This window comes from Sphingobium jiangsuense, assembly GCF_014196495.1.
Taxonomy (GTDB): domain Bacteria; phylum Pseudomonadota; class Alphaproteobacteria; order Sphingomonadales; family Sphingomonadaceae; genus Sphingobium; species Sphingobium jiangsuense.
Genome location: NZ_JACIDT010000007.1, coordinates 1 through 55,212, shown reverse-complemented (window position 1 = coordinate 55,212; position 55,212 = coordinate 1). Strand labels below are relative to the sequence as shown.

Below are 55,212 nucleotides of genomic sequence, written 5' to 3'. Positions count from 1 at the left end.
CGCGGTTGGAGATGGCGAAGCCGAATTCCGCGTCGCCGTCGCTTTCCGACTGGGAGCCGAAGCTGTTGACGCCGAGCACCCGCCCGCAATCGTCCACCAGCGGCCCGCCGCTGTTGCCCTGCGCCATCGGGGCGGTGTGCAAAAGCGTGTCGAAGCCGTGCGAGGCGCGGCCCATGGAGACGGTGCCGCTGGTCTTGACCGGGGACAGCGGCTGGATCATCTCGTCGAGGTCCAGCCCCTGCGCGCGATCGACGGCGCCGGGATAGCCGATGGCGGTCACATGCTGCCCGTCGCTGACGGCTCCGGCGAAGAAGGTGGAGACCGGCAGGCGCCCTTCGGTCAGCCGGATGAGCGCGAGGTCGTTGCCGGGCGAATAGGCGATGACCTTGCCGCCATAGCTGCGCTTGCCCTGCGACGGGATGATGCCGACGACCAGATTGGGCTCGGTGCGCAGCAGCTCGACCACATGGGCGTTGGTCAGCACCTTGTCCGGCGCGACGGCGAAGCCGCTGCCATGGCCGACGAAATAGGCGTCCTGCCCGTTGGTGGCGATGATGACGACGCGCACCACCCCGCGCACCGTCGCCGCGACGTCGAGCTGTTCCGCGCGCGCGGGCAGCGCGCCGCCCGCCAGCGTGGCGAGCAGCAGGATCAGCGAAGCCGAAAGGAGGCGAAGGGCGCGGCCGGGATGCATGGTCATGATGGGGATATCTATTGTCTGCGCGCGCGGAGGAAAAGCCGAAACTGCGGGCAGGCCGCCCGCCGGGTCCGGCTCAACGGATTTCCTCGCGCGCGGCCGGGACCGAAAGCGCCTGGAGCGCCGCGCGCCACCGGTCCGGCAGGGCGGCCGGGCGGCGGGTCAGCCGGTCGACATAGACGTGCACGAAATATCCTTCCGCCGCCGCCTCTTCCTCGCCCGCGACGAAGAGGCCGACCTCGTAGCGCACGCTCGACGTGCCGAGACGGACGACGCGGATGCCCGCTTGGACCAGTTGCGGGAAGCTGACCGAGCGGGCGTAGCGGCAGCTGGTTTCGACGACGAGGCCGATAATGTCGCCGGCCTCGTAATCCAGCAGGCCGAGCTCGACCAGATGGCCGCAGACCGCCGTGTCGAACCAGCTGTAATAGACGACGTTGTTGACATGGCCGAACACGTCATTGTCCATCCAGCGCGTCGGAATGTCGCGGAAAACCGGGTAGGCGGCGCGGGGCCGCAATGCTGTTCGTGCCATCGGTGCCGGGCCCCTTCGTGAAAACACCGATATTCCCATATCGCGCGGCCCCGGATCGTCAAGCAGGCGATCATGGGGCAGGCCGCGCCGGGGGCTATCCGCCCAGCGGGCTGGACTTGTCGCGATCCTCCTTCGGATAGTCGGTCGGCTTCACCATGCCCACATTCGGGCGCTTCTCCACCGGCTCCGGCTTTTGCGCGGAGCCGGCGCGCGGGTCATGCTCCTGCGAATCCGGCCGCGCGTCGCCCAGCGGGCCGCGTTCCTGCTTCGGTGGGTCTCTCTTCTCGTCTGTCGTCATGCTTTTTCTCCTCACCACAGGAAACGTGGCGCGGGCCGGGGCGTTCCCGATCAGGGGGCAATGATGTCGAGGAGCCTGCAATGGAAGAAATGCGGTCGATCCATTCGGTCATGCCCTATTCGGGCGCATCGTCCGCGATGGGCAACAGCCATGATCATGCGACCAGATCGGAACTGGGGCGGCGGATCGCCCGGCTTTGCAATGCGGAATTCCTCGAAGCGGGGCGCAACGGGTTCGGCGGGGCGGCGGCAACGGGCGCGGGACTTTTCTGGATACCCAATGACGTCCTGACGCGCGAGGAAGCGGCGGAGCTGGGCATTTCCCGCGCGGATCAGCTGTTCGGCGGCGTCGTCCCCCGGCCGTTCGTCGGCACGAAGATCGTCAGCCACGGCTTGCTGGCGGACAATGCGGCGGCTCCGCCCGGCTGGGCGCACGGGCTGGCGGCCCGGCTGGCCGACGCGGTGCTGCGCGGCTTCTCCGTCTTTTCGGCGGCGGATGCGCGTGCGGCGGGGCGGCTTCTCCTCGCCCATGGCCCCATCCGGCTGAAGGACGTCAAGGGCACGGCGGGCAAGGGCCAGACGGTGGTGGCCACCGGCGCGGAGCTGGACCGGGCGATCGCGGACATTCCGCCGCCCGACCTTGCCGGGCATGGACTGGTGATCGAGCAGAATCTGGAGGATGTCGTCACCTACAGCGTCGGCACCGTCAGCCTGTTCGGGCAAACCATCGCCTATTGGGGCACGCAGCGCCTGACGCTCGATAATCATGGCGAGGTGGCCTATGGCGGCTCGCAGCTCCATTGCGTGCGGGGCGGCTTCGCGGCGCTGAAGCGGCAGCTACTCGCGCCGGAACTGGCCGAGGCGGTGGACAAGGCCGCGCGCTACGACCGGGCGTTGTTCGACGCCTATCCGGGCCTGTTCGCCTCGCGCCGCAATTACGACGTGGCGCTGGGGCGCGACGGGCAGGGGCGGCAACGGATCGGCGTGCTGGAGCAGAGCTGGCGCGCCGGGGGCGCCAGCGGCGCGGAGATGCTGGCGTTCGAAGCCTTCGCCGCACAGCCGGACCGCGCCGCCATCACCTGCGCCACCGTGGAGGTCTATGGCGATGTCGATGCCGCGCCGCCCGAAGCGGCGCTCTATTATAGCGGGGTCGATCCGGTCGTCGGCCCGCTCAGCAAATATGCGGTCGAGCTATGAGGGTGGAGCCGATGGAATATGGGCAGGGGCGGGGGCAGGCCCAGGGGCAGGGACGCGGGCAGGTGACGATCCGGGTCGACGGGGAGCAGCTGGATGGCACATTGCTGTCGCCCGCGAAGCTCATTCCCGGCGTGCTGTTCATCCACGGCTGGGGCGGGACGCAGCAGCAGGATCTCGTCCGGGCGGAGGAGATCGCGCAGCTGGGCTGCATCTGCTTCACCTTCGATCTGCGCGGCCATGCCCGCCACAAGGACGAGCGCAACAGCGTCACCCGCTCCGACGGGCTGGCCGACGTGATCGCCGCCTATGATTTCCTCGCCGCGCAGGATCAGGTCGATCCGTCCGCGATCGCCGTGGTGGGGACGAGCTATGGCGGCTATCTCGCTGCGCTGCTGACCGCGCACCGGCCGGTCGCGTGGCTGGCGCTGCGGGTGCCCGCGCTCTATCCCGACAGCCACTGGGACGTGCCCAAGGCGCTGCTATCGCGCGAGGACATATCCTCCTACCGCCGCCATTTCCGCACCGGCTATCAGGACAAGGCGCTGGCCGCCTGCGAGGCGTTCACCGGCGACGTGCTGATCGTCGAATCGGAGCATGACGATTATGTCCCGCACACGACGATCAGTTCCTTCATGGCCGCCTTCCAGCGCAGCAATTCGCTGAGCTATCGCATGTTGAAGGGCGCTGACCATGCATTGCGTGACGAAGGGCACCGCCGCGCCTACAACTATCTGCTGCTCGGCTGGATCGAGGAGATGGTGAGGCGGGGGCGGCGGCCCGTCTGATCGCGATGGTCAGGGCGCGGGGACCGGCGGCCGCGCCTCGGCGAGCAGTAGGGCGAAGCGCCCCGCCGGGTCGGTCCATTCGCGCAGCATGCTCCACCCCCCGGTGGCGAGCAGCAGCCGGGCCGAGCGGGCGCTGTATTTATGGCTGTTCTCGGTGTGGATGGTCTCGCCCGCCCTCATCGCGAACGACCGGCCGCCGATCGTGAAGCGCATGTCCCGCCGCGCTTCCAGATGCATTTCGATGCGCGCCTCCGGATCGTTCCAGACGACCCGGTGGCGGAAGGCGGCGACATCGATGTCCGCCCCCAGCTCGCGGTTGATGCGGGTCAGCAGGTTGAGGTTGAAGGCGGCGGTGACCCCCTGCGCGTCGTCATAGGCGCGCAGCAGTTCCTCCCGGTCCTTCACCCGGTCCATGCCGATCAGCAGCAGCGCGCCATGGCCGAGTGTCGCGGCGATGGTCCGCAACAGGTCCACTGCGGAGCGGGCGGAAAGGTTGCCGATGGTCGATCCGGGAAAGAAGCCGAGGCGCGGCGCCTCGCCGATCCGGGCGGGCAGGGCGACCGGCCTGGTGAAATCCGCCTCGACAGGCCAGACCGGCAACGCCGGGAAGCGGGAGGCCAGCGCCCTTGCCGAATGCAGCAGATATTCGCCGGATATGTCGATCGGCACATAGCAGGCCGGGTCCATCGCCGCGAGCAGCAGCGGCGTCTTGGCCGAGGAGCCGGAGCCGAACTCCACCACCGCGCGACCTTGCCCCGCGATCCCCGCCACCGCGCCCGCATGTTCCCCCAGCAGCGCGGTTTCCGTGCGCGTCGGATAATATTCGGGCAGCCGGGTGATCTCCTCGAACAGCTCCGACCCGCGCCGGTCGTATAGCCAGCGCGCCGGGACGGCCTTCTGCGCGGCCGACAGCCCGGCCAGCACATCGGCGCGGAAGGCCGGGTCGAAGCCGGAGGGCGGCAGCGAGCGGTCCGTCTCCAGCAACATGGTCAGGCGTCCCTCGCAAGGCGGACGCCGGTGAACTGCCAACGCTGATGGGGGTAGAAGAAATTGCGGTAGCTGGCGCGCGCATGGCCGCGCGGGGTTGCGCAGCTGCCGCCCTTCAGCACGAACTGGCCGGACATGAACTTGCCGTTATATTCGCCCACCGCTCCGCTGGCGGGGGTGAAGCCGGGATAGGGCAGATAGGCCGAGCGGGTCCATTCCCACACGTCGCCGAACATCTGCCGTGGTCCTTCGCCGGGCCGGGAAGAGGGGGCTAGGCAGGGGCGCGGGTGAACCGGACCGGCCTCGTCGAGGAAATGGCCCTGCGCGGGGTCGAGGCGCGCGGCGGCAGCCTCCCATTCTTCCTCGGTCGGCAGGCGCGCGCCCGCCCATTGGGCGAAGGCGTCGGCCTCATAATAGCTGACATGGCAGACCGGCGCGGCGGGATCGATCTGCCGCGGCCCGTCGAGGCCGAAGCATTGGCGGAAAAGCCCGTCTTCGCCGCGCCGCCAATAGGCAGGCGCCTCGATGGCGTTGGCCTGCACCCACGCCCATCCGTCCGACAGCCAGAGCGAGGCCGTGCGGTAGCCGCCGTCGGCGATGAAATCCTGCCACTCGCCATTGGTGACGGGCCGGTCGGCGAGCGCATGGGGATGCAGCAGCACCTCATGGCGCGGCCCCTCGCAATCGAAGGCGAAGCCCGCGCCGTCATGGCCGACGGCGTGCCTGCCCGACCGGCCCGCGATCCAGCGAAGCGGTTCCGCCCGGCCCGGCAGCGTGCGCGCCTTGCGCGGCCAGATCGCGGGCAGCAGCGGGTTTTGCGCGAAGAGGTGGAGGATGTCGGTCAGCAGCAACTCCTGATGCTGCTCTTCATGATGGCAACCCAGTTCGAGCAGATCCCGCGCCCGCGTGGGCAGATGCGGCCACGCCCTCTCCACCGCCGCATCCACATAGGCGCGCCAGGCGATCACCTCGTCCAGCGAGGGTCGGGTGAGCATCCCCCGTGACGGCCGGGCGAGGCGGGCGCCCTCGGCCTCATAATAGCTGTTGAACAGGAACGGCCAGCGCTCGTCGTACAGGTCATGGCCCGGCACATGATCGCGCAGCACGAAGCTCTCGAAAAACCATGTGGTGTGCGCCAGATGCCATTTGGCGGGGGAGGCGTCCGGCATCGACTGGACGGTTGCATCGGCATCGGAAAGCGGCGCGACCAGATCGACCGTCCGCGCGCGCACCGCCCGGAAGCGGGCGAGGAGGGCAGGCGCGGGTTGGCCCGGCGGAGCGGATGGGGAGGCAAGCGCTTCGGGGCGAACGGTCATGTCTCGATCCTCAACATCATGGCGGCAGGCTTCGGGCGGCTTCGGTTCAATGAACGCGCGGAAGCGGCAAAGGCTGCACGATGGAGGAGAGGGAGGAAAGACGGGGCGGCGGCGGCCTGGACGGGAAGTCCCGTTCCCGGAAGCGGCGATGGTAGAATATGGGCGATGATGGAAAATGGTGCCGGCTAGAGGCTTCGAACCCCTGACCCCCTGATTACAAATCAGGTGCTCTACCAGCTGAGCTAAGCCGGCGCCGGTGCTTCCATGCAGAAAGGCCGGGCGAAGGTCCAGCAAAATCGGCAATGCGGCCGCCAAAGCGGCGTGCCCGTTAAAAAGGGCGGCGAATTCCTCCGCCGCCCCGTCATCCGCAAAAAGAAGAAGCCGGCGAGCGGCGGTCAGCGGCAGGTGCGCTTGGAATCCACGCTCTTGCCGATCAGGCCGCCGGCTGCGGCGCCCAGGATCGTGCCCATCGCGCGGTCGCCTTCCGTATCCACCGCGCGGCCGAGCAGCGCGCCGCCCGCCAGGCCGACGACTAGGCCGGTGGTGCCGTCCGACTTGCGGCAGTACATGCGCCCGTCGCGGCCGCGCCATTCCTTATAGGCATGTTTCTTGTGCGCGCGGGGGCGGGCGTCGGCCGCCTCCGGCACCAGCAGGGCCGGCGCCATCAGCGATGCCGCGACGGCAACGGCGAGGGAACGGCTCATCGGGAACTTGCGCATTGTGCGTCCTTTCATTTTCTTGTCATTAAGCGGCTTGAAAACGTAGGCCAGTGTAGCAAGGTTGCATGAACGCCATACAACGAGCGCGAATTGACGAAACGGCTGGCAGACAAGAAGGCACGGCCTGTCGCATGATCGCTTTTTTCAATCTGTGTGGCGCAAAAAAGTAATTTCACGATTTAATCCCTTGCTGCTAACAGCAGGGCATCAGTTTCAACCACGCCAGCAATGGAGTCCCAAATGGCTGTCATCAATACCGAGATCAAACCCTTTACCGCTCAGGCCTATAAGGACGGCAAGTTCATCACCGTCACCGATGCCGACGTGAAGGCGGCTGGCTGGTCGATCTTCGTTTTCTACCCCGCCGACTTCACCTTCGTCTGCCCGACCGAGCTTGAGGACCTCGCCGGTCTTTACGGCGAATTCCAGAAGCTGGGCGTCGAGATCTACTCGGTGTCGACCGACACGCATTTCAGCCACAAGGCCTGGCACGACACCTCGCCGGCGATCGGCAAGATCAAGTACACGATGATCGGCGACCCCTCGGGCACGCTCACCAACAATTTCGACGTGATGCGTCCGGGCGTCGGCCTCGCCGATCGCGGCACCTTCGTCGTCGATCCGCAGGGCGTGATCCAGGTGATGGAAATCACCAGCGAAGGCGTCGGCCGCAACGCGTCGGAACTGCTGCGCAAGGTGAAGGCCGCGCAATATGTCGCCGCTCACCCCGGCGAAGTCTGCCCGGCCAAGTGGGAAGAGGGTGAAAAGACCCTTGCCCCGTCGCTGGACCTGGTCGGCAAGATCTGATTTTCGTCAACCCTGCGCGGCGATGCCTTCCCGGCGTCGCCGCGCCCCGGCCGCCCGGTTTTGCCCACGCAAACAGCCTCCCGCAGCGGGAGGCAGGGGCGGCTTTTTTGCGCCCGTAATCGGCGCTCAGGAGGAATATGATGCTCGACACCGCAATGAAGGATCAGCTGAAAGGCTATCTGACCAACATCACCCAGCCGATCGAACTGGTCGCCTCGCTGGACGAGGGCGCGAAGTCGACGGAACTGGCAGGCCTGCTGGAGGATATCGCTTCCCTTTCCGACAAGGTGAGCTTCGTCCGCACCGGCACCGACGCCCGCAAGCCTTCCTTCCTGATCCGCCGGGCGGGCACGGATATCGGCGTGACCTTCGCCGGCATTCCGATGGGCCATGAATTCACCTCGCTGGTGCTGGCGCTGTTGCAGGTGGGCGGCCATCCGTCCAAGGCCGCGCCGGAACTGCTCCAGCAGGTGCGGGACCTGGACGGCGACTACAGCTTCGAAACCTATTTCTCGCTGTCGTGCCAGAACTGCCCGGACGTGGTGCAGGCCCTCAACCTGATGAGCGTGCTCAACCCGCGCATCAAGCATGTCGCGATCGACGGCGCGCTGTTCAAGGAAGAGGTGGACGCGCGCAAGGTGATGGCGGTGCCGACCGTCTATCTGAACGGCGAGCTGTTCGATTCGGGGCGCATGGAGCTGGCGCAGATCGTCGCGAAGCTGGATACCGGCGCCGCGGCCAAGGCGGCGGAAAAGATCGCCGCGAAGGAGGCGTTCGATGTCCTCGTCGTCGGCGGCGGCCCGGCGGGCGCGGCGGCGGCGATCTATGCTGCGCGCAAGGGCATCCGCACCGGCATTGCGGCGGAGCGTTTCGGCGGGCAGGTGCTCGATACCATGGCGATCGAGAACCTGATCTCCGTTCCGCACACCGAAGGACCGAAGCTGGCGTCCGCGCTCGAAACCCATGTGAGGGAATATGATGTCGACATCATGAACCTTCAGAAGGCGAAGAAGCTGATTCCGGCGGCCAGGCCCGGCGGCCTGATCGGCGTCGAGCTGGAGAATGGCGCGAAGCTGAAGGCCAAGACGGTCATCCTCACCACCGGCGCGCGCTGGCGGCAGATGGGCGTGCCGGGCGAGGACGACTATCGCAATCGCGGCGTCGCCTATTGCCCGCACTGCGACGGCCCGCTGTTCAAGGGCAAGCGCGTCGCGGTGATCGGCGGCGGCAACAGCGGCGTCGAGGCGGCGATCGACCTCGCCGGCATCGTCGCCCATGTGACGCTGATCGAGTTCGACGGCCAGCTCCGCGCCGACGAGGTGTTGCAGCGCAAGCTGCGCAGCCTGTCGAACGTCAAGGTCATCACCTCGGCGATGACGACCGAGGTGCTGGGCGACGGCGACAAGGTGACGGGCCTCAGCTACAAGGACCGCAACAGCGGCGACGTGCACCATGTCGAGCTGGAGGGCATCTTCGTCCAGATCGGCCTCGTGCCGAACACCGAATGGCTGAAGGACGACATCGCCCTGTCGCAGCGCGGCGAGATCGAGGTGGACGTGCGCGGCGCGACCTCCATGCCCGGTGTGTTCGCCGCAGGCGACGCGACGACGACGCCCTACAAGCAGATCGTCATCGCGATGGGCGAAGGCTCGAAAGCGGCGCTGTCGGCCTTCGATTATCTGATCCGTCAGGTGCCGGTGGACGAAAGCGGCGAGGCCGAGACGGCGACCGCCTCCGCCGCCGCCTGACCCTGGCTCTGGCCGGGACCCATGAGAATCCGGCCCGTATCGACCCTTTGGGGCAGGCGGGCCGGATTTTCGGAATTTTCGAACAGGCGGGTCAGGGTGGATTCGATCAGGGTGGCGATGGCCGACTGGCTCGCAAGGCCGCCCGAAATGAGGCAGCGGGCATGCAGCACCCGGCGGAACGCCTCATATCTGGCTTTTTCCGGCGGCGTGGGCGCGGTCCAGAACTGATCGAGCCGCCCCTGATGGGTGATGCCGGGAATGTCGTAGATCGCGCTGCCCAGCACGAACACCGGCGTGCCCGCCGCCAGCCCCAGCGTGCCCGACGTGCTGTTCACGGTCACCATGCCGAGGCTCTTGCGCGCCATGTGCTTGAGGTCGCCGCCGTCGACGTGGATCACCCTGTCCTCTATGCCCAGCCGACGCGCCTGCTTGCGGACATAGCCGAACCAGCTGCGATAGCTGCAGTCGAGCGGATGTTCCTTGATGACCAGCGTGGTGTTGGACGGGGCGTTGAGGGCGAAGCTTTCCATCACGTAGAGCGTCGCGTCCCGCATGCTGCTGAACGGCGAATGGGTGCGGATCTGGTAATCCGAGTTGAGCTGGAGCGGGAACAGGAAATAGGGCGTCCTGCCGACCGCCTGAAGCGATTTTTCCCTGCGCCCGCCGTTCATCCGCTCCCGCGCGAACTTGAGCAGCCAGCCGCCGCCTTCGGCCAGCAGCGACCCCGGCCGGTGCGAGCGGTAGAGCGGGAATTGCCAGCGGGTGAGGCAATCGGCCGCATAATAGCGGATGGAATCGCGCGCGCGCCGGTTGAAGCTGGCGGTAATGGGAATGGACGGCGGCACCGGCGGCAGCGTCTCGGCCTGCTGCATCAGCCAGTCGGGATCGCGCGACAGGGTGGAATTGCCGTTGACGCCATCGGGCTCCATCGTGATCCAGTGCGGGCGGATATAGCCTTCCTCGAACACGTGGATGCGCACGCCGCGCAGCTTGGCCATGCCGTGGGCGGCGTTGTGCAGCGGGCGGCAGTCGCCGAACAGCAGCATGTCGGTGATCGCATTGTCGCGGATATAATGATCGAAGAAGCGGTTCCAGCCCGCCTGGCTGCCCCGGTAGTTGACGGCCTTGCCCGGCCAGTCGACCCGGTCGCCGCCGTTGAAGTTGATCCGGTGGATGCCGTGGCCCTTCTTCACCAGTTCCTGGCCGAGCAGCCAGAAAAACGGTCCCGGAGGGCCCTGGAGGAACAGAAATTGCCGCGCCGCTGGAAGAGGCATGGTCATATCGCAAACCCCGATGGCGCCCGGTGTAAATGATACCGGGTTTCAGGCGGATAAACCGCGAATTGCCCGAACCTTTCCCCGCGATCGACCCAAAGAGGCTTCATGAAAAAGGGCAGATGGAAATTCATCGCAATGGCGCGCCGGTGGCCAAAGATATGAAATGGATGACGTGCTCGTCTTTCCATTGTTCCCCTTCTTCTGTGTCTATAATGACAGGCCGTTATCCATCTTTTCCTGATGGCTCGCAACCTGGGGGTACGGATCACCCCGGACAAACGCAACGCTCCATCGCAATTTTTGTTGCCGGAAATTTCCGTCCGGTGTCATTTTTGTGACTATCTGCCTTATGAAGGGCCGCCGGAATCGGGGCGTATCCTGCCGACGTCCCGCCAGGGCTGGCCGATCCACCGGCGCAGCCGGTCGCGGATCGCCCAGAGCATCGGGATGCGCCGCTCGGCGATGCCCGGCAGGCTGAGGATGTCCCCGCCCAGCCACGGGATGAACGGGTTGCGGCGGCTATAGGCCCAGATCTCGATCCGCATCGACGGGCGCAGCGCCTGCCCGCGGGCGTGGAAGCCGCAGGTGTCGACGACCACCAGCGTATTGGCGGGCACGGTGAAGGCGACCGGGTCGGGCAGGCCGAGCCGGGGCAGCTCCTCCGCCCCTATGCGCATGGAACCGCGCGCGGACAGCCGGTCCACCCCTTCGGGCGCGGCCAGCGCCTTTTCATGTTCCCAGGCGAGCCGTTCGGGCGTCAGCCGGTGCGAGCCCGGCACATAGGTCAGCGGGCCGTCCTCCGCCGCCACGTCGGTCAGGAAATACCAGGCCTTCATCGTCGGATGGAAGGTGTCGGCGTGGAGGTGGGTCTGCGGGTCGGCCGGGGCGTCGAGCCGGTGGGTCAGGATGGTCTGGATATAATAGAGCGGCTCCACCCGGAAACCGGCGACATAGTGCATCAGCCGGGTCCAGCGCGGCGCGCGGAGGAGGGCGCGCAGCGCCGGTATGTCGCGCAGCATCTCCGCGTCGATCGCGATGCGGCGGGTGATGGCGTCGCCCTGCACCATCTCCCGCGCGGGCGAGACGCGCGCCAGCACCGCCTCGCGCAGCGCGGCGAACTGGTCGGCGGGCAGGAAGCCGGGCACCAGCACATAGCCCTGTTCCCCGAACTGCGCCCGTTCCGACGCCTCCAGCCGCTTGCCCAGCCGCGCCCGGCGCAGCGCGGCGAGCGCATGGACGATGCGGACGCGGGCGCGGTGCAGCCCCTTGCGGTTGAGCCGCTTCGAACCGATCAGCGGATTGTCGCAAAAGGATTTCGCGCCCGTCAGCAACTGGGCGGTCCACCAGGGCAGGGCAAGCCAGCGCAAGGGCGAATGTTTCGACGCGCCTGTCATTCCTCCCCTTTGAGACGGAGACTTCCTTGTGTAAAGGGGGCGCGTCGGGAATGTCCGATTTGCTGCTGCGCCGGGTCCATGAACAGTTTTTCCATCCGCCCCTCCGCCGATTGTCCGCCTCCGCCCGAAGGGAAGCCCGTGGCCTGGAACCGCCATGATCGCTGAGTTCCGCCCGCCGGCCAGCAAGGAAAGCGCGCGCCTGCGCCTCTATCTGGTCGGGCTGGTGCTCGATATGTGGGCGATGCTGGCCGCCTTCATCCTCGCCAACTGGCTGGTGCTGGGGTCGCCCTGGGGCGAGCCGGGCAAGCCGCACGGCATCGCGATCTTCACCCTGCTCGCGCCGATCTATGCGCTGCTGGCGATCAACAGCGGCGCCTATGGCATCCGCATGCTCGGCCATGTGCGCACCAGCGCCGCCCATGCGATCATGGCGCTGGCGCAGGCGGTGCTGGTGGCGCTGCTGCTGGTGTTCTTCGCCAAGGTGGGCGCGCAATTGTCGCGCCTGACGCTGGTGGTGGGCAGCCTGCTTTCCGCCTTCGGCCTTGTCGGCAGCCGCTTCGTGGTGACGGCGCTGGCGCGGCGCGTGCTGGGCGCGGTGCCGGTGATGGAATTGTTCATCGTCGACGGCGTGCCGCTGCCCAGGCTGCGTCCCTCCATGGCGGTGCTCGATGCGGCGCGCGCAGGGATAGATCCCAGCGAGCATGACGCGGCGATGGCGGAAAAGCTGGCCCTGGCGGTCGGCGGGGCCGAGCATGTGGTCGTCGCCTGCCCCAGCGAGAAGATCGAGGACTGGAGCATCGCGCTCAAGTCCCTGTCGGCGCGGGGCGAGATATTGGTGCCCGAACTGGCGCGGTTCGCGCCCGCGCGGGGCGGGACCTTCCAGCATCAGCCCACCGTCGTCGTCGCCGGGGGCCCGCTGTCCTTCCGCGACCGCATCATCAAGCGCATCTTCGACGTGGCGGTGTCGCTGGCGGCGATCCTGATCCTGTCCCCGGTGCTGCTCGCCACCGCGATCGCGGTGAAGCTTTCCAGCCCCGGCCCGGTATTCTTCCGCCAGATCCGGCTGGGGCGGGACGCGCGGCCGTTCCGCATCTACAAATTCCGGTCGATGCGCACCGACATGTCGGATTTCCGCGCCGACCAGCTGACGCAGCGGGACGACCCCCGCGTCACCCGCGTCGGCGCGTTCATCCGTCGCACCAGTATCGATGAACTGCCGCAGCTTTTCAACGTGTTGCAGGGCGATATGAGCATGGTCGGCCCGCGTCCCCATGCGCCGGGGGCGAAGGCGGCGGATTCCCTCTATTGGGAGGTCGACCAGCGCTATTGGGCGCGCCACTGCATCAAGCCGGGCATCACCGGCCTCGCCCAGATACGCGGCCATCGCGGCAATACCGAAGCGCATGAGGACCTGATCCTGCGTCTCCAGTCCGATCTCGAATATGTGACCGACTGGTCGATCTGGCGCGACATACGGATCATGGTGGCGACGGCGGGCGTGCTGGTCCACCATAATGCGTATTGATCTGCCGCCCGCAGTTGATATGGGCGGGATATCGGCACGGGAGTGAGGGACGGATGATTACCGCGCAGCGGGCGATGAAGGCCGCGGGCAAATATATGTCGCGGGGCGCGCTGGCGGCCCGTGCGCGTCTGGGCGCGCGGGCGCGGCGGCTCTGCCCGGCCTGCGCGGGATCGGTGGTCGGCTTTTTCCGCTATGGCGACAATCGCGAATGGGGGTGCCCGGCCTGCGGCGCCTCGCCGCGCGAGCGGCTGGTCAACTATCTGATTGCGCGCGGCCAGCTGACCTTGCCCAGGGGCGGGTCGGTCCTGCACATGGCGCCCAACGAAGCCAGCCTCGTCCGCCGGTTCCAGGCGGCGGCGGGGGAGTATGTACCCGCCGATATCGACCCGTCCCGCTATGCCGTGCCCGGCGTGCGGCAGGTGGACCTGATGGAGATCGGCGCGGCGAACCGCTTCGACCTGTTCTACGCCAGCCATGTGATGGAGCATGTGCCCGACGACGCGCATGTGCTGCGCCAGATTTTCGCCGCGCTGAAGCCGGGCGGGGAGGCGTGGCTGATCGTGCCGCTGTGGGATGCGCCGACCGAGGACGGCGCGCCCGCCATGACCGCGCGGGAGCGGGAGCGGCGCTTCGGCCAGTGGGATCATGTCCGCCAATATGGGCTGGACTTCGCCGACCGCATCCGCGCGGCGGGGTTCGAGGTGGACCTGCTGCGCGCCGGGGATTGCGCCGCCGACGATGTGGCGCTGATGGCGCTCGACGACATCATCTTCCGCGCGCGCAAGCCGACGGCGCAGGGATAAGCGGCTCCGGTGCGCGCCCTCTTCGCGGCCGGCGAGCGCTCCCTGCCGGTGCTGACGCTGGCGAAGCTCGCCAATGTCGCGCTGTCGATGCTGTGGGGCTTTGCCGTCACCTTCGTGTTCGTGCGGGCGCTGCCGGGCGCGGAGTTTCAGGCGTTCCTGCTGCTGATCGCGTTCAATAACTTCACCCAGTCGGCGGAATTCGGCCTCACCAACGTGATCTATGCCCGGCTGCGGCGCTGGTGGCTGGCGCGCGGCGGAGCGGGGGACGAGGGGAGTGGGCAGGGCGGCGATTTCCGGCGGGAGGAGATCGGCGTGCTGTTCCTGTTCCTGGGCACGCTGGTCGTCGGCGGCGGGCTGGCGGTCGCGGCGGCGATCCGGGCCGGGTGGATCGGCACGGAGCTTCCGGCGATATTCCTGATCTTCTTCTTCGCCTCCGCGCTCAATGTGCTGCTGCTGCTCGCCAAGCGGGCGCTGGCCGCCGTCGACCGCAACCTGCTGTGGGAGGCGCTGGACTGCGTGCGGCGGGTGCTGGGCCTCGCGATCCTGCTCGCGGTGCTGGCCGGGTTCGACCTGATGGCGTCGGTGTCGCTGCAACTGCTGCTGAATTGCGGCGCGGCGCTTGTCGGCATGGTGCTGATCGCGCGGCGGACGGCCATGCGCACTCGCCAATGGTTCGCCTGGCGCGTGGGCGGGGGGCATGTGCGCCGCACCTATTTGCGCGATATCGGCGCGTCGGCGGCGCTGACGCTGAGCGAGGTCGCCGCCTATAACGCGCCCTATTTCCTGATCGCGGCGCTGGCCCATGACGCGCGGCTGATGCTGCTGTTCGACTTCGTCTTCAAGATGATCCGTTCCGTCACCACCGCCACCCGCGCGACGATAGAGGGGGCGTTGCCGCGCCTCACGCGCAGCTGGTTCGCGGGCGACCGCGCCGCCTTCCGCCGCGGGCTGGCGCGCGCGCTGGCCGTGGCGCTGGGGGTGGCGCTGTGCGCGGACGTGCTGCTGCTGGCGGTCGGGCAACGGCTGTTCGCGCTGCTGTTCGACGGGCGTGCCGCGCTCGGCATGGGTGAATTGCTGCTGCTGTGCGCGCTGCTGCTGGTGCTGGCGACGATCTGCACCTCGGTCTATGTGCAGGGCGCGCTGGGGCGGTTCGGGCCGCTGCTGCGCCAGTCCTTGCCCTTCCTGGCCGGGTCGCTCGCCAGCGTGCCGCTCGCGCTCGGCCTGCACGGAGATACGGGACTTTCCTACATGGCGATCTACATGCTGGTTTTCGCGGGAACCGCGTTGCTGCATGCCGCAGCGCTGCGACGGCTGGCGAGGAGCCTCTAGAATGCATATCGCGATGCTGGATCCGTCCCTGTTCACCGGCCGCTATGACGACAGCCTGTGCGCGGCGCTGGCGGCGCGCGGGCATGAGGTGGTGCTGCACGGCCGCCCGATGCGCGACACCGATGCGATCGAACCGCACGGCTATCGCTATGCCGCGCGCTTCTTTCCGCTGGCCGAGCGGGCGCGGGGCCTGCTGGGCGAAGGCGCGCTGTTTCGCGGGGCCAAGGCGCTGGAATATTGCGCGCAGGCGCGGCTCGGCGGGTTGGGGGACATGGCGGCGGCCGATGTCGTCCATGCGCAATGGCTGCCTTTTCCGCCCGCCGACCGGCTGCTGATCGGGCGGCTGGCGGGCCGGGCGAAGTGGCGTCCGGCGCTGGTCCACACCGTGCACAATGCGTCGGCCTATCATGGCGACAGCGGCGCGCAGGCGGCGGGCTATCGCGCGCTGCTCGACCGGTTCGACGCGCTGATCGTCCATGGCGAGGAGACGCGCGCGGCGATGATCGCGCAGGGCGTGGCGGCCGAGCGGCTGCACATCGTGCCCCATCCGCCGATGGAGCTGGCGCGGGCCGGCGATGCCGATCTTGCGCAGGTGCCGGACCCGCGTGGCCCACGCATCCTCTTCTTCGGGACGATCCGGCCCTATAAGGGCTTCGACCTGCTGATCGACGCCTGCCTTGCGCTCTGGCGCGCGGGGCTGCGGTTCGAGCTGGCGGTCGCGGGCAAGCCGTTTCTGGATGTCGCGCCGCTGCTCGACCGGGTGCGGGCGGAGGGCTTCGGGGACAGGCTGGTGCCCGACCTCGGCTTCCTGACCGAGCAGCGGCTGGACGCGCATTTGCGCAAGGCCGATATCATCGCCTTTCCCTATCGCCATATCGACAGCAGCGGGGCGTTCCTCTCCGCGCTGCATTATGGCAAGGCGATGGTGGCGACGCGGGTGGGCATGTTCGCGGCGCTGGCGGAGGGGGACGCCGCCCTCTGCGCGCCGGAGGATGCGGAGGCGTTGGCGCAGGCGTTGCGCGGGCCGGTCGAGGATGCGGCCTTGCGCGCGCGGCTGGGCGCCGGGGCGCTGGCAATGCGCGCGCAACTGGGGCAATGGAGCGACGCCGCGGAGGGAACGCTGCGCGCCTATCAACAAGCGGTCGAAAAGGTGAAACAGGCATGAGTTCGGGACGGATCGCGCGGGAAATGTCGCGGCGCTGGCTGGGCGCGCGGCTGGCGCTGGCGGGACGCATCCACCAATATCCCGAAATATGGGCGCTGCGCCGCTTTCTGGAGGCGTTCGCCATCGACGCGCTGATCGACGTCGGCGCCAATGAAGGCCAATATGCGCAGACCGCCCGCAAGGATGCGCGCTTTGCCGGCCATATCTTCTCGTTCGAGCCGAACCCGGACGTGTTCGCGATCCTTTCGGCCAAGGCGGCGCGCGACCCGCGCTGGCATGTGTTCAACATGGCGCTGTCCGATTTCGACGGCACGGCGGAATTCAACATCATGGCCGCGCATCAGTTCAGCTCTCTGGTGAAGCCGTCCGACACGCTCGATCCCGTGTTCGTCGAGCGCAACCGGGTGGAGCGCACCGTCGCCATGCAATGCCGCAGGCTGGACGGCATGCTGGACGAGTTGCTGCGTCCGCACGGCCTGTCGCGGCCTTTCCTGAAGATGGATACGCAGGGCCATGACCGCTCCGTCTGCGAAGGGGCGGGCGCGCGGCTGGCGGATATGCTGGGCCTCCAGACCGAGCTGGCGGTGCGGCCCCAATATGCGGGTGCGGCCGACTATCGCGCGATGATCGGCTATCTGGAGGGGAAGGGCTTCGTCCCCAATGCGATGTTCGCCAACAACAAGGGGCATTTCCCGACCCTGGTGGAGATGGACGGCATCTTCCTGCGCGCCGACCTGGCCGGCGACGGGGCGGTCAGCGCATGACGGGATCGCGCCCTTCCTGGCTGCTGCTGATTTCCGGCGCGCTGATCCTGCTGTGGGCGGGGCTGGCATGGGTGGCCGAGATCCTGCTGCGCGACGGGCAGGCGATCGCCTATTATCTGTTCCGCACGCAGGATGTGCAGGCGCTGCTGATGGGCGGCGGGGCGCTGATGCTCGCCGGGCTGTTCGCCGGCGGCGGGCGGACAGGGACGAACTGGCGCTGGGCGCGGGACGGCCGGATGGTCGGCGCGCTGATCCTCCTCTTCGCCCTGCTCGCCTGGTCGGGCAATTACTGGCTGCTCGAAGGCTATGCGCTCTCGCGCGACGAACAGGTCGCCAAATTCGGCGCCGCCGCGATGGAACAGGGCTGGCTCGGCTGGCAGATACCGAGGCAATGGGTCGAATATCGCCGGGCGATCATGCCGGAATTCTTCTCTCCCTTCGGCGCCGATCATGTCTGGTCGTCGGCCTATCTGCCGCTCAACTCCGCCTTCCGCGCCTTCTGGGGCCTGGTGGCGGACGAGGCGCTGGCGGGGCCGGTGCTGCTGGTCGCCGGGCTGACGGCGCTGTGGCGCGTGGCGCTGCGGCTGTTCCCCGACCGGCCGGATGCGGTGGCGGTGACGCTGCTGATGGCGCTCTGCTCGACGCAGCTGCTCGTCACCGGGATGACGCCCTATGCGATGACCGCGCATTTCGCGCTCAACATGGTGTGGCTGGCGCTGGTGCTGCGGGGCGGGGCATGGGGCCATGGCGCGGCGGGGCTGGTCGCGCTGATCCTCGCGGGGCTGCATCAATATCATTATCCGTTCCCGTTCCTGCTGCCGTTCCTGTTCTGGTTCGCGCTGGGGCGGCGCTGGGGGGCGCTGGCCTTCCATGCGGGCGTGCTGGGGCTGGCGATCCTGATCTGGGCGAAGCTGTGGCCTTCCATGCTCGCCGACCTGTTCGGTCCGCCCGCCGACATACGCCCGTCCGCCGGTGTGGCGGACAAGGTGGACAGCCTGTTCGACCGGCTGATCGCGCGATGGCATCCGCTGCTGCACCTCTCCCGCTTCCTCGCGTGGAACAACCTGCTGCTGGTGCCGCTGGCGCTGGTCGGGCTGGGGCGGATGGACTGGCGCAGGGCGCTGCGCGGCGAGCATGTCGCGCTGCCGCTGGCGATGGGGGCGTTCGGCATGGCGGCGCTGGCGATGGACCAGGGCTATGGCTGGGGCTATCGCTATCTGCACGCCTTCCTCGGCAGCTTCGCGCTGCTGGCCGGTTATGGCTGGACGAAGCTGCGGCGTCCCGGCGGGGAGGCGCGCTCGCCGCTGCTCGCCGCGTCGGTCGTCGTCGCGCTGCTGACCGGCAGCTTCCTGATGGCCCGCGCGCATCATTATGTCGTGCCCTATGCCGCCGCGCACCGGCTGATCCTGTCCGCCGACGCCGACGTCGTGCTGGTCGATCCGCGCGGCGGGCGCTTCGTCACCGATCTGGCGCGCGGGCGGGAAGGAGTGCCCGTCGGGCGGCCGATGGTGATGGCGCTGGGACAGCTGGACGAGGAACTGGTCGATCATCTGTGCGACCGCTACAGCATCGCGATTTTCGACAGCAGCGCGTTCCTGCCGATGGGCCTCAGCGCGGTGCCGTGGGACAGCGAGCCCATCGCCGACCTGCGCGCGCATATGGAAAAGCGTGGCTGCGGACGGACGCTGGCGCCTGCGCTGGAATGACCGGCAAGGCTGCGTTTATTGCAATGCGGCCGGTCCTGATTGCATGCAAAAGCAGGAAAAGCAGGGTTGATAGCGTTGTCTGCCTGCCCTAGCTGAGAGTTTGTTTGCGCCGCAGCAAAAAGGCGCGCCATCAAAGGACAGGCCCATTTCCGTTTCCGCCGCCCAATTCCGCCTCGTGCTCTTTTCCCTCGCCATGGGGGGCTTCGCGATCGGCACCACCGAATTCGCGGCGATGAGCCTCGTTCCCTATTTCGCGCCCGCGCTCGGCATAGACGAGCCGACCGCCGGCCATGTCATCAGCGCCTATGCGCTGGGCGTGGTGGTGGGCGCGCCGATCATCGCGGTGCTGGCGGCGAAGGTCGCGCGGCGCACGCTGCTGATCGGCCTGATGGCGATGTTCGCGCTCGGCAATGCGCTGAGCGCGCTCGCGCCGGGCTATGAAACGATGCTGCTGTTCCGGTTCCTGAGCGGCCTGCCGCACGGGGCCTATTTCGGCGTCGCGGCACTGGTCGCGGCGGATCTCGCGCCGCCGTACCGGCGGGCGCAGGCGGTTTCCCTGGTGATGGCGGGGCTGACCATCGCCACGGTCGCGGGCGTGCCGGTCGCCAACTGGCTGGGGCAGGCGATAGGCTGGCGTTCCGGCTTCGCGATCGTCGCGGTGCTGGCGCTGGCGACGGCGCTGCTCGTCACCCTGTTCGCCCCGCGCGACAGGGCGCCCGAAGGGGCCAGCCCGTTGCGCGAGCTGGGCGCATTGCGGCGGCGGCAGGTGTGGCTGACGCTGGCGGCGGGCGCGATCGGCTTCGGCGGGCTGTTCTGCGTCTACACCTATGTCGCCTCTACCATGCTGGAGGTGACCGGCGTGTCGCCTGCGCTGGTGCCGGTGATATTGGCGGTGTTCGGCCTCGGCATGACACTGGGCAATCTGTTCGCCGGATGGGCGGCGGACAAGGCGCTGATGCGCACGGCGGCGGGCATGTTCCTGTTCAGCGCGCTGGCGCTGGCGCTCTATCCCTTCGCCGCGCACCATATCGGGCTGCTGGCGCTCGACATCTTCGCCATCGGCATGGGCGGCGGCGTGGGCGTGGTGCTCCAGACGCGGCTGATGGACGTGGCGGGCGAGGCGCAGACGCTGGCGGCGGCGCTGCACCACAGCGCCTTCAACGTCGCCAATGCGCTCGGCCCGTGGCTGGGCGGCCTCGCCATCGCCCATGGCTATGGCTGGACGTCGACCGGCTGGGTCGGCAGCCTGCTCGCGCTGGGCGGCGTGGCGATATTGGGTGCGGCCGCCTATGATGCGCGTCACACGCTGCGCAAGCCCGCCTATTGCTGAGGCGGGCCGGAGCTTTCCTTCGCCGCCGATGAGGCGCCCTCCTGCGCGGACCAGACCCGCTTGCCGCCCAGCCAATGCTCGGCGGGCCGGGTCTGCGCGATTTCGGCGGGGGAGGCGATGCTGATGTCGCGGTCGATCAGCAGAAAGTCGGCCCATTGCCCCGGCTCCAGCGCGCCGACCCGCTTTTCGCCCTGAAGCGCGAAGGCCGCGTCCCGCGTCGCGGCGGCGAAGGCCTGTTCGAAGCGCAACTGCTCGCCCGCCGGGGGAAGGCCGCCAAAGGGCTCGCCGGTCGCGTCGGCGCGGCTCATCGCGGCGGCGATCGCGACGAAGGGGGAAGGCACGCCGCCCGCCGCCCAGCCGCCGAGCGCCAGCCGGTTGCCGCCCGCGCTGAGGCCGGAGAGGGGGAGCAGCGCCCGCTCATTCCCTAGCCGGCGCAGCAGCACCGCGCCGTCCTCGGCCAATTGTCCGGGCCGCACCGTCAGCAGCGCGCCCCTTTGGGCGAGCGCCGCCCGGTCGGCCGGGTCGACCAGCTCCGCGCCCTCGATCCGCCAGCGTCGGTCGCCCTCATAGGTCGCGGCCAGCTCGGCGATCGCGTAGAGCGCCTCGTCCACCGCCGCGTCGCCATGGGCGGACAGCGCGATCTGGAAGCCGTCCATCGCCGCGCGGCTCATCTGGTTGCGCAGGCGGGTGGAGTCGATCCGCGCCATGCCCTTTTCGCCCGGCGCGTCGGCATAGGGCGCCTTCAGCCAGGCGGTGCGCGTCGAAAGGCCGCCGTCGATCGCGAAATGCACGCCCGTCAGGCGCAGCCGGTCGTCATAGAGCCAGGGCGTCGGCGCGGGCCCGGCGATGGTCGCCATGGCATCGATGCCGTCCGCATAGCCGATGATGCGCAGGCGCAGCGCGCCCCGGTCGCCCGCGCGGCGATAGGATTGCCAGTCGTGGATGCCGGTCCCCATATCGGCGACCGTGCCGATGCCCGCCGCAAGGAACAGCGGCTGCGCCTTGTCGAGCGCGATGTCGCGATCCTTGGGCGCGGGCGGCGGGACGATCCGCCCGATCAGCTCCATCGCCGTGCCCGCGAAGAGGCCGCTCGGCTTGCCGCCCGCCATTACGATCCGCCCGCCGGCGGGGGCCTTGCTGGCGGCGGTGATGCCCGCCTGCCGCATCGCGAGGCTGTTGGCCCAGCCCATCTGCCCGTCCGCGCTTTCCAGCCAGACCGGGATATCGGCCGCCACGGCGTCGAGATCGGCGGCGGTGGGCAGCGGCGCGTCGTCCCAGCGGGCCGGATCCCAGCCCCGGCCCAATATCCATTTGCGCCCGCCATTGTCGCGCGCATGGGCGGCGATCTTCGCCTGCGCCTGCGCCAGCGAGCGCGTGTCCGAAAGGTCGAGCGTCATCCGCGCGATGCCGGTCGCGATCACCTCCGTATGCGCATCGACGAAGGACGGGATCAGCGTCCGCCCTTTGGCGTCGAGGCGATAGGCGAGGCGGTCGGGGCGCTTCTCTCCCTCCGTCAGTCGCCGTTCGACGCGGCCGTCGCGGTCGATCAGCAGGCCGGTGAAATGAGCGAGCCTGCCGTCCGCGCCGACCGCGAGGCCGTTCACATTGTCGATGAGGCCGCTGGTCGGCGGCGGGGCGTCGTCCTGCTTCGGCTTCTTGCGGGCCGGGGCGGGCGAAGCCGTCAGCAGCAGGGCAAGGCCGAGAGCCGCACCCCAATATCGGGCAGCGGGGGAAAGGCTCACTTGCGGGTGATCCTCCGCACCAGTGCGCTGGTATCCTGCCGCCCGCCGCCCATCGCCTGCACATCGGCATAGAATTGATCGACCAGCGCCGTCAGCGGCAGCGTCGCGCCGTTGGCGCGCGCTTCCTCCAGCGCGAGGCCGAGGTCCTTGCGCATCCAGTCGATCGCGAAGCCGAAGTCGAATTCGTCGCGCGCCATGGTCGGCCAGCGATTGTTCATCTGCCAGCTTTGCGCGGCCCCGCCGGAAATCGCCTCCAGCACCTTGTCGAGGTCGAGATCGGCCGCCTGCGCGAAGCGCAGCCCTTCGGACAGCCCCTGGAGCACGCCCGCGATGCAGATCTGGTTCACCATCTTGGCGGTCTGGCCCGCGCCCGCCGGGCCGATATGGACGACGCGCGCGCTATAGGCGGCCATCGCGATGCGGGCGGCGGCGACCGCCGGTTCGGTGCCGCCGCACATCACCGAGAGCGTGCCGTTCTCCGCGCCCGCCTGCCCGCCGGAAACGGGCGCGTCGACGCAATGCAGCTCCCGGCTCTCGCCCTCGACGTAGAGCTGGCGCGCGATACGGGCCGATACGGTCGTGTGGTCGATGAACAGCGTGCCCTTGCCCATGGTGCGGAAGGCGCCGTCCCTGCCCAGCGTCACCGCCGCGAGATCATCGTCGTTGCCGACGCAGCTGATGACGATATCCGCGCCCTGCGCCGCCTGCGCCGGGGTGACGGCGACTTCGCCGCCGTAATTTTCGACCCAGGCGCTGGCCTTGGCCATGGTGCGGTTGAAAACGATCAGGTCATGCCCGGCTTTCGCCAGATGCCCCGCCATCGGGCCACCCATGACGCCCAGTCCGATAAACGCTATTTTTGCCATTGGGGGTGCATAGACTTTCTTGCCGCCAAAGCCTAGGGCAGCTGTGCACTTAATCACTTACGGTAATCGAGAAAGGATATCACCCCCGATGAAGCATGGGACCAGCCTTCGCAAAGTTGACGCCGCGGCAGGGCTGCCGGTGTCGATTGCCGATGTGCGCGCGGCCCATGAGCGAATTAGGGGCTCGATCGTCCGCACGCCGACGCTGCGCAGCCATACGCTCTCGCAGCTCGCCGGCGCCGAAATCTGGCTGAAGTTCGAAAACCTCCAGTTCACCGCCGCCTATAAGGAGCGCGGGGCGCTCAACTGCCTGTTGTCGCTCAGCCCGGACCAGCGCGCCAAGGGCGTGATCGCCGCCTCGGCGGGCAATCATGCGCAGGGCCTCGCCTATCATGGCGCGCGCCTCGGCGTGCCCGTCACCATCGTGATGCCGGTGCCGACGCCGATCATCAAGGTGACGCAGACCGAGGGCCATGGCGCGACCGTGGTGCTGCACGGCGAGAAGTTCGAGGAAGCCTATGCCCATGCCCGCCGTCTGGAGGCGGAGCAGGGGCTGACCTTCGTGCATCCGTTCGACGACCCGTCGATCATCGCGGGGCAGGGGACGGTCGCGCTCGAAATGCTGGAGGACGCGCCGGAGATCGACACGCTGGTCGTGCCGATCGGCGGGGGCGGCCTTATTTCCGGCATGGGCACCGTCGCGCGCGGCATCCGTCCGGGGATCGGGCTGATCGGCGTGCAGGCGGAGCTGTATCCGTCGATGTACGACCTCGTGAAGGATGCCGCGCTGCCGTGCGACGGCGACACGCTGGCCGAGGGCATCGCGGTGAAGGAGCCGGGTGCGCTGACCCGCCGCTTCGTCGAGGCGCTGGTGGACGACGTGCTGCTGGTGAGCGAACGCAGCCTCGAACAGGCGGTCAGCCTGCTGGTGCAGATCGAAAAGACCGTGGTCGAGGGCGCGGGCGCGGCGGGGCTTGCCGCCGTGCTGGATCACAAGGAGATGTTCGCCGGGCGCAAGGTCGGCCTGATCCTGACCGGCGGCAATATGGACACGCGGCTGCTCGCCAATGTGCTGCTGCGCGATCTCGCCCGGTCGGGACGGCTGGCGCGCCTGCGCATCCAGTTGCAGGACCGGCCCGGCACGCTGTTCCAGGTGTCGCGCATCTTCGACGAACAGTCGGTCAACATACTGGAACTGGCGCACCAGCGCATCTTCACCAATCTGCCCGCCAAGGGGCTGTCGCTCGACGTGGAATGCGAAACCCGCGACGCCGCCCATCTCGAACGGCTGATCGGCGCGCTGCGGGATGCGGGATATGAAGTGTCGCCGGTCGAGTTGGCGTGATCGGGGCGGGGCGGCAGGGCCGCCCCGGCCTGTTCGGAAGGCTGCCGGAGGGCGGGGTGCTCCCCGCCGTCCGGCGCCATCTTTCCTTAACCAGTTTTGCCTAGGAAAAAGGCTGCCGGAAATCGCTGTGCCCCTGAAACAGCGGTCTGAAAACAGGCCATAAATCTTTTTATGGTAAATCTTCTTTTAATGGGGCGGGGGATCGGCATAGTATCTTCATGACGACAGCCGGTGTCGCCTCTGGCACCAACAAGAGGATTGCAAGAGTTGAGCGCGCCGTTCCGCTTTCCCCGCTTCTTCGTGACGAGCCCCAGCCCTTGCCCCTATCTGCCGGGGCGGAGCGAGCGCAAGGTGTTCACGGAGCTGTCGGGCGACCATGCGGGCGAGCTGAACGACGCGCTGGGGCGCATCGGTTTCCGCCGCAGCCAGAACGTCGCCTACCGGCCGAGCTGCGCCGATTGCACCGCTTGCGTTTCGGTGCGCATCGTCGCGGGGGAATTCCGCCCCAATGCCAGCCAGCGAAAGCTGCTGCGCCGCAACAGCGATCTGGTCGTCACCGTGTGCAAGCCCTGGTCGACCGAAGAGCAATATGCGCTGCTGCGCCGCTATCTTCAGGCGCGGCATCCCGGCGGCGGCATGACCGGCATGGACGAGATGGACTATGCCGACATGGTCGAGCATTCGCCGGTCGAAAGCTATATCATCGAATATCGCGAACCGTCATCGGAAGAGGGCGTGCCCGGCCGTCTCATCGGCGCCTGCCTGACGGACCGGCAGGGCGACGGCCTCTCGATGATCTACAGCTTCTTCGAGACCGAGGAAGAGGGCCGCCCCGGCATGGGCAATTACATCATCATGGACCATATCGCGCGCGCGGCGAAATCCGGCCTGCCCTATGTCTATCTCGGCTATTGGGTCGAAGGGTCGAAGCGGATGCAGTACAAGGTCCGCTATCAGCCGCTCGAAAAGCTTGGCCCCGCCGGCTGGGTCCGCTTCGACGGGGAGCAGACGGCGGCCGCCGCGCCCGCCGACAACCCGCTGCGCGACATGGTGACGCAGGCGGCGCAGCCGGCCGGGCGCAATCCGGGCCGCATCGGCGTGCAGGAACTGGCGGAACTGTTCCGCAAATAGGCGCCGGTTCGGGCCGGGCGTCGTCTCGCTCGCGCCACGCGGCGAGCCCTTCACCCGGCTTCGGAACAGACCCTGTCGGGATAGGCGGCGGCTTCGCGGCCCGGCCGCGCGGCGTCGCCGCTCCGGTTCCGTGCGCTTTGCCCGGCTGTGACTGGCGACGCCCAGGGCGCATGATAGCGCGCCGCCACCGCGACCTCGGACGCCTCCAGCAACACCTGCCACAGGCGGGTGAACGGCCCCTGCTTTCTGGCATCATCGATCATGCGAGTGTCTCCCTTCTCGTCGTCCGGTTGGCGGGACGCGGCGCACCGGGGAGGTAGCGCGAACGGCGAGGCTATTGGCGCTAAAATTGGCAGTGGAAGCGACTATATTTCGCGTTATATGCACAGATATGCGAAAAATGATCGAACTCGATGATTTCGACCGGCGGCTGATCGAGCTGGTGCGGCGCAACAATCTGGAACCCGCGCGTATCCTTGCGGACAAGCTGGGCCTGTCCATCTCGGCGGTGCTGCGGCGGCTGCGGCGGTTGCGGGAGGAGAAGGTGATCGTCGCCGACGTCGCGATCGTCGATCCCGCGCTGACCGGTTCGGCGCTGACCATGCATGTGCTGGTGCGGATGAAGGAGGCCGGGCGGCGCGCGCTCGACGCCTTCGCGCGCGACATTACCCGCCATCGCGAGGTCACCGGCGCGTGGGAGGTGACGGGCGATGATGATTATGTGCTGAAGATCCAGGTGGGATCGATGGAGGAATATGACGCCTTCACCCGCCGCGCGCTGGACGAGGATGCCGGGGTGCTGGCGTTCAAGACCCTCATCACCATCCGCACCGTGGTGGAGGACGACCTGTCCGCCCGGCCGTTGCTGGTGGGGTGAGGATATGGGGCCGTTATCCGTTCCGGCCGATCGAATTCGGCTCACGCGGAGACGCGGAGCAGAGCGACCGAGCCGCAAGCTGCCTATGTCTTGCTATATGTTGCGTGGCTCGGCCAAGAGAGGGAGCGAAACGCTTCGCGTGTCTCTGCGTGAACTCTCCCTATTACCCCTGCGTGGAGGGAACAGGTAGACGGATGCTTTCGGCTGAAAGCTAACGTCAATCCTCCCCTCCTCTTCAAGGGAGGGGACCGAGGGGTGGGTGGCGCCGCTGGACACAGAGGCTAGTTTTTGGGGATAGACCCCACCCCAATTCCTCCCCTGAAGGGGAGGGGCTTGTTGTCGTATAACCACCCCCAACCCGCCATCTCTATCGCGTCATGCCAGCGCAGGCTGGCATCTCAGGAGGCGGCGCGCGACATGGCCTGCGCCCTCAGCCTGCGCTGGGGTGACGGTAAAGCGAAGGTCCGTTAACCACCCCAAAACCGCCTTTCGGCAGACGGCAAAAAAAAAGCCCGGAAGCGCTTCCGCCTCCGGGCTTTCCGGTGATTTCATCAGCCCTCAGGCCGCCACGTCATAGGGGACGATTTCCCCTTCCAGATAGAGCTTGCGCGCCTTGGAGCGGCTGAGCTTGCCGGAGCTGGTGCGCGGCAGGGTGCGCGGGGGGACCAGTTCGACCACGCAGTTCATGCCGGTGATCGCGCGCACCCGCTCGCGGATCTGCTCGCGCAGCTTCGCGCGCTCTTCCGTGTCGGAGGTGCGGCAATGGACCAGCACGGCGGGGGCCTCCTCGCCGCCCGGCGTGGTGATGGAGAAAGCGGCGATGTCGCCCTGCTTGAAGCCGGGCAGTTGCTCCACCGCCCACTCGATATCCTGCGGCCAGTGGTTGCGGCCGTTGATGATGATCATGTCCTTGGCGCGGCCGACGATGTAGAGATAGCCGTCCGACATATAGCCCATGTCGCCGGTGTCGAGCCAGCCGTCCTTCATGCAGGCGGCGGTCGCTTCCTCGTCGCGATAATAGCCGACCATCAGCGACGGGCCGGTGGTCCACACCTTGCCGATCTGCCGTTCGGGCAGCACGCCGCCATCCTCGTCGCGGATCTCGACGACCATGTCCTTCACCGGCTTGCCGCAATTGACGATCGCGCGATAGCGCTGCGGCCGTCCTTCGGCCACGTCGCCGCCGGAAAGCTCGGTTTCCTCGACCAGCTCGACGACGATGCCCTCGCCCGGCGGCATGATCGTCACCGCCAGCGTGCTTTCGGCAAGGCCGTAGCTCGGCAGGAAGGCGCTGGGTGAAAAGCCCGCATCGGCGAATGCGTCGACGAAGCTCTGCATCACGTCGGGGCGGATCATGTCCGCGCCGTTGCCCGCGAGGCGCCAGCGGGAAAGGTCGAAGCGGTCCGACGCGCGCGTCTGGCTCGACATGCGGCGGGCGCAGATGTCGTAGCCGAAGGTCGGCGAATAGCTGATCGTCGTGCCTTCGTTGCGGGTGATGAGATCGAGCCACGCCAGCGGACGGCGGGCGAAATCCTCGGTCTTGAGATAATCGACCGTCACCTGGTTGGCGACCGGCGATAGGAAGCAGCCGACCAGCCCCATGTCGTGATACCAGGGCAGCCAGCTGATGCAGCGGTCCTGCGGTTCCAGCTTCATGCCGTGCGAATGGGCGGACAGGTTCGACAGCAGCGCCTTGTGCGTCACCGCGACGCCATGGGGGAAGCGGGTCGAGCCGCTGCTATATTGCAGATAGGCGATGTCGTCGGTGTCGGCCTGCGGCAGGCGGCAGGGCGCCGCCTCGCGCGCGAGGAAGCCTTCATAGTCCATCGGCTCGACGCCGTTCTGGCGCGCGGCCTCGCTCGCCATTTCGGACAGCTCGCCGGGGAAGAACAGCATCTTCGGGTCGCAGCTGTTCAGCTGGACCGAAAGCTGGTCGATATAGCTTTCCTTGCCGCCGAAGCTGGTCGGCAGCGGCAGCGGCACCGGCCAGGCGCCCGCATAGATCACGCCGAAGAACAGCTGCGCGAATTCCGGCCCGGTTTCGGCGACCAGCGCGATGCGGTCCTGCGGCTGGATGCCGTGGGCGATCAGCCGATAGGCGCAGGCGATCGCGTCCGAACGCAGCTCGCTATAGGGATAGGCGCGGGTCAGCGTGCCGCGCGGATCGTGGAAATTGAACCCGCGCGTGCCGCCCGCCGCATAATCGAGCGCCTCGCCCATGGTCGCGAAATCGGAAAAACGGCGGGGGAGGGCATCCTGCGTCGGCAGCGGCTTCAATGCGCTCTCGCCGGCCTGCGCCTGACCGACAGGCGTGGAAGCCGGCTTTGCCAGAACCTGCATGTCTGTCATCTCAATCTCTGCCAATTAGTTGTTCCTTCGCTGGGCCTTTCGGGCCATTCCTTCTTTAAGAAGAGAGCGACGCCCCTATGTCTTTCCTCTTCGCATGTCCAACCTTGACTGATGATGACTGAAAGTCAGGTCGGCACAGGACGCCCTTCTAGCGCATAAGACAAGTTCAAAATCAGACCCGAGTGTGGCACAAAAGTGGCGCATGACACGATATGGTAAAGAAAAGCGGCGATCCTGTCTCGATTCCGCGTCGCTGCGCGATCTGGCGCTAACCTATGTTGGTCGTTTCGCGACCAGCCGGACGCGGCTGGCCCGCTATCTCGACCGCAAGCTGGCCGAGCGCGGCTGGGAGGGGGAGGAGGAGCCGGATGTCGAGGGGCTCGTCGCCCGCTTCGCGGAACTGGGCTATGTCGATGACGGCGCCTATGCGCGGATGAAGGGCGCGTCGATGGAGCGGCGGGGGCTGGGCGCGCGGCGGATCGGCGCGACCCTGCGCGCCGACGGCATCGGCGAGGCGGAGCGTCTGGCGACAGAGGAGCAGGCGCGCGCGGGCGCTTGGGATGCCGCCGACATCTTCGCGCGGCGCAAGCGGATCGGCCCCTATGCGGGGCAGCGGCCCGACCCGAAGCTGCGCGAGCGGCAACTGGCGGCCTTCCTGCGCGCGGGCCACAGCATGGATGTCGCCCGCATCTGGGTCGACGCCGCGCCGGGCGATGTGCCGCCACGGGAGGAGGATTGACGGGGTGCGAGGCAAGGATGCGAGGGGTGCGGCGCTGCTGGCCGTCTGCTGCGGCCTGCTGGCGGGATGCTCGCCCGAAGGCGGCGGGACGGATAATGGCGGCAACGGTGCGAATGGCGCGGAGGCGGTGGCGGGCCTCCTGCGGGACGACGGCGCGCCGCAATATCTGCAAAAGGTGCCGGTGGTCGTCCGGCATGACGGGCGCGCGGGCGGCGGCGCCGCCGACACCCGCCTTTCGCTTGAGATCGCGCTGACGCAGGCCGAGCAGGAAAAGGGGCTGATGCATCGCCGCTCGCTCGGCCGGGGCGAGGGCATGCTGTTTCCCGTGCTGCCGCCCCGCGCCGTCAGCTTCTGGATGAAGGGCACGCCGTTCTCGCTCGACCTGCTGTTCGTGCGGCCCGACGGGCGGATCGCGCGGGTGGCGGAAAAGGCGAAGCCGGGCGACGCCACGCCGATCTTCGCCGACGAGCCGGTGGCGGCGGTGCTGGAACTGCGCGGCGGGGATGCGCGGGCGCTGGGCATCGGCGAGGGCGACAGGGTGAGCTGGGGCCGCTGCACCCTTTCCCCCGGCGCGCGGGCGAGCGAGGCGGCCAGTTTCTGCCCGCCGGGGTGAGGAAGCCGCCGCCGCTGCTTCCCGTCATCGCATATCGGCTTGCAAAATCCCCCCGACAGGCGCTAAGCGCGAGGCCATGGGCATATTATCCAAGATATTCACCTGGTGGGACGGCGCCACCATCGGCACCTCGCTCTTCACCGCCCGCAAGGGCCGGAAGGTCGGCGAGGATCATATGGGCAATGTCTATTATGAAGGCGGGAAGGACGTGATGGGCCTCACCCGCCGCTGGGTGATCTACAACGGGCCCAACGACGCGAGCCGCGTGCCCGCCGAATGGCATGGCTGGCTGCACCAGAATGTCGAGGGCGCGCCGGAAAGCCATCTGCCCCCGCCGCGCATCTGGGAAAAGGATTATGTCCCCAACCAGACCGGCACCGCCAATGCCTATCGCCCGCTCGGCGCCATCGAATCTGGCGGCCATCGCGCCATGGCTACCGGAGATTATGAGGCATGGAAGCCCGACGCCTGATGAGGGCGCCGCGCGCCGGGGCTGCGTTGCTGCTTGCGCTGATGGTGCAGGCCTGCGGCGACGGATCGAATCAGCTGCCGCAGGGCAATGCCTCCAGCGCCATCCGGCAGGCGGGCGACAGCACGCCGCTCGTCGCGCCGGTCGATTCCTCCGGCGCGACCCCGATGAAGGAGCGCGTGGCCGTGGTCGGCCTGCTCAACAAGCGCAACGGCCTGACGCGCGACCTCAAGATGAAGCCCGGCGAGGCGCTGCGCGTGGGCGACGCGATCGTCCGCCTGCGCGCGTGCGAGGCAACCGCGCCGTGGGAGGAGCAGAAGGAGGTCGGCGCCTTCGTCCAGCTCGACGTCCGCTCCCCGCAGGACGACAAGTGGCGGCGCGCCTTTTCCGGCTGGCTGTTCCGCGAGCGGCCGGACCGTAATGTCGTCCAGCACCCGATCTATGACGTCTGGGTCAAGAGCTGCGAGATGAGCTGGCCCGAAACCGGCCCGGATACGCTCAAGGCCGCCGAGAAATCGGGCGCGAAGGCCAATGCCGCCGCCGCGCCCGGCCCGTCGGACAACAGCGTCGATTCATCGCCCAGCTCCACCCCCGCCAGCGCCGAGCCCAGCAACGACTGATAGTCGCGCTGGTCGATCTCGATCGCGCCCAGCGACCGCAGATGGTCGGTCATGAACTGGCAGTCGAGCAACTGCATCCCGCTCGCCCGCATCCGCGCGACCAGCCAGGCGAGCGCGACCTTCGATGCGTCGGTGCGGCGCGACACCATGCTTTCGCCGAAGAAGGCGCGGCCCAGCGCGACGCCGTAGAGGCCGCCGACCAGCTCCGCGCCTTCCCAGCATTCGACGCTGTGGGCGAAGCCCAGCTCATGCAGGTGGCGGTAGCTGCGCTCGATCTCATGGTTGATCCAGGTCGTCGGCCGATCCGGCGCGGATTGCGCGCACAGGCGCACGATGCCGGTGAAATCCTCGTCCACGCTGACGCGGAACCGCTCGCTCCGGATGGTCTTTGCGAGCGAGCGCGACAGGTGGAAGCGGTCGAGCGGCAGGATCGCCCGCTTGCGCGGCTCCACCCAATAGACCTCCTCGTCGTCGCGGTCGTCGGACATGGGAAAGACGCCGATGGCATAGGCGCGCAGCAGCAGGAAGGGATCGATCGGCATGGCCCGGTCATTGTGGCAGAGGCCGCGGGCGCGGCCAAGTCCCCCGCGCCCAAGTCCCTCGTGCCGCGCCGATCCGTCGCGGGACGGGCAGGCGATTTTCCTTCACCTCGCCCTTGCACTTGGACGAAGGGAAGGGTAAGGACGCGCCTTCGCCGCACAGGAGTGTAGCTCAGTTGGTAGAGCGTCGGTCTCCAAAACCGAATGCCGGGGGTTCGAGTCCCTCCACTCCTGCCACTTTCCGGCCCTTTCGGGGGCAGGCCGGTGGTCAGCGCGGCGTCAGACGCGGAGGGACGGCTCCCTGATCCGGTAAAAGGCCGGAGGGAGGGTTGTCGCTTCGCGGCTTGTGCTGTTTTTGAAAGATGGGTTGAAAAGCGTGGCCAAGACATCTCCCGGCGAATTTGTTCGTCAGGTCCGCCAGGAAGCATCGAAGATCGTGTGGCCCACGGGCCGCGAGACGATGGTGACGGCGATCATGGTGGTCATCATGACCACGCTGCTCGGCCTGTTTTTCTTCGCGACCGACACCTTCTTCGGGTGGGTGGTCCGCATGCTGCTGTCTCTGGCCACCGGCCGGTAAGGCGGCGGCAGGCAATCTCTAGGATTTTGGAACGAACATATGGCGCGCTGGTACATCATTCACGCCTATTCGGGCTTCGAGAACAAGGTTCGCGATTCGATCATCTCGGAGGCCGAGCGTCTGGGGCTTGAGCAACTGGTCGAGGCGGTCGAGGTGCCCACCGAAGTGGTGACCGAGGTGCGCCGCGGCAAGAAGATCCAGTCGGAGCGGAAATTCTTCCCCGGCTATGTGCTGGCCAAGCTGAACATGAACGACGATGTCTATCACCTCGTCAAGAACACGCCGAAGGTGACGGGCTTCCTGGGGTCGAGCGGCAAGCCGCAGGCGATCAGCGAGGCCGAGGCCGCGCGCATCCTCAACACGAAGGAAGAGGCTGCCGCCGCGCCCAAGCACAAGATCAGCGTCAATTACGAGATCGGCGACACCGTGAAGGTGACGAGCGGCAACTTCGCCAGCTTCACCGGCACGGTCGAGGAACTGGATTTCGACAAGAACCGCGTCAAGGTCTCCATCTCCATCTTCGGGCGCGCGACCCCGCTGGAGCTGGGCTTCGAGGATGTCGAACTGGTGAAATAGGAAATTCCCCCGTCATAGGGGGAGTAAGTGCGGGAGGGGTTCCGGCCCCGTTCGACCGCTAAACTTGAACCGGCAGGGTGCGCCCCACAAGGCAGCCCGGCCACTATAGAGTGAGTGTAACATGGCAAAGAAGATTACGGGCTATATCAAGCTCCAGGTGCCTGCGGGCGCCGCCAATCCTTCGCCGCCGATCGGCCCGGCCCTGGGTCAGCGCGGCGTCAACATCATGGAATTCTGCAAGGCGTTCAACGCGGCGACGGAGAAGGAAGAAAAGGGCACGCCCCTGCCGACCATCATCACCGTCTATGCCGACCGCAGCTTCTCCTTCGTCACCAAGCAGCCCCCGGCGACCTATCTGATCAAGAAGGCGATCAACCTCAAGTCCGGTTCCAAGGAACCCGGCAAGGCTTCGGCGGGCACCATCAAGCGCTCGCAGCTTGCCGAGATCGCGCAGAAGAAGATGCCCGACCTCAATGCGAACGACATTGATGCGGCGACGAAGATCATCGAAGGCTCCGCGCTCGCGATGGGCCTCACCGTGGTGGAGGGCTAAGACATGGCAAAGCTGACGAAGAAGGCGAAGGCTCTCGCCGCCGCGATCGACAAGGACAAGCTGCACGGCGTTGACGAGGCGATCGCCCTCATCAAGAGCAATGCGACCGCGAAGTTCGACGAAACCGTCGAGATCGCGATGAACCTGGGCGTCGATCCGCGTCACGCCGACCAGATGGTCCGCGGCGTCGTCACCCTGCCGGCGGGCACGGGCAAGACCGTCCGCGTCGCCGTGTTCGCGCGCAACGACAAGGCCGAGGAGGCCAAGGCGGCCGGTGCGGAAGTCGTCGGCGCCGAGGATCTGCTGGAAAGCATCCAGGCCGGCAATATCGACTTCGAGCGCGTGATCGCGACCCCGGACATGATGGGCCTCGTCGGCCGTCTCGGCAAGGTGCTGGGCCCCAAGGGCCTGATGCCGAACCCGAAGCTCGGCACCGTGACCCCGAATGTCGCCGAAGCGGTGAAGGCGGCCAAGGGCGGCCAGATCGAGTTCCGCGTCGAAAAGGCGGGCATCATCCACGCCGGCCTCGGCAAGGCGAGCTTCTCCGCCGACGACCTGCGCAAGAATTTCGATGCGTTCGTCGATGCGATCGTCAAGTCGAAGCCCTCGGGCTCGAAGGGCAAATATGTCCGCAAGATCGCGCTGTCGTCCTCGATGGGGCCGGGCGTGAAGGTCGATGTCGCTGCCGTGGGCGGCGTCATCTGATCTGACGGGTTCCGGCCTGTCGGGCTGGAACGGGAAATGACGAAACCCCCATGGGCCGCGTGGTCCATGGGGGTTTCTTTTTCGTTTGGGTATGCCGTTTGCGGCTATGCCGTTGGGAAAGGCGGTTGGGGATTGTGGCGGACCTTCCTCTTATCGTCACCCCAGCGCAGGCTGGGGTCGCAAGCCATGGCGCGCCGCCTCCTGAGTGCCAGCCTGCGCTGGCATGACGGAAGATAAATAGTTAGTTTGGGCCTTCCAATCTCCGTTCGGGCTGTTGAGCGAGACACTCGCCTCGCTTCAATGTCGAAGCCCTGTCCTTCTTGAAAGGGGGAAGTACAGCCGTTGGGCTTTGCCCGCCTTTCGGGTCAACAGGCTTCCAACGGTTCTCTTATGTCGGGGATCAGATCGCCAATCGTCCTCATGAACCGGGCAGCGGCCGCCGGGAAAGAAACCTCCCGGCGGCCGCCATCGATCAATTCCCTACCGGCTGCGCGTCGTCGCGGGTTACGACCACGGTCGAGGAGCGCGGTTCTTCGCCGTTGATCGGCCAGTTGCCGGTCGGATGCTGGATGTTGACGAAGAAGGTCTTGAGGTCCGGCGTATAGGCGAGGCCGGTGATCTCGCAGCCTTCCGGGCCGACGAGGAAGCGCTTCGACTGCTTCGTCTGCTGGTCGATGGTGAACATCGCATTATGCCCCACCACATCCTCGATGGTGACGCCGCTGACGCCGGAGCTGCCCGGCACGCTATGGTCGGTCTGCACCCAGAGGCGGCCCTTGGGGTCGATGCGGAGGCCGTCCGGGCTGGAGAAGGTGTCGCCGTTGATGTCGCCCGTCAGGTTGGCGCCTCCGGCGGAAAAGCCCGGATCGCCCGCCAGCAGGAAGATTTCCCAGCTGAACTTCGTCGCCAGCGGCGAATTGCCTTCCTCGCTGAAGCGGATGATATGGCCGTGCAGGTTGGTCGTGCGCGGGTTGGAGGGGCTTGCCACCCGGCGGCCGCTGTTGTTGGTCAGCGTCACGTAGATGGAGCTGTTGTCGGGCGCGACCGTGATCCATTCCGGCCGGTCCATCACCGTGCCCCCGGCGACGCGCGCGGCGGACTGCGTGTTGATCAGCACGTCGGCCTGGCTGGTGAAATTCACCGTGGTCGCGGCGGGCGGCGTGACGGACTGGCTGACATTGCCCGGATCCTGCGCCCCTGCGACGAGGCCGTTCTGCCCCTGCACCAGCGCGATCCATTCGCCGGTCCCGTCGCCGTTGAACTTCGCGACGTAGAGCGTGCCGTAATCCAGCAGGTCGATGTTGCTGGCGCGGTTGGTGGCGCTGTAGGCGCGCGACGGTATGAATTTGTAGATGCAGCCCGGCGTCGAATCGTCGCCCATATAGAAGGCGACGCGGCGGTCCGCGTTGGCCATATAGGCGACATTCTCATGGTTGAAGCGGCCCATCGCGGTGCGCTTGGTCGGCTCGGCCAGCTCCTGATAGGGGTCGATCTCGACCACCCAGCCATAGTTGCGGGCGGGCTGGGTCGGGTCGAGATAATTGTCGGTCGTCTCCTCGCAGGTGAGGTAGGTGCCCCAGGGCGTGCGGCCGCTGGAACAGTTGTTGAGCATGCCCTTGATCGTGCCCGACAGCAGGCCGGAGGCCGGGCCGCCCGCGCGATAGCTGCTGTTGCCGGTATAGCGCTTGTTGTATTTCGAGCCGGACTTGACCGCCCATTTGCCGTCGCTGCCCCTGGCGACCTCGACCACGCCGATGCCGACGGCGGAAAGCGCTATCGCCTTCTGGTCGGCGGTGGCGGTGGCGGCGTTGTAGCTGCCCGCCATCAGGATGTTGTAATCCGGGAATTCGAAATTGATCGCGAGCAGCCCGCCCGCATTGGGATCGGTGCCCTCCAGCTCGAAATATTCCATGCCGTCATGGTTGCCGCCCGCCCATTTTTCGGCCTGCGCGGGCGTGGGATAGCTGCCGGAATAGCTGTCGGCGCCGCTTTCGATCGCATCGCCCGCCTTCAGCATCACCGCCACGCTGTAGCCCGCCGGGACGGTCACGGTGTCGTCGCGATTGGCCGCGACCGGGGTGAAGCCGATGGAATAGCTCGGCTCCGGCGCCGGCGTGGGTGTGGGCGTCGGGGCAGGGGTGGGCGTGGGCGTCGGGCTGGCGTCGTCATCGTCGTCGCAGGCGGCCAGCGTGCCGAACAGGGGCAGCATGGTCAGGCCGAACAGGCTGTTGCGCAGCATCGTGCGGCGCGACGGATTGGCGGCGACGATGGCCTCCATGCTGGTGTCGGTTTCGATGGCGGACTGGGCGTCGCGATAGGGCGCGCGCGCCGCATCGGTGAGATGAGACATGATGGTTGTTCCCCTGTTCTCTGGGCTTGTGGCTGTCGGTGGCGGCCGAAAACGACCGCGCAGCGCCCCTGTGGCAGGCGAGCGTGACGAGCCCGTTGCGGGACGGCGACGGCTGCATGACAGGATCATGAAATTGGGATGAAATGCGGTGGGATGAGGCGGGGAGGGTGAGGCGCGCGCGGTCAGAAGCGGACCTCAGCCTTCATCGTCATGCTGAACTTAGCTGCGCTGCCTTCGGCTCAGGGCCCATTTCGCCGGATTGAGTGGGGTGTGGGGCTTGATGGATGCTGAAACCAGTTCAGCATGACGATAGGGCTATGTCGTATAAACATCCCAACCGGGCGCACCGGCCTATTCGCGTGCCGCCTGCCTATCGCTTCGAAAGCCGCCGCTCTATCGCCTGCCACAGGAAGGCGAATTGGCGGGCGGCGGGGCTGGTGGCGGCATATTCGCCGATGGGCTGGCGCTTTGACGCCATCAGCTCGACCGCGCTCGCCATCTGCACGACCGGCCATTTGGGATTTTCCTCCATCGCCTCGCGGTGGAGCCGCCGCCGCCGGTCGACCATCGAATAGACCGGCAGGATCGGCGCATGGCTGCCGCCATTCTGCACCAGATAGCGCGCGACCTCGCCCAGCGCGCGCTGGGACAGCGGGGAGGGGATGACCGGCACGATGACGATATCGGCCGCGCGCAGCACCTGCTCGCTGGTTTCGGTAAGGCCGGGCGGGCAATCGAGGATGATCCGGTCATAGCGCGCCTTCAGCCGTTCGATCAGCTTGGCGAGGCGCTTCTTCTTGCCCAGTTCGAAGAACAGCCGGTCCAGCCCGCGCAGCGAGGTGTCGGCGGCGATCAGGTCTATTCCTTCGATCGTGGAGGGACGAATCAGCGTCTCGACATCCACATCCTTGCTGAAGATCGCCTGCGCCTCGTCGCGGCCGTTGCGGTCGGCGGACAGCATCCAGGTCGCCGCCGCCTGCGGGTCGAGATCCCAGAGCAGCGTGCGCCTGCTGCTGTTGCGCGCGGAGGCCCAGGCCAGGTTGATGGCAAAGGTGGTTTTGCCCACGCCCCCCTTCAGGCTGTAGACGGCGATGGTAGCCAGTGTTTCTTCCTTGCCCATGCGCGGCAGGCTAGCCCCGCCCCATGCGTTCCGGCAAGGGCGTTAGGCAAGAAAGATGACAGGACGATGACAGCAGGCGGAACGGAGAGCGCCCGCGCCCGCGATCAGAGGATTTCGCGGATGCTTTCGGGCGGGCGGCCGATGCGCACGCCCTTTTCGGTGATGACCAGCGGCCGCTCGATCAGGATCGGGTCGGCGGCCATCGCGTCGAGGATGGCGTCGTCGTCCGCACCCGCCAGCGCCTTCGCCCCGTCCTCGGCCTTGCGCAGCCCGTCGCGCGGACTCATCCCGCCCTTCGCATAGGTCGCGGCCAGTTCGGCGCGGCTCGGCGGGGTCTTGAGATACTCGACGATCTCCACCTCGACGCCGGGCGTGTCGTTCAGGATCGCCAGCGCCTCGCGCGATTTGGAGCAGCGCGGATTATGCCAGATGGTCGCTTTCATCGATCGTACAGCTCGATTTCCATGTTGGTGAAGAAATATTTGAACGTCCAATAGGCGTAATAGGGAATGGCGAGGCCGAAGGTGACGACGCAGAGCAGCAGCAGGAGCAGGGACTTGATGAAATAATCCACGAAATTGCCGGTGAAGACGATCTTTCCGCGTCGCATCCCTGCCTCCCCTATCGGATCACTGATCCTTTTCGAGCCACTCTTCCAGCCATTTGATCGTATAGTCGCCATTCTGGAATTCGGGATCGTTCAGCAGCTTCTGGTGCAGCGGGATGGTGGTCTTCATCCCTTCGATCACATATTCCTCCAGCGCGCGGCGCAGGCGCATGATGCAGCCTTCGCGGGTGCGGCCATAGACGATCAGCTTGCCGATCATGCTGTCATAATAGGGCGGCACGCGATAGCCCTGGTAGAGGCCGCTGTCGACGCGCACATGCATGCCGCCGGGCACATGATAGCTGGTGACGGTGCCGGGCGAGGGCGCGAAGGTGCGCGGATCCTCGGCGTTGATGCGGCATTCGATCGCATGGCCGGTGAAGCGCAGTTCCTCCTGCGCGACCGACAGCGGCTTGCCCTCGGCGATGCGGATCTGCTCGCGCACCAGATCGACGCCGGTGATCATCTCCGTCACGGGATGCTCGACCTGAAGCCGGGTGTTCATCTCGATGAAATAGAATTCGCCATTTTCCCACAGGAATTCGATCGTGCCCGCGCCGCGATAGCCCATGTCGGCCATCGCCTTGGCCACCACGCCGCCCATGCGCGCGCGCTCGCTGGCGGAGATGACGGGCGAGGGCGCCTCTTCCAGCACCTTCTGGTGACGGCGCTGGAGCGAGCAGTCGCGCTCGCCCAGATGGATCGCGTTGCCGTTGCCGTCGCCGAAGATCTGGAATTCGATATGGCGCGGATTGCCGAGATATTTCTCCATATAGACGGTGTCGTCGCCGAACGCCGCCTTGGCCTCCGTGCCCGCCTGCTTCATCAGCGTTTCGAGCAGGTCCTCGGAAGGAACCACCTTCATGCCGCGCCCGCCGCCGCCAGAGGCCGCCTTGATAAGCACCGGATAGCCGATCTCGCGCGCGAGGCGTTTGGCTTCCCCGACATCGGTGATCGCGCCGTCGGAGCCGGGGACCAGCGGCAGGCCGAGCGCGCCCGCCGTGCGCTTGGCTTCCACCTTGTCGCCCATGATGCGGATATGCTCCGGCTTGGGGCCGACGAAGATCAGGCCGTGCGCCTCGACGATCTCCGCGAACTGCGCGTTTTCGGAGAGGAAGCCATAGCCGGGGTGGATCGCGTCCGCGCCGGAAATCTCGGCGGCGGAAATGATGTTGGCGATGTTGAGATAGCTGTCCCGCGCAGCCGGAGGCCCGATGCAGACGGCCTCGTCGGCGAGGCGCACATGCATCGCGTCGGCATCGGCGGTGGAATGGACCGCGACCGTCTTGATGCCCATTTCATGGCAGGCGCGGTGGATGCGCAGCGCGATTTCGCCGCGATTGGCGATCAGCAGCTTCTCGATCGACATGGGGCGGGCGGCCTTATTCGACGACGACGAGCGGCTGGTCGAACTCGACCGGCTGGCCGTTCTCGACGAGCACCTGCCGCACCGTTCCGGCGCTGGTGGCGGTGATCGGGTTCATCACCTTCATCGCCTCGACGATCAGCAGCGTGTCGCCCGCCTTCACGGTCTGGCCGACGCTGACGAACGGGGCGGCGCCCGGCTCGGCCGCGAGATAGGCGGTGCCGACCATCGGCGATTTGACTGCATTGGCCGGAACGGCGGCGGGGGCGGCGGGCGCTTCGGCGGCGGCTGCGGGCGCGGCGGGCGCTGCTGCCGCAAGGGGCGCCGCTACCGGCGCGGCGATGGCCTGCACGGTGCGCGCCACGCGAATCTTGCGGTCGCCGTCCTCCACCTCGATCTCGGTGAGATTGGTGGTGTCGAGCATTTCCGCGAGTTCGCGGACCAGATTGACATCGATCTGCATCGCGCCCTTTTCATGTTTATCGTTCATCTTGTCCCTCTAATCATGGGATAGGCTGTTTCCGTTTGCCAAAGCGCCTATTGCGCTTTCCCGCGAAGCGCAACCGCTAGTTGGTGCCCGGCCGCGCGCGCCGCCCCTTCGGCGCGCCGTCGCTACAGGTCCAGCGCGGCTTCCAGCGCCAGCATGTAGGACATGGGGCCGAAGCCCGCAATCGTCCCTTTCGCGCCCATGCCGATATAGCTTTTGTGGCGGAATTCCTCGCGCGTGTGGGGGTTGGACAGGTGCACCTCGATCACCGGCACCTTGATCGCCTTCATCGCGTCGAGCAGCGCGATGGAGGTGTGGGTGAACGCCCCGGCGTTCAGGATCACCGCATGCATGCCCTCGGCCTGCGCCTCGTGCAGCCAGTCGATCAGATGGCCTTCATGGTTGGACTGGCGGAAATCGATTTCCACATGCGCGCGCGCCGCGACATCCTCCATGCGCGCGGCGATGTCGTCCAGCGTGTCATAGCCGTAGATGTCCGGCTCCCGCGTGCCGAGAAGATTGAGATTGGGGCCGTTCAACACCAGTATCTTGCGGCTGTCGCCCATAAATTTCCCCTGCTTTGCCAGTCTCGCTGTTGCGATGAGGCGCCCAGTGCCTATATGCAGCGCCTTGATATGTGGCTTTGCGCGCAAGGTCCAGCCGTTCGCGGACAGCTCTTTGCGGATGGCCGGGCGGGAAAGGGCGCGCGGCCGGACAAGGGAAGGCGCATAGAGGGTGACAGTCGACGGAACCATATCCATCCATCTGAACGGCGAGCATCGGCGCGTTCGGGAAGGGCTGACCCTGGCCGAGCTGGCCAGCGAGCTGGGTTTCGTGCCGGAAAAGATCGCGGTGGAACGCAATCTGGAGGTGGTGCCGCGCTCGTTGCTCGCCCAGACCATGGTCGAGGATGGGGACGAGCTGGAAATCGTGCATTTTGTGGGCGGCGGCGATGTCTCCGCCGAGATGCATGACGACAGCTGGACCGTCGCGGGCAAGACCTTCCGCTCGCGCCTGATCGTCGGCACCGGCAAATATAAGAGCTTCGAGCAGAACGCCGCCGCCGTCGAGGCGTCGGGCGCGGAGATCGTCACCGTCGCGGTGCGGCGGGTGAACGTCAGCGACCCCAGGGCGCCGATGCTGACCGACTATATCGACCCCAGGAAGATCACCTATCTGCCCAATACGGCGGGCTGCTTCACCGGGGAGGAGGCGATCCGCACGCTGCGCCTCGCACGGGAGGCGGGGGGCTGGGACCTCGTCAAGCTGGAGGTGCTGGGCGAGGCGCGCACGCTCTACCCGGACATGGTCGAAACGCTGCGCGCGACCGAGATACTGGCCAAGGAAGGCTTCAAGCCGATGGTCTATTGCGTCGACGATCCCATCGCAGCCAAGCGGCTGGAGGATGCGGGCGCGGTGGCGATCATGCCGCTGGGCGCGCCGATCGGATCGGGCCTGGGCATCCAGAACCGCGTGACCATCCGCCTGATCGTCGAGGGCACCAGCCTGCCGGTGCTGGTGGACGCCGGGGTCGGCACCGCGTCGGAAGCGGCCGAGGCGATGGAGCTGGGCTGCACCGGCGTCCTCATGAACACCGCGATCGCCGAGGCGAAGGACCCGGTGCTGATGGCCCGCGCGATGAAGGCCGGGGTCGAGGCCGGGCGCATGGCCTATCTCGCCGGGCGGATGGGCAAGCGCATGTATGCCGACCCGTCCAGCCCGCTCGCCGGGCTGATCTGACCGGCCCCGGCGATGGGGAAGGGCGTTCGTCCCGTTCCCCCTCCATTCGTCGCGAATGGGCCAAGGGGCTGGAACGATGGACGGCCCCGCCCGTTTTTTTCCTATCCGTTCAATCTGGAAGGAGAAGGACAGTGGGTGAACTGGTCGACAAGGTCAAAGGCAATGCCAATGAGGCCATGGGCAAGATGAAGCAGAAGAGCGACAATCCCCGGACCCGCGACGAAGGCCGCGCGCAGGAGGTGAAGGGCAAGGCCCAGCAACTCGCCGGCAAGGTGAAGGGAGCGTTGGGCGACGATATCTGACCGCCTTTCCCCGGTTTCCAGACATGACCTTGCAGCCGCCCCGGATCGGGGCGGTTTTTTGTGGGATGCGCTTCACTCGTCGCCCCGGCGCAGGCCGGGCCGCCGGCCATCGCGCGCCGCCCTTCTGAGATGCCGGCCTGCGCTGGCGTGACGGAAAGAATGGGAGCCTTCCGGCCGTCCGGGCGTATCCATCGGATAGCGAGGAAGCGGTGGAGAGGTGCATGCTGGATTTTGCCCAATATTATGGAGCGGGCGCGGCGACGCTGGCGGCGCTGATCGTGTCGCTCGATCTGGGGCGGAAAATCACCGGCTGGGCTTTCGTCCTGTTCGTCAGCAGTTCCATCGCCCTGATCCTCTGGGGCTTTTACCAGCCCGACAGCGAAGGCATAGGCTGGCAGAATGTCGCGCTGCTCGGCATCAACTGCACCGGCGTCTATCGCTACCTGATCCGCCGCCCGTCGCCGGGGGACGGCTCGGCTTCGGCCCCGGTCCCGGCCTCTTCGTCTGCTTCGGGCTGAGCAACCTCCGGCCGCCTTTCCACGCGGCGGAAGGTCATGCTGCCCCTGGGGCTGTGCACGGTCAGCCGCTCGCCGTCGAATTCGGCGGGGCTGCGGTCGAAATCCATCACGCCGACATCATGAGGCGTCAGGATGAAATGCAGGTCGTTCTCCCCCGCCGGAACGGCCGTGCGATCAAGCCGGATGTCGTGAATGGGTTCCTCCAGCTCGATCCAGAGCGGACGGCGCCTGTCCGCCGGGTCGTTCCGCCAGCCGTCGCGCTGGGTATAGGCCTCGATCGTCTCGCCGGTTTCAAGGCCGATGCGGAAGTCGACGCCCTGCACGCCCCGCCCGCCGGGCAGGGTGACGCGCACGGTCAGCGGCTCGCTTTCCCGGCGCGTCATGCCGCCGACCGCCAGTTCCGGCGCGCGCGGACGCGGCAGGGTGGTGAGGGAAATCCGGCCGTCGCCCTCGCGCTGCCAGCTGCCTTGCGCATGCAGGTCGAGCGCGCCCGCGATCAGCTCGAAGCCGAAGCGTCCGTCCTCGCCGATCAGCAGGTGGGACGCGGCATCGGGGCCGGCCTGCGCGCGATAGAGGCCGGCGGGGCTTTCCTCCGCCGCACGGACCGGATGGGCGAGGAAAAGCGGCGCCACCAGCGCCAGAGCAAGGCCTGTCCATCCCCGTCGCATCGATCCTCCCCCGTGCGCATGCCGTCCAGCCCCGGCATGACCGCCTTTTGCCTTCGCGCGGAAAGGCTTATGGGGTGAAACGGTCCATCCGCGCGACATGCCGAGCGCGGACGGGTTGAACCTTGGGCGCGGAAGAGGGAACTCACCATCGGCCCGATTGTTTGTCCATCCATGCCTGTGCCCGGCCCATGGCCGCGGCAGGCTGCGGGGTTTTCATGGCCGGATGCGCCTTCCTCCTTCCCCCTTGCGCGGGCAAGCTTCGGAGCCTTATGGCGATTGTAGAAGAAAAACAGCGGGTTGCCCTGAGAATATCGATAGGGATTATATGATGAACTTGTCGCGGTCGTTTCTTGATTCCTCGATGGTGTTTCTTGCGGTCATGGCGTGCATCGCCGCATTGCTGGCGGTGCGCGCGGTTACGGTGCCCCATCGCATGGCCCGCCCCGAGTCGCAGGAGATGGGCGAGATTTTCGGCGCCTCCATCGCGGCGGTCGCGCTGACCGCGTTGCTGACCGGGCATCTGGTCGATCAGTTGCTGATCTTCGTGCTGTTCCTCAACATGGCGGCGGTGATGCGCTATTATGTCAACCGCCTCAGCATGCCCGGCATCCTGTGGATGACGGTGCAGCCGCTGGCGATGCTGGTGTCGGCGGTCTGGGCCTCGCTGTTCATCGTTGAGGCGGGCCTGCCGACATGGGTCGAGGCGATGGCGTTCGCCGGGCTGGCCAGCGCGGTGATCGTGTTCGCGCTCGATTTCGCCGAGCGGTTCGCGCGGGAATCGGTGCTGACCCATGAGCAATGGCGCCGCCCCATCGCGCCGCCCAAGCCCGGCGCGGCCAAGCGCGAGTTCAAGGTGTCGCTGCACCTGCCCTGCTATGCCGAGCCGCCGGAGGTGGTGAAGCTGACGATGGACCGCCTCGCCGCGCAGGATTATGAGGCGTTCGAGGTGCTGGTCTGCGACAACAACACCAAGGACGAGGCGCTGTGGCGGCCGCTGGAGGCGCATTGCGCGCGGCTCAACGAGCGGCTGGGGCGCGAGGTGTTCCGTTTCTTCCACGTCTCGCCGCTGCCCGGCGCGAAGGCCGGGGCGCTGAACTATTGCCTGGAGGTGATGGCGCCCGATACGGAGATCGTCGCCGTGGTCGATGCCGACTATCAGGCGCGGCCCGATTTCCTCTCGCGCCTGACGCCTTTCTTCGAGGATCCGGACATCGCCTATGTCCAGACGCCGCATGATTATTGCGGCTATGCGGGCAGCGACTATCTGACCGCCTGCTATTGGGAATATATGCCCAACAACAAGGTCGATATGCCCGGCGTCAGCGAATATGGCGGGGCGTTCACCATCGGCACCATGTGCCTGTTGCGCGCCGACGCGCTGCGCAAGGTCGGCGGCTGGGCCGAATGGTGCCTGACCGAGGACAGCGAAGTTTCCGTGCGGCTGCGCGCGGCGGGCTATCACGGTTTCTACCTCGGCGAAACCTATGGCCGGGGGCTGATCCCCGAAACCTTCGACGATTACAAGAAGCAGCGCTTCCGCTGGACGGCCGGGCCGGTGCAGCAGCTGCGCCGCTACTGGAAGCTGTTCCTGCCGGCGCCGCTCGCGCCGCGCATGCCGGGCTGGACCAAGCTGCTGGAAGTGCTGCGCTGCGTCGCGCCGCTGCGGATGCTGTTCGGCATGATCTGCGCGGTGCTGGGCCTCGCGATGACGAGCGCCGCGCTGCTGACCCGCTCCATGGAGCCGGTCGATGTGCCCGACGTGGTCTGGCTGCTGCTGACGCTGGGCACGCTGACCTCGCTGGTGCGGACCTGGCACCGCTATCGCCTCGCGGGGTGCAGCCGGGTGGTGGACATGATCCATGGCGAGATCGCGCGCATGTCGCTTTCCTACACCATCCTGGTCGCGGGGGTGGCGGGCCTGTCGAGCAAGCCGCTCGCATGGCGGCGCACCCCCAAGTTCGCGGTCGAGGAAACGAAGGAAACGCCGTTCACCTCGACGATGATGGAAACGGTGCTGGGCGTCGCCTGCCTGTTCTTCGGCCTGCTGGCGCTGATCGGGCAGAGCATATTGGGCGTGGAGTTCGCGGTGCTGGCCTTTGTCGGCGCGGCGGGGCTGGCCCTGCGCTTCCTGAGCGCGCCCTATATGGCCGCGATGGCGATCCGCCATGTCAACGGCACCGCGCAGGCGGCCCCGGTCGAAGCGGTGATCCGCGCCGACCCGCTGCTGCGCGAGGCGCGCGTGGAGGCTTGATCGGAGACGCGGAGGTACTGAGGCGAGGCGTTTCCCTGTTCTCCTCTTTCGCCCAGGCCCATGCCGGGCAGGAGCGAGCCTGCTACGCAACCTTTCCGCTCCGCGCCTCCGCGTGAACCCAATTCGCTCAGCCCGAACCGTTCTTCATATCAGTCCCTCCACCCGGATCCGGTCGGTCGGTATGACGAAGGGCGGGCCGTCCCCCTGCGTTTCGATCCGCGCGCCTATGCCGTAGACCTGCCGCAGCCGCTCCGCCGTCAGCACCTGCGCGGGCGGGCCGTCGGCGACCAGCGCCCCCCGGTCGATCAGCAGCAGCCGGTCGCAATAGCGCGCGGCCATGGTGAGGTCGTGCAGCACCGCCACCACCATCGCGCCCTGCCGCGCCTCGCGCGCCAGCAATTCCATCACGTCGATCTGATGGCCGGGATCGAGCGAGGCGAGCGGCTCGTCGGCGATCAGCCCGGCGGCCCCCACGGCTAGCGCGCGGGCGAGCAATACGCGGGCGCGCTCGCCACCCGACAAATGGGTCGCGGTGCGATCGCGCAGGGCGAGCACGTCGGCGCGCTCCATCGCCTCGGCGATCAGGCGGCGGTCCTCCTCGCCGATGCGGGACATCGGCGCCAGATGGGGCAGGCGGCCCAGCGCGACGAGCCGCTCCACGCCCAGCGGCCAGTGCAGCGTCTGCCCCTGCGGCAGATAGGCGATGCGGCGAGCGACCTGACGGGGGTGGAGCGCGGCGAGCGGCCGGCCGTCTATGGCGACGCTTCCCCCCGACAGCGGCGACAGGCCCAGCATCGCGCGCACCAGCGTGGATTTGCCCGCGCCATTGGGGCCGATGATGCCGATCATCTCGCCCGCCGCCATCGTCGCGCTGACGCCGCGCAGCACCGGGCGGCGGCCCAGATCGACCGAGATATTCTCCAGCGTGACGCTCACCATATCCGGCGCTCCCGCAGCAGGTGGAAGAGGAAGATCGGCACGCCCAGAAAGGCGGTGACGACGCCCAGCTTCAGCTCGTTGCCGGTGGGGATCAGGCGCACCGCTATGTCGGCCAGCGTCAGCAGCGCCGCGCCGCCCAGCATCGAGGGGAGGAGGATCGCGGACGGGCTGCGGTCGGTCAGCGGGCGCACGATATGCGGCACGATCAGGCCGATGAAGCCGATCGCCCCCGATATCGCCACCGCGCCGCCCACGCCGATGGCGACACCCAGCAGCATGCGCATCCGGGTGCGGCGCAGGTCCACCCCCAGCGAGCGCGCGCCGTCCTCCCCCAGCGACAGCGCGTCGAGCGCGTGCCCGTCCCACAGCAGCAGCGCCATGCCCGGCAGGATGCAGGGCAGGGCGATCCAGATATGTTCGGCCGAGCGGTTTTCCAGCGACCCCATCAACCAGTTCATGATCTCCATCGCGGCGAACGGGTTGGGCGACAGGTTGAGCGCGAGGCTGGTCCCGGCGACCGCCAGCGTGGAGAGGGCGATGCCCGCGAGGATCAGCGACAGCGCGCTTTCCGACCGGCCCGCCAGCAGGAACAGCAACAGCAGCGAAAGCATCGCGCCCGCTATGGCGAGCAGGGGCAGCATCGCGGGATGCAGGCTGGCAAGGCCGTAATAGAGCGCGGCGACAGCCCCCAGCGCCGCCGCGTTGGAGGTGCCGAGCACCGAGGGTTCGGCCAGCGGATTGCGCAAATAGCCTTGCAGCACCGCCCCGGCGAGGCCGAGCATCGCCCCCACCATCAGGCCGATGATCGTGCGCGGCAGGCGCAGGTCGAACAGGATGGTCCGCGCGATCGCGTCCCCCTCGCCGGTCATCGCGGCGAGGATGCGCCCGGCGGGCAGCGCGACGGGGCCGAGCGCCAGCGATCCCGCCCCCGCGGCCAGCAGCAGGATCAGCAGCAGCGGCATCAGCAGCCTGTGCCTTGGGGCTGGCGGGGCGGGGGCTGGAGTGGTCACATCGGCCTCATGTCGGATCGGCGCGCCGGGACATGCTTGTGTCGCGGAACGCTGTTGCTATGGATGGCGGCGTCATGCCGCTCAAGAGATTCTTTCGCCGCCGTCCGGCGCGGATCGGCCCGGCCGGCCTGATGCTGGCCTGCGCCGGGATTGCCGGGGCGGGGATCACGGGGACGGCGATGGTCTGGAACGGCGGCCCGCCCGCGCCGGTGGCGCACGCCACGGATGCCGTCCCGCGCAACGCGCCCCGGCGGGTCGTTTCGCTCAACCTGTGCGCGGATCAGCTGGTGCTGGCGCTGGCCGATCGCGGGCAGATCGCCGGTCTCACCCGCAATGCGGTCGATCCCCAGATGTCCGGCGAGGCGGCGCGCGCGCAGGGCCTGCCCCTGCTCGCGGGGACGGCGGAGGAGATATTGACCGCCGACCCCGATCTGGTGATCGGCATGCCCGCCACCGGCAGCCCGGCGCTCGCCGCGCTGAAGGGCCGGGCCTGGCCGACGCTCGACCTCCCCTTTGCGGAGCGCTATGAGGATATCGCCGCCTCGATCCGGCAGGTCGCCGCCGCCCTCGGCCATGAGGCGCGGGGCGAGGCGCTGATCGCGCGGATGGACGCGGAACTGGCCGCGCTGCCCAGGGATGCGGGCGGGGGACGGGTCGCGGCCTATTATCAGCGCCGGGGCTATATGACCGGCACCGGCACGCTGGTCGATGATCTGATGACGCGGATCGGCCTCGTCAATCTGGCGGGCAGGCTCGGCAAGCCGGTCCTTTCCCACCTCTCGCTGGAGGAGATGGTCGCGGCGCGGCCCGATTATCTGATCGTCGAGAGCGCGACCGACAGCGTGCGCGATCAGGGCACGGAGATGCTGCATCACCCGGCGCTCGACGGCATCGCGCGGATCAGCATCCCGCAGGCATGGACGGTGTGCGGCGGCCCGGCCTATGTCCGCGCCGCGCAATCCGCGATCGCCCAGATGGAAGAGCCGGCGCATCGATAGGGACGGACGGGGGGCGGCCCTTGCGCGCCGCCCCGCATTCCCGCTCAGAAGCGGACCCGGACGCCGCCATAGGCGCCCCGGCCCGGCGTCGCGAAGGTGAACACTTCCTGATAGTTTTCGTCGAACAGATTTTCGACCCGGCCGTAGATCTGGACGGCGCGGCTGATGTCGAAGGCGGCGGCGAGGTTGACCAGCGTGTACGCCTTCAGGTCCGCCAGCAGATATTGATAGTTGGAATTGAACGCATAGTCGCGCTGCCTGCCGTTGTGGCGCACGGTCAGCGTCGCGCTGAACGGCAGGTCCTGCGGCACATAGCTGAGATTGAAGCTGGCGATGTTCTTCGCCCGGCGGATCGCCTGCGTCTCGACCTCGACGGGATCCTGCCAACCGCCATTGGCGGGCGCGGGGTCGGCGAGGACCAGCACGGTCTGCGGCGCCTTCAGCCAGGTATAGGCGGCGTCCACCCGCCAGTCGCCGAAGCGGGCATTGGCATACGCCTCTATACCGCGCTGCCGGCTGGTCTTGCCGGTGTTGCGGCTGGTGGAGACATAGGATCCGTTGACGAACGCATAGGCGGTTTCGATCTGGTCGAAGAAGCGGTTGCGGAAATAGGTGGCGCCCAGCACGAGGGCGTCCCCGGCCAGCTTCTGCTCCACGCCCGCTTCCCAGCCGCGCGACCGCTCCGGCCGCAGGTCCGCATTGCCGATATAGACGCCGTCATAATAGCCGAACAGCTCGGTGGCGGTGGGCGATTTGACGCCGGTGCCCCAGGCGGCATGGATGCGGGTCGCGGTCGGCAGGATGTAGCTGCCGGTCAGGCGCCAGGTGGTCGTGTCGCCGAAGCGGTCGTTGGCGTCGATCCGCGCCGATGCGCCCAGCGCCAGTCGGTCGTCGACCGTCACGTCATATTGGGTGACGAAGCCCCAATTGTCGATATGGCGCTTGCCGGTGAAGGCATAGCCATAGGGATCGACGGTGCGGAATTCCTCGCGCTCATAATCGATGGCGGCGGTGAAGCGGTTGCGCACCCGGTCGTTGCCGAAGCGGACGGTGTTGACGAAATTGGCGCGATAGCGGCGACCGCGATTGCCGTAGCTATAGCCGAAGGCGTTGTAATTGTCGTTGTCGACATCGGTGATCTGGCCGGACAGGGCGGTGGTCAGCGCATCGTCGAACAGGTCCAGCTCCGCGCCCAGCAGCCCGGAAAAGGAGCTGTTGCGATAGCGGAAACCGGGCGAGTCCACGGCGGTGACGACCGGATAGCCCAGAATGACGGGCGAGGCCGCGGTGATCGCCTGATCGTTGTAATCCGCCTTTGTGCGGTTGTAGCGCGCCACCGCCGTCACCCGGAAATCGGGGCCGGGCGTCCAGTTGAAGCGGGCCGAGGTGCCAAGGTTGTCGGACCCGATATCGCGCGTGCCCCCCGGTGCGGTGGGATAGCCGTCGGTGGTCAGATAGCTGGCGGAAAGCGCATAGTCGAAGCTGTCGCCCACGGTCCCTGCCGCGCGCCCGGCGGTGGAGAAGGTGCCGAAAGAGCCGCCTTCCGCCCGCAGCGACCAGCCCGGAGCCTCGCGGCCCGACAGGGTGGTGTAGCTGATGACGCCGCCGATCGCGTCCGAACCGTAGAGCGCGCTCTGCTGGCCGCGCAGCACCTCGACCCGCGCATTCTCGTCGGCGATCAGATGCGCGAAATCGAACTCGCCCTGATAGGGATTGCTCGCCTTGATGCCGTCCACATAGACCAGCACATGATTGCCCTCCGAGCCGCGGATGCGGATGTCGGTCTTGCCGCCGATCGCCCCGCTGCGGCTGACCGCGACGCCGGGAACGTCGCGCAATATGTCGGAGAGGATGCGCGTCTGGCGCAGTTCCAGCGCCTCGCTGTCCAGCACGGTGACGGAGGAGCCGACGAGATCGCCGGAAACCGGATCGCCCGAACGGCTGGCGGTGACGACGATGCCGCCGTCGGCGGGCGTGTCGGCGAGAGGCGCCGCCCCTGGTCCCTGAGCGAGCGCGAGCGCGGACGAGGAAGCGCCCGCCGCCAGCATGATCGTGGCCATGAATTTCCGCATGATAACCCCTTTTCGCGCCTGAGCATCTGTTCTCTCGCGATGGGGCGCCCCCGCCCGGACCGCCTTGCGGCGACCCGATCGAGGGCCGATGCGCGACGACGGACGGGCGCATGTCGCCCGTGCCGTGCACCGGTGCGGCCCCGCCGCATGGGTTTCGTCGCTCAGACGGAAAAGCTACCGTGCCCGGACCATCTCCTGAATCCAAGGCAAGAGCGACCAGACGCCGGCTGGTTTCCTGGCTCGCGGGTCAGGGCATCGATGCACGGCCTTCCCAGGCTTGCGCCCAGTGGCTGCTTCCCGCCCTGGGGCAGGAAGCCATGTGCATCGCGCTCGCCGCTTACAGTTGCAGGGACAGCCGCGGATTTGGAAGGGGGCTTTCCCTTTCCTCACCGCATTCCCGAATTAAGCCCTTACGGGCACCGGCGCGATCTATGTGAAACCGGACGGGCCGGCTTCGCGGCGGCTCTTAGCCCAAAGTTTGCGATCCGCCAATGCCTCATCGCGATGGCGGGCGGAAATCAGTCGGGGTCGCGGGGCAGGGAGGCGCTCGGCAGGGGGCGCCGGATGATCCAAGCGGCGCTGCCGAGCAGAGCGGCGGCCACCACGGCGGCGAGCGGGAAGGCGGGGCGGGCGGTGAGGCAGAAAATGCCGTAGCCCGCCGTCATGCCGAGGCAGGCGGCCTGCTTGCCCCGCCGGGAAATCGCCCCTTCCGCCCGCCATGCCCGCAGTGCGGGGCCGTGCCGGGGATGGTCGAGCAGCCAGGCTTCCAGACGCGGCGAGGACCGGGCGAAGCATCCCGCCGCGAGGATGAGAAAGATGGTCGTCGGCATCAACGGCAGAAAGGCCCCGATGATGCCGAGCGCGACGAGGAACAGGCCCAGCAGCATCCAGCCGACACGCACCGCGCGCCGGTAGCGGCGTCCGGCCTCGGCGGGTTCCGGATCGGGATCGTCGGGATGCCCGGTCAAGGCGTCATCCTGCGGGGGAAGGGACTTTGCGCCGGAAAGGAGGCTGGGGGAAACATTTGCTAATGCTTCTCTTTTTCCGCCGCGATGTGCAACAAAAACCTTCCATTGAGGAGGGCTGGCTTGGGGGTGCGCGGTCACCTTCCCGCATTCGTCACCCCAGCGCAGGCTGGGGTGGCAGGCCATGTCGTGCGCCGCCTCCTGAGATGCCAGCCTGCGCTGGCATGACGGAGAAGATTGAGAGCGCCCTCCACCTCCGTTCGCCCTGAGGTTGTCGACCCGTAGGGCGGGCGAAGCCCAACGGCCGTACTTCCTTTCTGCATTGAAGAAAGGAGAAAGACAGGGCTTCGACACCTCAGGGCGAACGGTTTATTGGGTCGGGAAGCACGCCCTCCACCGGAGCAGCAAAACCCCGCCGGGCCCCGAAACTACCCGCCCTCGAAACTCGCGATCACGTCCAGAAAGGCCTGCCCATAGGCTTCGCGCTTGCGTTCGCCGATGCCGGAGATGAGCGCGAGGTCGGCGAGCGAGCGGGGGCGCCGCGCCGCCATGTCGCGCAGCGTGCTGTCGTGGAAGATCACATAGGGCGGCAGGCCCGCCTCCATCGCCAGCGTGCGGCGGCAGGCGCGCAGCGCCTCGAACAGCGGATCGCCGACCGGGTTCGCCTCGCCGTTGCGCTTGCCGCGCCGCTGGCGCGCGGGCGGCAGGACCAGCGCGATCTTTTCCTCGCCGCGCAGGAAGGCGCGCGCGGCCGGGCCGAATTGCAGGCCGCCATGCTCGTTGGTCTCCAGCGCGTCGCGCACCATCAGCGCGCGGGCGACGGGCTTGAGCAGCGCGGTTTCCTCGCCCTCGACGATGCCGTAGACCGACAGCCGGTCATGCCCGCGCTGCGCGATCTTGTCGTTCGGTTTGCCGGTCAGCACCGCCTCGATATGGCCGAGGCCGAAGCTCTGCCCGGTGCGGTAGACGGCGGAGAGCAGCTTCTGCGCGGTCGTCGTCGCGTCGACGCTGGGCGGCGGGGCGAGGCAATTGTCGCAATTGCCGCAGGTCGGCGGCGGGTCTTCCCCGAAATGGCGCAGCAGCACCGCGCGGCGGCAGGCGCCGGTCTCGACCAGCGCGCCCAGCGCAGCGATGCGCGCCCGCTCGCCCTTCTGCCGTTCCGGGTCGACCTCTGTGATGCGTTGGCGCGCGCGGACGAAATCCTCCGCGCCCCAGAGCAGCGTCGCCACCGCCGGGTCGCCGTCGCGCCCGGCGCGGCCGCTTTCCTGATAATAGCTCTCTATCGACTTGGGCAGGCCGGCATGGACGACAAAGCGCACGTCCGGCTTGTCGATGCCCATGCCGAAGGCGACGGTGGCGACCATCACCATATCCTCGCTGGCGATGAAGGCGGCCTGGTTGGCGGCGCGCACGTCGGGCGGCAGGCCCGCATGATAGGGCAGCACCGGGCGGCCGCGCCCCTTGAGGCTCTCCGCGATCTTCTCGGTCGCCGCGCGGGTCTGCGCATAGATGATGCCGGGGCCCGGATGCGCGTCCATCACCGCGCCGATCTGCCGCATCAGCCCGTCGCGCGGCTGGATCGCATAGCGGATATTGGGCCGGTCGAAGCCGGAGATGACCAGCCCCTCGGCCTCTATGCCGAGCTGCACCAATATGTCCTGCCGCGTATGCTCGTCGGCCGTGGCGGTGAGGGCAAGGCGCGGCACATCGGCGAAGCTGTCGAGCAGCGGGCGCAGCAGGCGATAGTCGGGGCGGAAGTCGTGCCCCCATTCGGACACGCAATGCGCCTCGTCTATCGCGAACAGGCCGATCCGCGCGCGCTCCAGCAGGCTGCGGAAGCCCGCGCCGCTCGCCCGTTCGGGCGCGACATAGAGCAGGTCGAGTTCGCCCGCGACCAGCCGGTCCTGCGTCTCGCGCCAGTCGGCGTCGGCAGAGGTGAGGCTGGCGGCGCGGATGCCCAGCGCGCGGGCGGAGCGCAACTGGTCGTGCATCAGCGCGATCAGCGGCGAGATGACGATGCAGCACCCCTCCATCGCCATCGCAGGCAACTGGTAGCAGAGCGACTTGCCCGCGCCGGTCGGCATGATCGCCAGCGTGTTGCGCCCGGCGATGATCCGCGTGACGACCTGCTCCTGCACGCCGCGAAAGCGTTCGAAGCCGAAGATGTCGTGCAGCAGGGTGGCGGGATCGGCAGGCATGCCGGGGGCTATAGGGCGGCCGGGCTCAAACGGGAAGCGGCTATTGCGGCATGAGGGAAACATCGGGTTTCTCGCTGGGGCTTCTCGCTGGCGCGCGGGCGATCTAAAGACGGATGCTGAACAGCGGAAAGAGAAGAGTTTGGCGACGATCATAGATGTGGCCCAGCGGGCAGGCGTATCGATCAAGACCGTTTCGCGGGTCCTGAACCGGGAACCGCATGTCCGCGACGCTGTGCGGCAGAAGGTGCTGGAGGCGGTGGAGGCGCTCGGCTATCGCCCCAACCAGTCGGCGCGGCGCATGGCGGGGCGCAAATCCTTTCTCGTCGCCTATCTCTATTCCAACCCCAGCCCCGCCTACACCACCGCGGTCCAGTCCGGCGCGGCGCGGTGCTGCCGGGAACTGGGCTATCATCTGGTGGTGGAGCCGGTGCTGCCGGAGGATGAGGACCTGTCGCCGGTGATCGACCGGCTGGTCTCCACGCTGGCGCCCGACCTGCTGCTGGTCGCGCCGCCCATTTCCGACGACGCGGATTTCCTCGCGCTGGTGGAGCGCAAGGGCACGCCGCTGGTCCGCATCGCGGGTGTGGTGCCGGGGCCGGGCAAGATCATCAGCGTCGATGACCGCGAGGCCGCCTACAGGATGACGCGCTATCTGATCGGCATGGGGCACCGCCGCATCGGCGTGGTGCGCCCGCCGGAGGACCATCTTTCCGCAAGGGCGCGCTTCGACGGATTTGTCGACGCGATGGAGGAAGCCGGGCTGCCGGTCGACCCGAAATGCCTCGCGCCGGGCCGTTTCACCTTCGAATCCGGCAAGAGCGCGGCGGCGCGGCTGCTGGCGCGGGCGGAACGGCCGACTGCGATCTTCGCCACCAATGACGAGATGGCGCTGGGCGTTCTGGCGCAGGCGCACGACATGGGCCTTTCCCTGCCGCAGGATCTTTCCGTCGCCGGGTTCGACGACATTCCCGCGACCCGCACCTGCTGGCCGTTGCTGACGACGATCCGCCAGCCGTTGGAGGAACTGGGCAGGCTTGCCATTATCGAAGGGATCGGCGGCACGGACGCGCCGCGCCCGGTGCTCGACTATCGGCTGGTGGAGCGGGATTCGGTCGCCCGGATCGGCTGAGGGCGGCGGCCCCCCGTGCGTATCGTCCACGCGTTCGACGCAATGGATAGGTCGGTTTCATCTTATCGATTTGACGGCCGCGCCGCTTATCGGACACCATGCGCGAGGTAAAATACAGGAAGCGGAGAGGCGAGGGGCTTCCCGTTCTCGGATGGCTGGCGGAAAGCGGGCGGCAGGCGTGACGGAAGCGCCGCTGCATCCCGCCCGGTTCGGCCCTGCACGGGATCGGCGGAGGCCGGGGCGGAAATGGTCCCGCCCTTCATCCCATCCATATTCCAGCATTTTGGGAGTGGAAGGATGACGGAGCACCAGACCCCCGGTTTCATGACCGGTTTTTCGTTATTGCTGCCGGTGACGTTGTCGACGATGGCGATTGTGCTGCTGGCGCCGATCCTGCCGCAATTGCT

53 protein-coding genes, 2 tRNA genes, 1 pseudogene and 1 riboswitch (1 of these 57 only partly in view) are annotated in these 55,212 nt (G+C 67.5%); of the genes and pseudogenes, 29 read left to right on the top strand and 27 right to left on the bottom strand.

The window, feature by feature from the left end; genetic code table 11:
• The 3 genes from GGR43_RS11110 to GGR43_RS11100 form a co-directional block, all read right to left on the bottom strand.
• Positions 1-700: the beginning of a S1C family serine protease gene (locus tag GGR43_RS11110; protein ID WP_246343614.1), read on the bottom strand. The gene continues 911 nt to the left of window position 1, outside the view; 700 of the gene's 1,611 nt are visible here — the first part of the coding sequence; its start codon is at positions 698-700; the stop codon falls past the left edge of the window.
• Between the two features lie 73 nt (positions 701-773).
• A complete protein-coding gene (locus tag GGR43_RS11105; RefSeq protein ID WP_188072029.1) occupies positions 774-1,232 on the bottom strand; it encodes an acyl-CoA thioesterase in 459 nt (152 codons plus the stop codon).
• 94 nt (positions 1,233-1,326) lie between these two features.
• Positions 1,327-1,530, bottom strand: a complete 204-nt coding sequence (locus GGR43_RS11100) for a hypothetical protein (protein ID WP_188072028.1) — start codon at positions 1,528-1,530, stop codon at positions 1,327-1,329.
• A gap of 80 nt (positions 1,531-1,610) precedes the next feature.
• On the opposite strand from GGR43_RS11100, the gene GGR43_RS11095 reads away from it, so the two are divergent.
• Positions 1,611-2,726 carry a DUF3182 family protein gene (locus GGR43_RS11095; protein ID WP_188072027.1) on the top strand — a complete coding sequence of 372 codons (1,116 nt, stop codon included), beginning with the start codon at positions 1,611-1,613 and terminating at the stop codon, positions 2,724-2,726.
• An 11-nt stretch (positions 2,727-2,737) separates the two neighbouring features.
• On the top strand, positions 2,738-3,511 hold the full coding sequence (locus GGR43_RS11090) for an alpha/beta hydrolase family protein (protein WP_188072026.1): 774 nt from the start codon (positions 2,738-2,740) through the stop codon (positions 3,509-3,511).
• 9 nt (positions 3,512-3,520) lie between these two features.
• On the opposite strand, the gene egtD is transcribed toward GGR43_RS11090, so the two are convergent.
• The 4 genes from egtD to GGR43_RS11070 all read right to left on the bottom strand — a co-directional run bounded on the left by egtD (position 3,521) and on the right by GGR43_RS11070 (position 6,479).
• Complete coding sequence (gene egtD, locus GGR43_RS11085; protein WP_188072025.1) at positions 3,521-4,498, bottom strand: L-histidine N(alpha)-methyltransferase; 978 nt, start codon at positions 4,496-4,498, stop codon at positions 3,521-3,523.
• A 2-nt stretch (positions 4,499-4,500) separates the two neighbouring features.
• A complete protein-coding gene (egtB, locus tag GGR43_RS11080; protein ID WP_188072024.1) occupies positions 4,501-5,814 on the bottom strand; it encodes an ergothioneine biosynthesis protein EgtB in 1,314 nt (437 codons plus the stop codon).
• 176 nt (positions 5,815-5,990) lie between these two features.
• Positions 5,991-6,066, bottom strand: a tRNA-Thr gene (locus tag GGR43_RS11075).
• Between the two features lie 143 nt (positions 6,067-6,209).
• A complete protein-coding gene (locus GGR43_RS11070; protein WP_246343644.1) occupies positions 6,210-6,479 on the bottom strand; it encodes a glycine zipper 2TM domain-containing protein in 270 nt (89 codons plus the stop codon).
• 294 nt (positions 6,480-6,773) lie between these two features.
• Here GGR43_RS11070 and ahpC point away from each other — a divergent pair, with 294 nt between their 5' ends.
• Together ahpC and ahpF are read left to right on the top strand one after the other, a co-directional pair.
• Complete coding sequence (gene ahpC, locus GGR43_RS11065) at positions 6,774-7,340, top strand: alkyl hydroperoxide reductase subunit C (RefSeq protein WP_188072022.1); 567 nt, start codon at positions 6,774-6,776, stop codon at positions 7,338-7,340.
• Positions 7,341-7,480: 140 nt separating this feature from the next.
• The gene (gene ahpF / locus GGR43_RS11060) at positions 7,481-9,088 is read left to right on the top strand and encodes an alkyl hydroperoxide reductase subunit F (RefSeq protein WP_188072186.1); all 1,608 of its coding nucleotides are present in this window, start codon (positions 7,481-7,483) and stop codon (positions 9,086-9,088) included.
• Here the strand turns inward: ahpF and GGR43_RS11055 are convergent.
• Both GGR43_RS11055 and GGR43_RS11045 read right to left on the bottom strand, forming a co-directional pair.
• A complete protein-coding gene (locus GGR43_RS11055; RefSeq protein ID WP_188072021.1) occupies positions 9,028-10,368 on the bottom strand; it encodes a capsule biosynthesis protein in 1,341 nt (446 codons plus the stop codon). The two genes, ahpF and GGR43_RS11055, sit on opposite strands and share 61 nt — an antisense overlap.
• Positions 10,369-10,712: 344 nt before the next feature.
• The gene (locus GGR43_RS11045) at positions 10,713-11,759 is read right to left on the bottom strand and encodes a phytanoyl-CoA dioxygenase family protein (RefSeq protein WP_188072019.1); all 1,047 of its coding nucleotides are present in this window, start codon (positions 11,757-11,759) and stop codon (positions 10,713-10,715) included.
• A gap of 154 nt (positions 11,760-11,913) precedes the next feature.
• Here GGR43_RS11045 and GGR43_RS11040 point away from each other — a divergent pair, with 154 nt between their 5' ends.
• From GGR43_RS11040 to GGR43_RS11010, 7 genes are all read left to right on the top strand, one after another.
• Positions 11,914-13,284, top strand: a complete 1,371-nt coding sequence (locus GGR43_RS11040; protein WP_188072018.1) for an exopolysaccharide biosynthesis polyprenyl glycosylphosphotransferase — start codon at positions 11,914-11,916, stop codon at positions 13,282-13,284.
• Between the two features lie 53 nt (positions 13,285-13,337).
• A complete protein-coding gene (locus GGR43_RS11035) occupies positions 13,338-14,087 on the top strand; it encodes a class I SAM-dependent methyltransferase (RefSeq protein ID WP_188072017.1) in 750 nt (249 codons plus the stop codon).
• A gap of 9 nt (positions 14,088-14,096) precedes the next feature.
• Positions 14,097-15,416: a hypothetical protein gene (locus GGR43_RS11030; RefSeq protein ID WP_343054482.1), complete on the top strand. Its 1,320-nt coding sequence runs from the start codon at positions 14,097-14,099 to the stop codon at positions 15,414-15,416.
• A gap of 1 nt (position 15,417) precedes the next feature.
• Entirely contained in the window at positions 15,418-16,581 is a 1,164-nt protein-coding gene (locus tag GGR43_RS11025; protein ID WP_188072016.1) for a glycosyltransferase family 4 protein, read from the top strand.
• Positions 16,578-17,345, top strand: a complete 768-nt coding sequence (locus GGR43_RS11020) for an FkbM family methyltransferase (protein ID WP_188072015.1) — start codon at positions 16,578-16,580, stop codon at positions 17,343-17,345. Before GGR43_RS11025 ends, GGR43_RS11020 begins: the two co-directional genes overlap by 4 nt.
• Positions 17,342-19,051, top strand: coding sequence for an MFS transporter (locus tag GGR43_RS11015; protein ID WP_188072014.1), 1,710 nt, complete (start codon positions 17,342-17,344; stop codon positions 19,049-19,051). The genes GGR43_RS11020 and GGR43_RS11015 overlap by 4 nt, the downstream gene beginning before the upstream one ends.
• Before the next feature lie 193 nt (positions 19,052-19,244).
• Positions 19,245-20,381, top strand: a complete 1,137-nt coding sequence (locus tag GGR43_RS11010) for an MFS transporter (RefSeq protein ID WP_188072013.1) — start codon at positions 19,245-19,247, stop codon at positions 20,379-20,381.
• Here the strand turns inward: GGR43_RS11010 and GGR43_RS11005 are convergent.
• Positions 20,372-22,123 carry an amidohydrolase gene (locus tag GGR43_RS11005; RefSeq protein WP_343054481.1) on the bottom strand — a complete coding sequence of 584 codons (1,752 nt, stop codon included), beginning with the start codon at positions 22,121-22,123 and terminating at the stop codon, positions 20,372-20,374. The two genes, GGR43_RS11010 and GGR43_RS11005, sit on opposite strands and share 10 nt — an antisense overlap.
• On the bottom strand, positions 22,120-22,989 hold the full coding sequence (locus tag GGR43_RS11000) for an NAD(P)-dependent oxidoreductase (protein WP_188072012.1): 870 nt from the start codon (positions 22,987-22,989) through the stop codon (positions 22,120-22,122). The genes GGR43_RS11005 and GGR43_RS11000 overlap by 4 nt, the downstream gene beginning before the upstream one ends.
• A gap of 88 nt (positions 22,990-23,077) precedes the next feature.
• Between GGR43_RS11000 and GGR43_RS10995 the strand changes: the two genes are divergently transcribed.
• Together GGR43_RS10995 and GGR43_RS10990 are read left to right on the top strand one after the other, a co-directional pair.
• Entirely contained in the window at positions 23,078-24,334 is a 1,257-nt protein-coding gene (locus GGR43_RS10995) for a threonine ammonia-lyase (protein WP_188072011.1), read from the top strand.
• 267 nt (positions 24,335-24,601) lie between these two features.
• A complete protein-coding gene (locus tag GGR43_RS10990; RefSeq protein ID WP_188072010.1) occupies positions 24,602-25,465 on the top strand; it encodes an arginyltransferase in 864 nt (287 codons plus the stop codon).
• A 50-nt stretch (positions 25,466-25,515) separates the two neighbouring features.
• Here the strand turns inward: GGR43_RS10990 and GGR43_RS10985 are convergent, their stop codons facing one another.
• A complete protein-coding gene (locus tag GGR43_RS10985) occupies positions 25,516-25,728 on the bottom strand; it encodes a hypothetical protein (protein ID WP_188072009.1) in 213 nt (70 codons plus the stop codon).
• 137 nt (positions 25,729-25,865) lie between these two features.
• Between GGR43_RS10985 and GGR43_RS10980 the strand changes: the two genes are divergently transcribed.
• On the top strand, positions 25,866-26,342 hold the full coding sequence (locus tag GGR43_RS10980) for an Lrp/AsnC family transcriptional regulator (protein WP_246343612.1): 477 nt from the start codon (positions 25,866-25,868) through the stop codon (positions 26,340-26,342).
• 558 nt (positions 26,343-26,900) lie between these two features.
• On the opposite strand, the gene GGR43_RS10975 is transcribed toward GGR43_RS10980, so the two are convergent.
• Positions 26,901-28,682 carry a fatty acyl-AMP ligase gene (locus GGR43_RS10975; RefSeq protein WP_188072007.1) on the bottom strand — a complete coding sequence of 594 codons (1,782 nt, stop codon included), beginning with the start codon at positions 28,680-28,682 and terminating at the stop codon, positions 26,901-26,903.
• Between the two features lie 211 nt (positions 28,683-28,893).
• Between GGR43_RS10975 and GGR43_RS10970 the strand changes: the two genes are divergently transcribed.
• From GGR43_RS10970 to GGR43_RS23875, 4 genes and pseudogenes are all read left to right on the top strand, one after another.
• Complete coding sequence (locus tag GGR43_RS10970) at positions 28,894-29,430, top strand: regulatory protein RecX (protein ID WP_188072006.1); 537 nt, start codon at positions 28,894-28,896, stop codon at positions 29,428-29,430.
• Between the two features lie 4 nt (positions 29,431-29,434).
• Positions 29,435-30,043, top strand: coding sequence for a DUF192 domain-containing protein (locus GGR43_RS23740; RefSeq protein WP_284278471.1), 609 nt, complete (start codon positions 29,435-29,437; stop codon positions 30,041-30,043).
• A 76-nt stretch (positions 30,044-30,119) separates the two neighbouring features.
• Positions 30,120-30,515, top strand: a complete 396-nt coding sequence (locus GGR43_RS10960) for an NADH:ubiquinone oxidoreductase subunit NDUFA12 (protein ID WP_188072005.1) — start codon at positions 30,120-30,122, stop codon at positions 30,513-30,515.
• Positions 30,497-30,916, top strand: a pseudogene (locus tag GGR43_RS23875) (DUF2155 domain-containing protein); the annotation flags it as partial. The gene GGR43_RS10960 and the pseudogene GGR43_RS23875, both read left to right, overlap by 19 nt.
• Before the next feature lie 35 nt (positions 30,917-30,951).
• Here the strand turns inward: GGR43_RS23875 and aat are convergent.
• Positions 30,952-31,674: a leucyl/phenylalanyl-tRNA--protein transferase gene (aat, locus tag GGR43_RS10950; RefSeq protein ID WP_188072004.1), complete on the bottom strand. Its 723-nt coding sequence runs from the start codon at positions 31,672-31,674 to the stop codon at positions 30,952-30,954.
• A 158-nt stretch (positions 31,675-31,832) separates the two neighbouring features.
• On the opposite strand from aat, the gene GGR43_RS10945 reads away from it, so the two are divergent.
• The 5 genes from GGR43_RS10945 to rplA all read left to right on the top strand — a co-directional run bounded on the left by GGR43_RS10945 (position 31,833) and on the right by rplA (position 34,085).
• Positions 31,833-31,908: transfer RNA gene (locus GGR43_RS10945), tRNA-Trp, on the top strand.
• A 139-nt stretch (positions 31,909-32,047) separates the two neighbouring features.
• Positions 32,048-32,251 carry a preprotein translocase subunit SecE gene (secE, locus tag GGR43_RS10940; protein WP_188072003.1) on the top strand — a complete coding sequence of 68 codons (204 nt, stop codon included), beginning with the start codon at positions 32,048-32,050 and terminating at the stop codon, positions 32,249-32,251.
• A gap of 39 nt (positions 32,252-32,290) precedes the next feature.
• Entirely contained in the window at positions 32,291-32,827 is a 537-nt protein-coding gene (gene nusG / locus GGR43_RS10935; protein ID WP_188072002.1) for a transcription termination/antitermination protein NusG, read from the top strand.
• A 121-nt stretch (positions 32,828-32,948) separates the two neighbouring features.
• Entirely contained in the window at positions 32,949-33,380 is a 432-nt protein-coding gene (gene rplK / locus GGR43_RS10930; protein ID WP_188072001.1) for a 50S ribosomal protein L11, read from the top strand.
• A 3-nt stretch (positions 33,381-33,383) separates the two neighbouring features.
• Positions 33,384-34,085 (top strand): 50S ribosomal protein L1, encoded by a 702-nt coding sequence (rplA, locus tag GGR43_RS10925; RefSeq protein WP_188072000.1) that lies wholly within the window; start codon positions 33,384-33,386, stop codon positions 34,083-34,085.
• Between the two features lie 472 nt (positions 34,086-34,557).
• On the opposite strand, the gene GGR43_RS10920 is transcribed toward rplA, so the two are convergent.
• The 7 genes from GGR43_RS10920 to aroQ form a co-directional block, all read right to left on the bottom strand.
• Positions 34,558-36,435, bottom strand: coding sequence for a PhoX family protein (locus tag GGR43_RS10920; protein ID WP_188071999.1), 1,878 nt, complete (start codon positions 36,433-36,435; stop codon positions 34,558-34,560).
• Between the two features lie 370 nt (positions 36,436-36,805).
• Positions 36,806-37,555, bottom strand: a complete 750-nt coding sequence (locus tag GGR43_RS10915) for a ParA family protein (protein WP_188071998.1) — start codon at positions 37,553-37,555, stop codon at positions 36,806-36,808.
• A gap of 104 nt (positions 37,556-37,659) precedes the next feature.
• Positions 37,660-37,998, bottom strand: coding sequence for an arsenate reductase (glutaredoxin) (gene arsC, locus GGR43_RS10910; protein WP_188071997.1), 339 nt, complete (start codon positions 37,996-37,998; stop codon positions 37,660-37,662).
• Positions 37,995-38,165: a hypothetical protein gene (locus tag GGR43_RS10905; RefSeq protein ID WP_188071996.1), complete on the bottom strand. Its 171-nt coding sequence runs from the start codon at positions 38,163-38,165 to the stop codon at positions 37,995-37,997. Before GGR43_RS10905 ends, arsC begins: the two co-directional genes overlap by 4 nt.
• Positions 38,166-38,184: 19 nt before the next feature.
• Positions 38,185-39,531, bottom strand: a complete 1,347-nt coding sequence (accC, locus tag GGR43_RS10900; RefSeq protein ID WP_188071995.1) for an acetyl-CoA carboxylase biotin carboxylase subunit — start codon at positions 39,529-39,531, stop codon at positions 38,185-38,187.
• 13 nt (positions 39,532-39,544) lie between these two features.
• Positions 39,545-40,018: an acetyl-CoA carboxylase biotin carboxyl carrier protein gene (gene accB, locus GGR43_RS10895; RefSeq protein ID WP_188071994.1), complete on the bottom strand. Its 474-nt coding sequence runs from the start codon at positions 40,016-40,018 to the stop codon at positions 39,545-39,547.
• Between the two features lie 122 nt (positions 40,019-40,140).
• Positions 40,141-40,581 carry a type II 3-dehydroquinate dehydratase gene (aroQ, locus tag GGR43_RS10890; RefSeq protein WP_188071993.1) on the bottom strand — a complete coding sequence of 147 codons (441 nt, stop codon included), beginning with the start codon at positions 40,579-40,581 and terminating at the stop codon, positions 40,141-40,143.
• Positions 40,582-40,750: 169 nt separating this feature from the next.
• Between aroQ and thiS the strand changes: the two genes are divergently transcribed.
• The 3 genes from thiS to GGR43_RS10875 all read left to right on the top strand — a co-directional run bounded on the left by thiS (position 40,751) and on the right by GGR43_RS10875 (position 42,575).
• On the top strand, positions 40,751-41,755 hold the full coding sequence (gene thiS / locus GGR43_RS10885) for a sulfur carrier protein ThiS (protein ID WP_188071992.1): 1,005 nt from the start codon (positions 40,751-40,753) through the stop codon (positions 41,753-41,755).
• Between the two features lie 131 nt (positions 41,756-41,886).
• On the top strand, positions 41,887-42,057 hold the full coding sequence (locus GGR43_RS10880; RefSeq protein WP_188071991.1) for a CsbD family protein: 171 nt from the start codon (positions 41,887-41,889) through the stop codon (positions 42,055-42,057).
• A 221-nt stretch (positions 42,058-42,278) separates the two neighbouring features.
• Entirely contained in the window at positions 42,279-42,575 is a 297-nt protein-coding gene (locus tag GGR43_RS10875) for a hypothetical protein (RefSeq protein WP_188071990.1), read from the top strand.
• Here the strand turns inward: GGR43_RS10875 and GGR43_RS10870 are convergent.
• Positions 42,497-43,243 (bottom strand): hypothetical protein, encoded by a 747-nt coding sequence (locus tag GGR43_RS10870; protein ID WP_188071989.1) that lies wholly within the window; start codon positions 43,241-43,243, stop codon positions 42,497-42,499. The genes GGR43_RS10875 and GGR43_RS10870 overlap by 79 nt on opposite strands.
• 361 nt (positions 43,244-43,604) lie before the next feature.
• Here GGR43_RS10870 and GGR43_RS10865 point away from each other — a divergent pair, with 361 nt between their 5' ends.
• Positions 43,605-45,494 (top strand): glycosyltransferase, encoded by a 1,890-nt coding sequence (locus GGR43_RS10865; RefSeq protein ID WP_188071988.1) that lies wholly within the window; start codon positions 43,605-43,607, stop codon positions 45,492-45,494.
• 144 nt (positions 45,495-45,638) lie between these two features.
• On the opposite strand, the gene GGR43_RS10860 is transcribed toward GGR43_RS10865, so the two are convergent.
• A complete protein-coding gene (locus GGR43_RS10860; RefSeq protein ID WP_188071987.1) occupies positions 45,639-46,433 on the bottom strand; it encodes an ABC transporter ATP-binding protein in 795 nt (264 codons plus the stop codon).
• Entirely contained in the window at positions 46,427-47,395 is a 969-nt protein-coding gene (locus GGR43_RS10855; RefSeq protein WP_188072182.1) for a FecCD family ABC transporter permease, read from the bottom strand. The genes GGR43_RS10860 and GGR43_RS10855 overlap by 7 nt, the downstream gene beginning before the upstream one ends.
• Positions 47,396-47,517: 122 nt before the next feature.
• Between GGR43_RS10855 and GGR43_RS10850 the strand changes: the two genes are divergently transcribed.
• A complete protein-coding gene (locus tag GGR43_RS10850; RefSeq protein ID WP_246343610.1) occupies positions 47,518-48,441 on the top strand; it encodes an ABC transporter substrate-binding protein in 924 nt (307 codons plus the stop codon).
• A gap of 44 nt (positions 48,442-48,485) precedes the next feature.
• Here the strand turns inward: GGR43_RS10850 and GGR43_RS10845 are convergent, their stop codons facing one another.
• The 3 genes from GGR43_RS10845 to recQ form a co-directional block, all read right to left on the bottom strand.
• Positions 48,486-50,513: a TonB-dependent receptor plug domain-containing protein gene (locus GGR43_RS10845; protein WP_188071986.1), complete on the bottom strand. Its 2,028-nt coding sequence runs from the start codon at positions 50,511-50,513 to the stop codon at positions 48,486-48,488.
• Positions 50,514-50,721: 208 nt separating this feature from the next.
• A riboswitch (cobalamin riboswitch) is annotated at positions 50,722-50,952 on the bottom strand.
• Between the two features lie 79 nt (positions 50,953-51,031).
• Positions 51,032-51,400 (bottom strand): YbaN family protein, encoded by a 369-nt coding sequence (locus tag GGR43_RS10840; protein ID WP_188072180.1) that lies wholly within the window; start codon positions 51,398-51,400, stop codon positions 51,032-51,034.
• 506 nt (positions 51,401-51,906) lie between these two features.
• Complete coding sequence (recQ, locus tag GGR43_RS10835) at positions 51,907-53,676, bottom strand: DNA helicase RecQ (protein ID WP_188071985.1); 1,770 nt, start codon at positions 53,674-53,676, stop codon at positions 51,907-51,909.
• Between the two features lie 139 nt (positions 53,677-53,815).
• On the opposite strand from recQ, the gene GGR43_RS10830 reads away from it, so the two are divergent.
• Entirely contained in the window at positions 53,816-54,805 is a 990-nt protein-coding gene (locus tag GGR43_RS10830) for a LacI family DNA-binding transcriptional regulator (RefSeq protein ID WP_188071984.1), read from the top strand.
• Positions 54,806-55,212: the final 407 nt, after the last annotated feature.

Bases quoted from the DNA above. Each gene is read 5' to 3' on its own strand.
- GGR43_RS10875 (WP_188071990.1), top strand. From the start codon at position 42,279: ATGCTGGATTTTGCCCAATATTATGGAGCGGGCGCGGCGACGCTGGCG.
- accB (WP_188071994.1), bottom strand. From the start codon at position 40,018: ATGAACGATAAACATGAAAAGGGCGCGATGCAGATCGATGTCAATCTG.
- GGR43_RS10970 (WP_188072006.1), top strand. From the start codon at position 28,894: ATGACACGATATGGTAAAGAAAAGCGGCGATCCTGTCTCGATTCCGCG.
- GGR43_RS11000 (WP_188072012.1), bottom strand. From the start codon at position 22,989: ATGGCAAAAATAGCGTTTATCGGACTGGGCGTCATGGGTGGCCCGATG.
- egtD (WP_188072025.1), bottom strand. From the start codon at position 4,498: ATGTTGCTGGAGACGGACCGCTCGCTGCCGCCCTCCGGCTTCGACCCG.
- GGR43_RS11070 (WP_246343644.1), bottom strand. From the start codon at position 6,479: ATGGCGCCGGCCCTGCTGGTGCCGGAGGCGGCCGACGCCCGCCCCCGC.
- GGR43_RS10845 (WP_188071986.1), bottom strand. From the start codon at position 50,513: ATGCGGAAATTCATGGCCACGATCATGCTGGCGGCGGGCGCTTCCTCG.
- rplK (WP_188072001.1), top strand. From the start codon at position 32,949: ATGGCAAAGAAGATTACGGGCTATATCAAGCTCCAGGTGCCTGCGGGC.
- GGR43_RS10985 (WP_188072009.1), bottom strand. From the start codon at position 25,728: ATGATCGATGATGCCAGAAAGCAGGGGCCGTTCACCCGCCTGTGGCAG.
- GGR43_RS11035 (WP_188072017.1), top strand. From the start codon at position 13,338: ATGATTACCGCGCAGCGGGCGATGAAGGCCGCGGGCAAATATATGTCG.
- GGR43_RS10975 (WP_188072007.1), bottom strand. From the start codon at position 28,682: ATGCAGGTTCTGGCAAAGCCGGCTTCCACGCCTGTCGGTCAGGCGCAG.
- GGR43_RS10915 (WP_188071998.1), bottom strand. From the start codon at position 37,555: ATGGGCAAGGAAGAAACACTGGCTACCATCGCCGTCTACAGCCTGAAG.
- arsC (WP_188071997.1), bottom strand. From the start codon at position 37,998: ATGAAAGCGACCATCTGGCATAATCCGCGCTGCTCCAAATCGCGCGAG.
- GGR43_RS10870 (WP_188071989.1), bottom strand. From the start codon at position 43,243: ATGCGACGGGGATGGACAGGCCTTGCTCTGGCGCTGGTGGCGCCGCTT.
- GGR43_RS11095 (WP_188072027.1), top strand. From the start codon at position 1,611: ATGGAAGAAATGCGGTCGATCCATTCGGTCATGCCCTATTCGGGCGCA.
- GGR43_RS10850 (WP_246343610.1), top strand. From the start codon at position 47,518: ATGCCGCTCAAGAGATTCTTTCGCCGCCGTCCGGCGCGGATCGGCCCG.
- egtB (WP_188072024.1), bottom strand. From the start codon at position 5,814: ATGACCGTTCGCCCCGAAGCGCTTGCCTCCCCATCCGCTCCGCCGGGC.
- accC (WP_188071995.1), bottom strand. From the start codon at position 39,531: ATGTCGATCGAGAAGCTGCTGATCGCCAATCGCGGCGAAATCGCGCTG.
- GGR43_RS11010 (WP_188072013.1), top strand. From the start codon at position 19,245: ATGGGGGGCTTCGCGATCGGCACCACCGAATTCGCGGCGATGAGCCTC.
- GGR43_RS11100 (WP_188072028.1), bottom strand. From the start codon at position 1,530: ATGACGACAGACGAGAAGAGAGACCCACCGAAGCAGGAACGCGGCCCG.
- GGR43_RS11055 (WP_188072021.1), bottom strand. From the start codon at position 10,368: ATGACCATGCCTCTTCCAGCGGCGCGGCAATTTCTGTTCCTCCAGGGC.
- GGR43_RS11090 (WP_188072026.1), top strand. From the start codon at position 2,738: ATGGAATATGGGCAGGGGCGGGGGCAGGCCCAGGGGCAGGGACGCGGG.
- GGR43_RS10865 (WP_188071988.1), top strand. From the start codon at position 43,605: ATGGTGTTTCTTGCGGTCATGGCGTGCATCGCCGCATTGCTGGCGGTG.
- GGR43_RS10995 (WP_188072011.1), top strand. From the start codon at position 23,078: ATGAAGCATGGGACCAGCCTTCGCAAAGTTGACGCCGCGGCAGGGCTG.
- GGR43_RS11045 (WP_188072019.1), bottom strand. From the start codon at position 11,759: ATGACAGGCGCGTCGAAACATTCGCCCTTGCGCTGGCTTGCCCTGCCC.
- GGR43_RS10840 (WP_188072180.1), bottom strand. From the start codon at position 51,400: ATGCTGCTGGGCCTGTTCCTCGTCGCGCTCGGCATCATCGGGGCCTTT.
- GGR43_RS10960 (WP_188072005.1), top strand. From the start codon at position 30,120: ATGGGCATATTATCCAAGATATTCACCTGGTGGGACGGCGCCACCATC.
- ahpF (WP_188072186.1), top strand. From the start codon at position 7,481: ATGCTCGACACCGCAATGAAGGATCAGCTGAAAGGCTATCTGACCAAC.
- rplA (WP_188072000.1), top strand. From the start codon at position 33,384: ATGGCAAAGCTGACGAAGAAGGCGAAGGCTCTCGCCGCCGCGATCGAC.
- aroQ (WP_188071993.1), bottom strand. From the start codon at position 40,581: ATGGGCGACAGCCGCAAGATACTGGTGTTGAACGGCCCCAATCTCAAT.
- nusG (WP_188072002.1), top strand. From the start codon at position 32,291: ATGGCGCGCTGGTACATCATTCACGCCTATTCGGGCTTCGAGAACAAG.
- GGR43_RS11015 (WP_188072014.1), top strand. From the start codon at position 17,342: ATGACGGGATCGCGCCCTTCCTGGCTGCTGCTGATTTCCGGCGCGCTG.
- recQ (WP_188071985.1), bottom strand. From the start codon at position 53,676: ATGCCTGCCGATCCCGCCACCCTGCTGCACGACATCTTCGGCTTCGAA.
- GGR43_RS10905 (WP_188071996.1), bottom strand. From the start codon at position 38,165: ATGCGACGCGGAAAGATCGTCTTCACCGGCAATTTCGTGGATTATTTC.
- GGR43_RS10920 (WP_188071999.1), bottom strand. From the start codon at position 36,435: ATGTCTCATCTCACCGATGCGGCGCGCGCGCCCTATCGCGACGCCCAG.
- GGR43_RS10855 (WP_188072182.1), bottom strand. From the start codon at position 47,395: ATGCCGCTGCTGCTGATCCTGCTGCTGGCCGCGGGGGCGGGATCGCTG.
- ahpC (WP_188072022.1), top strand. From the start codon at position 6,774: ATGGCTGTCATCAATACCGAGATCAAACCCTTTACCGCTCAGGCCTAT.
- GGR43_RS11025 (WP_188072016.1), top strand. From the start codon at position 15,418: ATGCATATCGCGATGCTGGATCCGTCCCTGTTCACCGGCCGCTATGAC.
- GGR43_RS11040 (WP_188072018.1), top strand. From the start codon at position 11,914: ATGATCGCTGAGTTCCGCCCGCCGGCCAGCAAGGAAAGCGCGCGCCTG.
- aat (WP_188072004.1), bottom strand. From the start codon at position 31,674: ATGCCGATCGATCCCTTCCTGCTGCTGCGCGCCTATGCCATCGGCGTC.
- GGR43_RS10860 (WP_188071987.1), bottom strand. From the start codon at position 46,433: ATGGTGAGCGTCACGCTGGAGAATATCTCGGTCGATCTGGGCCGCCGC.
- GGR43_RS10980 (WP_246343612.1), top strand. From the start codon at position 25,866: ATGATCGAACTCGATGATTTCGACCGGCGGCTGATCGAGCTGGTGCGG.
- GGR43_RS11020 (WP_188072015.1), top strand. From the start codon at position 16,578: ATGAGTTCGGGACGGATCGCGCGGGAAATGTCGCGGCGCTGGCTGGGC.
- GGR43_RS11105 (WP_188072029.1), bottom strand. From the start codon at position 1,232: ATGGCACGAACAGCATTGCGGCCCCGCGCCGCCTACCCGGTTTTCCGC.